This is a genomic window from Undibacter mobilis, assembly GCF_003367195.1.
In the GTDB taxonomy this organism is placed as follows: domain Bacteria; phylum Pseudomonadota; class Alphaproteobacteria; order Rhizobiales; family Xanthobacteraceae; genus Pseudolabrys; species Pseudolabrys mobilis.
Window position 1 is genome coordinate 936819 of sequence record NZ_QRGO01000001.1, and the last position, 57387, is coordinate 994205.

Genomic DNA, 57387 nt, shown 5'->3' on the forward strand with positions numbered 1-57387 from the left:
TGTCCTTGCCGGTGACCAGCGCGGTCCATTCCGGACGCGAATAGACATAGATCGACTTGATCGGGTTGCCGTTGATCTTGGCAACCAGCGCCGCCGAGCCGGCGGTCGAACCGAAGTCGATCGAGCCGGCATTGAGGAATTCGAGAGCCTTGTTCGAGCCGGCCGACTGCACCCAGCGGATCGCGATGCCGTCCTTGGCGAATTCCTTTTCGAGCAGGCCTTTGTTCTTGAGCAGGATCGAAACCGGGTTGTAGGTCGCCCAGTCGATGCGCAATTCCTTCGGCTTGTCAGCCGCCTGAGCAACGGTCGCCGGGACAAGACCCGCGACCAGGCCGAGCGCAATCAGTAAACGCCTTGAAAACGAAACCATGTCTTGCTCCCCAAGAACGGCGGAACGCCACGCCCCGCAGAATTTTTCTTCTTTAGGACGCCGAATTTCCGGCGTCAAAAGCATAATATTAGCTATATTGCTTCATAACTTGGAAAATTATACCAAATCCATACCTTTGACAGAACCGGCACTATGTTGAAACGGCGGCGGTGACTTCCAACGCGCCCTCCGCTATCCGGATGACCCTATGGCCTCCCTTGCCCTCGATCGCGATTCGACGACCAAGCCTGCGGTTTCGTCCAACCGAAACGGCGACCTGATCGATACCCGCGCCATCATCGCCGATCTGGAAAAGCTGGCCGCCGCCAAGCGCGGCAACGACATCGAACTGCGCGCCGCCGTCGCACAGCGACTCAAGGCCGCGCTCAACGAAGGCAGAGACAAGGCCGAGCGGTTGCTGCTGCAGGACCGTCAAGGACGGCTCTGCGCCGAGCGCATCTGTCGGATGGAAGACGAGATCATCGGCATCCTCTTCGATTTCGTCCGCAAGCATTTGTATCCGTCGGAAAATCCGTCCGAGACCGAGCACATGGCAATCGTCGCCACCGGTGGCTACGGCCGGGGCTTCCAGGCGCCGAACTCGGACATCGATCTGTTGTTTCTGTTGCCCTACAAGCAGACCGCCTGGGGCGAGCAGGTCGCCGAGACGATTCTCTATGCCCTGTGGGACACCGGGCTGAAGGTCGGCCATGCCACGCGGTCGATCGACGAGTGCATCCGCCAGGCCAAGGCGGACATGACCATCCGCACGGCGTTGCTCGAGTCGCGCTTCCTGCTCGGCGACCGCAAATTGTTCGACGAACTGGTGACACGCTTCGACACCGACGTGGTGCGCAACACCGCGGCGCAATTCGTTGCCGCCAAGCTTACCGAACGCGAGGAGCGCCACCGCCGCAGCGGCCAGTCGCGTTATCTGGTCGAACCGAACGTCAAGGACGGTAAAGGCGGCCTGCGCGATCTGCATACGCTGTTCTGGATCGCGAAATACGTCTACCGCGTGCGCGAGCCGGAAGAACTGGTGAAGCGCGACGTGTTCGACAAGCACGAATACGCGCTGTTCCGCCGCTGCGAAGATTTCCTGCTGGCGGTGCGCTGCCACCTGCATTTCCTGACCGGCCGCGCCGAGGAGCGCCTGTCGTTCGACGTGCAGCGCGAGATCGCCGTCCGGCTCGGCTACACCGAACATCCCGGCATGCAGGACGTCGAGCGCTTCATGAAGCACTACTTCCTGGTCGCCAAGGATGTCGGCGACCTGACGGCGATCCTGTCGGCGGAGCTCGAAGACAGCCACGCCAAGGGCGCGCCGGTGCTGAGCCGGGTGATGTCGAAGTTGCGCCCGGTCAAGCGCAAGCAGCTCGGCGACTCGAAAGATTTCATCGCCGAAAACAATCGCATCCTTTGCGCCAATGCCAATGTTTTCAAGCGCGACCCGGTCAACCTGATCCGCATCTTTCATCTGGCGCAGAAGCACAATCTTGCACTGCATCCCGATGCGATGCGCGCCATGACGCGCTCGCTGCAATTGATCGACGCCAAACTGCGCGACAGTGAAGAAGCCAACCGGCTGTTCCTCGACATCCTGACGTCGAAACGCGATCCCGAGACCGTACTGCGCCGCATGAACGAGGCCGGCGTGCTCGGCCGTTTCGTTCCCGCCTTCGGCAAGGTGGTGGCGATGATGCAGTTCAACATGTATCACCACTATACGGTGGACGAGCATCTGTTGCGCTGCATCGGCGTCCTTTCCGAAATGGAAGAAGGCGCGGCCAGTGACGCGCCGCTCGCCAACGAACTGATCCACAAGATCAAGCCGGCGAGCCGCACGCTGCTCTATGTGGCGATGTTCCTGCACGACATCGCCAAAGGCCGGCCGGAGGATCATTCGATTGCCGGTGCCCGCGTTGCCCGGCGGCTGTGCCCGCGCCTCGGCCTGTCGGCGGCGGACACCGAGACCGTGGCCTGGCTGATCGAACAGCATCTGGTGATGTCGACCGTCGCGCAGTCGCGCGACCTGTCGGACCGCAAGACCATCGAGAATTTCGCCGCGGTGGTGCAGTCTGTCGAGCGCCTCAAGCTTCTGACCATTCTCACCATCGCCGACATCAAGGCGGTCGGTCCCGGCGTGTGGAACGGCTGGAAGGCGCAGCTTGTGCGCACGCTCTATTTCGAGACCGAACCGGTGCTGACCGGCGGCTTCTCCGAGGTCAACCGCGCCCAGCGCGTTGCGGCGGCGCATGCCGAATTCCGCCACGCTATGCAGGACAGGCAGTGGCCGACGGAAAAGGTCGAGGCACACATCGCCCGTCTCTACCCGGCCTATTGGCTCAAGGTCGATCTCGGTCACAAGATCGAGCACGCCGATCTGCTGCGCAGCGTGGAAGGCTCCGGCAAGAGTCTCGCTACGTCGATCCGCTTCGACACGGCCCGCGCGGTCACCGAACTGACCGTGCTGGCGCCCGACCATCCCTGGCTGCTGTCGATCATTGCCGGCGCCTGCGCCATGGCCGGCGGCAACATCGTCGATGCGCAGATCTTCACCACCACCGACGGCCAGGCGCTCGACACCATTTCGCTGTCGCGCGAGTTCGAGCGCGACGACGACGAGCAGCGCCGCGCCGATCGCATCGCCTCGTCGATCGAGAAGGCCCTGCGCGGCGAGCTGCGCCTGCCCGATGTCGTTTCCCGGCGCGCGCCGCCGAAAGGCCGCATCAAGGCGTTTTCGCTTGAGCCGGGCGTGGACATCAACAACCAGTGGTCCCACCGCTATACGATGGTCGAGGTCGCCGGCCTCGACCGGCCGGGTCTGCTGTATGAATTGACCGCGACCTTGTCGAAGCTCAATCTCAACATCGCATCGGCGCATGTTGCAACCTTCGGCGAACGCGCGGTGGACGTGTTCTATGTGACCGACCTGATGGGTGCGCAGATCACCTCGCCGACCCGTCAGGCCGCCGTCAAACGCGCGCTGATCGCGCTGTTTTCCCGGCCCGACGCCAGACCGGGCAAAGGCGCGGCGTGACATGCACCCTGAATACGTACAGCTACCTGGATTCACACAGCGGACCTGAATTCGGCGCCATGCTCCGTCGTCCGGCCATTTGCACTGCGGGCCTGACCATCGCCGCCCTGCTCGCGGCGCTGCCGGGCGTGAAGGCCGCGTCGCCGCCGCCGGAAGTGCGCGTCGTCATCCAGTATGCGATTTCGATGATCGGCGTTCCGGTCGGCCGGATCACCTGGGCCATCGACCTCGGCGCGAATGATTACAAGACGACCGCGAGCGGCAAAGCCAGTCGCGCCGTGAGCATTCTGGTCAATGGCGAGGGCCGCGTCGCTGTCCAGGGCGTCTTCGAGGCCGACCGCGCTGCGCCGAGCTTCTTCTCCTCGAATGTGGTCGACGACGGCGAAACAACCGGGCTGCAAATGACGTTCGAGAGCGGCAACGTCAAAGCGCTGCGCATCGACGATCCGCCGGACAACGCCATTCGGATTCCGGTAACCGACGAGCACAAGCGCAACGTCACCGATCCGCTCAGCGCCATGTTGATCCCGGCGACGGCGGAAACGCCGCCGCTGTCGCCGATCCAGTGCAATCGCAATCTGTCGATCTTCGACGGGCAGCGCCGCTACGATCTCGTCCTCACCTACAAGCGCATGGACAAGCTCAAGCTCAACCGCGGCTATAACGGGCCGGCCCTGGTCTGCGCCGTTGTGCTGCATCCGATCGCCGGCTACCGGCCGGACAGCATGCTGGTGAAATATGTCGGCGGCCGGCCGGGGCTGGAAATCTGGTTCATGCCGATCGAGGGCACGCCGGTTATCCTGCCCGGGCTGCTGAAAATGCCGACTGGTGTCGGCACGCTGGAAATCGAAGGCGAGCGGCTGGAGCGGACCGCCGTGAAGCCCGCGGCGCCGGCGGCAGCCGCGCCGGGCAAATAGGCATTGGCACCAAGCCAGCGCCGCGTGCCGCGAAAGCGCCGATATTGCAGCGTGCTATATAGTTAATAAACCTGAAGCCGGACGCGCTCGGAAATCCCGAAAATCCGCGGCTTTTTACGGCCCCTTAAACCGCCCCGCCTACGCTCGGCGCGGGGATCGGCGTCCTGCGGAGACGCCGGCGTTTTGTCGAGTTTGGGTTTGCGCAGATGACGTCGGGACCGGGACGAACAGGCGGACGCCGCGAGCCGGTTTTCGATCACGCGCCCGAAGTGCGCGTGACGTCCGACGGCACCGGGCCAACCCGGCCGCGCAAATCGTCTGCGAAGAAAAAGAAATCCCGATCGAAGGCGCGCGGGCGCAAGCGCCCGTTGCTGGGTCGCCTCGCTTACTGGTCGCTGATCGCCTGCATCTGGGTCTGCATCGGCCTGACCGCCGTCGTCGGTTATGTCGGCGCCCATCTGCCGCCGATCCAGTCGCTCGAAATTCCGAAGCGCCCGCCGACCATCCGCATGCTGGACGCGGCCGGCAAGGAATTCGCCCGCCGCGGCGACATGGCCGGCGAAGTGCTGGCGCTCAAGGACATGCCGCCTTACGTGCCGAAGGCCTTCATCGCCATCGAGGACCGGCGCTTCTACGATCACTACGGCGTCGACCCTTACGGCATTGCGCGCGCCGCCGTGGCCAATATCATGCATCGCGGCGTCGCCCAGGGCGGCTCGACGCTGACGCAGCAACTCGCCAAGAACCTGTTCCTCACGCAGGAGCGCACGCTTACCCGCAAGCTGCAGGAGGCGATGCTCGCCATCTGGCTGGAGCGCAAGTTCTCCAAGGCGCAGATCCTCGAGCTTTATCTCAATCGCGTTTACTTCGGCGCCGGCGCCTATGGCATCGAGCAGGCGTCGCAGCGCTATTTCGGCAAGCCGGCCAAGCAGCTTTCGATCGGCGAAGCCGCCTTGCTGGCCGGCCTCGTCAAATCGCCGTCGCGGTTGGCGCCGACGCGCGACTACGACGCTGCAGAAAAGCGCGCACGTCTCGTGCTCGCTTCGATGTCCGAACTCGGCTTCATCACGCCGGCGAACGAAAAACAGGCGATCGCCAAGCCGCCGCGTGTCGTGGCGCAGGTCAACAGCGCGTCGAGCAACTATGTCGCCGACTGGATCATGGATGCGGTCAACGATTCGCTCGGCCATATCGAGGAAGACATCGTCGTCCAGACCACCATCGACTCACGGCTGCAGACAAGCGCCGAAAAGGCATTGGCCGATGAGCTGGCCAAGGCGCTCAAGGGCGGTGCGACGCAGGCGGCGCTGGTGTCGATGACGCCGAATGGCGCGGTGCGCGCACTGGTCGGTGGGCGCAACTATGCCGAAAGCCAGTTCAACCGCGCGGTCGCCGCCAAGCGCCAGCCGGGCTCGGCCTTCAAACCCTTCGTCTATCTCACCGCACTGGAGCGCGGCCTGACGCCGGACACCGTGCGCGTCGACGGCCCGATCAAGATCAAGGGCTGGGCGCCGGAGAATTACAGCCACGAATATTTCGGTCCGGTGACGCTGACCCGGGCGCTGGCGTTGTCGCTCAACACCGTGTCGGTGCGGCTCACCATGGAAGTGACGCCCATGGCGGTGATCCGCACCGCGCACCGCCTCGGCATCGCCTCCAAGCTGGAGCCGAATGCCTCGATTTCGCTCGGCACCTCGGAGGTGTCGCCGCTTGAGATCACCGGCGCCTATGCAGTGTTCGCCAATGGCGGCAATGCCGTCATGCCATTCGTGATCGAGCGCATCAGCACAGTCGAGGGCAAGGTGCTTTATGTGCGCCATCAGCAGCCGCTCGGCCGCATCGTCGATGCCCGCACCATCGGCATGATGAACCAGATGATGCAGGAGACGCTGACCGTCGGCACCGCACACAAGGCCGACCTACCCGGCTGGCCGGCCGCCGGCAAGACCGGTACGTCCCAGGATTTCCGCGACGCCTGGTTCATCGGCTACACCGCGCAGCTCGTCACCAGCGTCTGGCTCGGCAACGACGACAACTCGCCGATGAAGAAGATGACCGGCGGCGGCCTGCCGGTCGAGATCTGGAGCCGCTACATGCGCGACGCCCATCAGGGCGTGCCGGTCGCCGGCCTGCCGAGCGTGCCGTCGAGCGGCTTCTTCGGCAACCTGTTCGGCGGCGGCCAGCCGGCCCAGGCGCCGCCACCGCAGCCGCCCGCCGCTATTCCGGTCGCAAGCAACGAACAGCGCCAGACCACAAGCGGCGGCGGCCTCGACGGCTGGCTGCTCGACAATCTGTTCGGCAGCCGGCGCTAAATCAGACGTCGTGAATGGCGGCGTGGCTTTTGCGGATGCCGCGCGTCGCGATCCAGATGACCAGCGTCGCGACGCCCATGATCGCGACGGCCGCGGCAAGCGGCATCGCGCCCCGATCGAGCAGCAGGCCGACGAGCGACGCCCAGAGCGCAGCCACGGTCTGCTGAATGAAACCGAACAGCGATGACGCCGCGCCGGCGCGCTCCGGAAACGGCGTCATGGCGCCGGCGATCGCTTGCGGCAGCACCATGCCGAGACCCGCCAGATAGGCCGTCATCGGCAGCACCACGGCGAGCGAGGAGGAAAAACCGATATACAGGGATGCAAAGAAAGCGCCGCCGCCGACCGTCGCCAGCACGGCGCCGATGCCGATCACCGTGTCGATGCCGAGGCGAACGACAACTCGCGCGCCGATATTCGATCCGATCAGATAGCCGGCCGAGCCCAGCGCAAATACAAAACCGAACTCGAAAGCTGTCAGCCTGTAGACGTTCTGCAGCAGAAAGGCCGAGCCGGCGAGCCATGCGAGCAGCCCGGAATAGGTCGCGGTACACATGGCCAGATAGGCGCAGTAAGCGCGGTTGCGGAAAATGATGCGATACGACTGCCAGATCGATGCCACGGACACGCGCTCGGTGGCGCGCTCCTTCAGCGTCTCCGGCAGCCAGAAATAAGTGGCTATCGCCACAGTCGCGCCGATCAGACCAAGAACTGTAAACACACCGCGCCAGCCCGACGCGGCTTGCACCATGCCGCCGAACATCGGCGCCAGCACCGGCGCCAGCGCCATCACCGACGAGATGATCGACATCTCGCGGGCGGCCTGCCGGCCGGAATAGAGATCGCGCACCACCGCCCGCGACAGCACCACGCCGCCAGCGCCGCCAAAAGCCTGCAGCACACGCGCGCCGATCAGCATCTCGATCGACGTCGACATGACGCACAGCACCGTCGCGACGAGGAAAATGCCCATCGACATCAGCAGCACCGGCTTGCGGCCATGCCTGTCCGAGAACGGTCCGTAGGCAATCTGGCCGGCGGCAAAGCCGAACAGGAACAGCGAGATGGTGAACTGCACTTCGGACGGCGAGGCATGGAGCTGCGCCGCAATCTCCGGCATCGAGGGCAGATAGAAGTCGGTCGACAGCGGCCCGGAAGCGGCGAGAGCCGCCAGCAGAAGCGTCAACGCGAAAGTGCCGGGGACGAGCATGAAAACGACCGGATTGGAATTCCAGACGACGTACTAGCCGACGCTAGGCGTCATTGCCATAGCGGTGCAATTCGGCGCCGTGGACGTCGAGCCAGCTTTTGGCCCGCCGGAAGTCGGGGCAGATGCGCTCGACCTGACGCCAGAAAGCCCGGCTGTGATTCATCTCGACAAGATGAGCCGCCTCGTGCGCGGCGAGGTATTCGAGAACGAAAGGCGGGGTCAGGATCAGGCGCCACGAGTAGGACAGCACACCCGTGGTCGAGCACGAACCCCAGCGGCTCGACTGATCGCGCACCGACACCCGCCTGAGCGTGACGCCGAGCGCGCTGGCGGCACGCCGGCTCGCGATATCGAGATCGCGCCGGGCTTCCTTCTTGAGATAGTCGCGGATGCGGCGGGCGACGTGCGGCGCTTCACCGGCGACGCATAGCAGCGCCGCCTCGCCTTCGGCCTCGGTCCACACCGCGCCGCGCGCCTGCGGCCGATGCACAATGAGATGCGGTGTCCCGCGCAATGGCACAACCGCGCCATCGACAAAGGGAATCGGCTGCGGCAGCCGCGCCAGCCTTGTGGCGATCCAGGCGGCATTACGCTCGGCAAAATCGCGGGCCTGTTTGAGGCTGCCGCGCGGCGGCAACGTCAACACCACCTCCCGCCTCGCCGACTGCACTCGCAAGGTGAAGCGGCGCGCCTGCGCGTTCCGGCGCAGCGCGATGTCGAAGATCTCGTCACCGAACGAGATACTGATGATCGACGGTTCGCTGGCGCGGCGCGAGAACAGAGCGCGGAAAGGAAGCGACATGAAAGCCGAAGCCCAGGGGCAGAATCGCCTGCCGCCTCACTGTGCCACAAAGCGGCGCGTCTGATCAGCCCTGCCTAGAAGGCCCGCTTCTTGCCGCCGCCGTGGCCGCCATTGTGCGACAGCATGAAGTCGGCGATACGCGGCTGGATTTCAGCCCGGAAGCGCGAGCCGTTGAACACGCCATAATGGCCGACGCCAGGCTGCAGGTAGTGCACCTTGTCCTCGGCCGGGATGTTCGGGCACAGCACATGCGTGGCTTCGGTCTGACCGACGCCGGAAATGTCGTCGTGCTCGCCTTCGACCGTCATCAGCGCGACGCGGCGGATCTTGCCGGGATCGACCGGCAGGCCGCGATGCGTCATCTCGCCTTTCGGCAGCGCGTGCTTGATGAAGACGGTATCGACGGTCTGCAGATAGAACTCCGCCGACAGGTCCATGACGGCGAGATACTCATCGTAGAACTCGCGGTGCTTCTGAACCGAGTCGCCGTCGCCCTTCACGAGATGGGTAAAGAGCGAACGATGCGCCTCGAGGTGGCGATCCAGATTCATGCTCATGAAGCCGCTGAGCTGCAGGAAGCCCGGATAGACGTCACGCATGAAGCCGGGATGCGGAAACGGCACCTTGGTGATGACGTTGCGACGGAACCAGTCGATATCCTTGCCTTCGGCGAGCTTGTTGACTGCGGTCGGGCGCACGCGCGTGTCGATCGGGCCGCCCATCAAGGTCATGGTGTGCGGCACGTAAGGATCGTCGTTGCCTTCCATCACCGAGACCGCCGCAAGCACCGGCACCGCGGGCTGGCAGACGGCGACGACATGACAATCGCCCTGCAGCATGTGCAGCATCGAAATCACGTAGTCGATGTAATCGTCGAGATCGAAGCGGCCTTCGGCCAGCGGCACCGAACGCGCATTGCGCCATTCGGTGATGTAGACCTCATGATTGGGCAGGAAGGCTTCGACCGTGCCGCGCAACAGCGTGGCGTAATGGCCTGACAACGGCGCGACAATCAGAACCTTGGGCTGCGGGCGGCGCGGCGCGCGTTCGAAGCCGCGCTCGAAATGCAGGAGCCGGCAGAACGGCCGCTCCCACACCGAATGAATATTCACCGGGACGCGTTCGCCGCCGACCACCGTATCGTCGATGTGCCATTCCGGCTTGCCGTAAACGCGCGTGGTACGTTCAAACAGTTCGGCCGCCGCCGCCATCGACTTGCCGTAAGTCGTGTGCGCGAGAGGATTGCCGGGATTGCGAAAGAACAACTTCGTCGCGTCGGCCAAGCGGCGCGAAGGATCGAGCGCGGCGTGACCCATTTCGTAAAGCCAGTAGAGCGGTGCCGAAAGAGCGCCGCCGCTGCCGGACGGCATCGCTGCCGCGCCGTCGAATTCACCAATAGGCATGAGGTCGGGTTCCGGCTCTTCTTGCACCGCGGCACACTGTCGGTTTTGACGCACCGCGTCAACATAACGCACAAGTATGAGATTTGGGTTTACGCCCTAAAAAGCCACATGATTACATACATTTAATGCTATTCGCCGGTCTGCATCAACGAACCGTTGACACGGGCGCTCTCCAGCAGGCGAACAAAGGCATAAGCGGCCGCGGAAAACAGCACCACGTTGAAAACAAAGGCCTCGACCATCAGATCGGCGCGAAACACATGGTCGATCAGCAGCGCCCGCATGCCTTCAAACACGTAAGTAGGCGGCAGCCCCCAAGCCACGTATTGCAGCCATTCGGGCAGCACCGACACCGGGTAATAGACGCAGGTCAGCGGCAGGAACAGGAACATGATGGTCCAGGCCATGCTTTCTGCGCCCATGCCGTTCCGCAGGAGTAAACCGGCCACGAAAATGCCGATCGCCCAGCTCGTCAGGATGAGGTTGATGAAGAACGCGACGAGCGCGAGCCCGAGCCCCCAGAGATTGAAGCCGAAGAAAGCGATCGCCATGAACGTCACCGGGATCATGCCGATCGACAGGCGAATGATGCTCATGATCATCAGCGCGGCGATGAATTCGGTCGAGCGCAACGGCGACATCATCAGGTTGCCGAGATTGCGCGCCCACATCTCCTCGAGGAACGAGATCGAGAAGCCGAGTTGGCCGCGGAACAGGATATCCCACAACAACACCGCGCCGATGAAGGTGCCGGCCGCGCCGGCAGCAAAACCGGCGTTCTTGGATACATAGACCTGCAGGAAGCCCCACATCAGCATCTGAACCGCCGGCCAGTAGATGAGATCGAGCAGGCGCGGCCAGGACGAGACCAACAGATACCAATAGCGCCGCACCATGGCAGCGACGCGTTGTGGGGAAAAACTTGTGGTGGGGGCGGGGGTGATGGAGGTCATAACTTCCTCGTCATTCCGGGGCGCGGACAAAGCCCGCGAGCCCGAAATCCATAATCACAGACCGGGCGTTTGGATTCCGGGCCCACCGCTTCACGGTGTCCCGGAATGACCGACGAATACTCACTCAACCGTCTCCCGCTTTTCCCCCCGGCCGCGAGCGACATCGAGAAACACTTCTTCCAGATTTTCCCGACCGTAGCGGGCGAGCAGCCGCTCGGGCGTGTCATCATCCTCGATGTGGCCGCGCTTCATGATGATGACGCGGTCGCACAGGCGCTCGACCTCGTTCATGTTGTGCGAGGCGAGCAGAATGGTGGCGCCGGTTTCAGCGCGGTATTGCTCAAGATGACCGCGGACCCAGTCCGCCGTGTCGGGATCAAGCGACGCGGTCGGCTCGTCGAGCAGCAACACATCGGGCTTGTTCAGCAGCGATTTGGCAAGCGATACGCGCGTCTTCTGGCCCGCCGACAACTTGCCGGTCGGCCGATCCAGGAATTCGGTGAGATCGAGTTCGGAGGCCAGCGTGGCGATACGCGCCGTCATGTCGGCAACGCCGTAGAGCTGCGCGAACACGGTAAGGTTCTGCCGCACCGTCAGCCGCATCGGCATGTCGACATAGGGGCTTTCGAAATTCATGCGGTGCAGGACGCGGTAGCGCTCCGCCGGCATGGCGGCGCCAAGCACGCGCACAGTTCCCGACGTCGGCGTCACAAGGCCCATGATGGTGGCGATGGTTGTGGTCTTGCCGGCGCCGTTGCCGCCGAGCAGGCCGGTCACCGAGCCGGGTGCAATGTGAAAGGTGATGCCATCCACCGCCGCAACGCCCTTGTAGCGCTTGACGAGGTTATCGACGGCAATCGCCGCGGGTGGGGTTGTATGCATGAAGAATTCCCGGCCGTTGGCGCCAGATGTGACCCTCCGCCGCGCCGGACGCAAGAGGATTGATGGATCGGCATTTCTTCCGATTTCGGCTAAGGTCGTCGTCATGCCTCCCGCCCTCGAACTCGCCCAGCACCATCCGCGCCGCAATGTCCGCCTCGACACGCTGGTGCGCCTGCGCTGGCTTGCCGTCATCGGCCAGACAACCGCCGTGCTGGTGGTTTACTTTGGCCTCGAATTTCCGCTGCCGCTGTGGACCTGTCTCGCCGCCATCGCGCTGTCGGCCTGGCTGAACATCGCACTACGCCTGCGCTTCCACCTGACGCAGCGGCTCGAGCCCGACCGCGCCGCCTGGCTGCTCGCCTTCGACGTCGCGGAACTCGCCGTGCTGCTTTATCTGACCGGCGGCCTGCAGAACCCGTTTGCGTTCCTCTTCCTCGGGCCGGTGCTGCTGTCGGCCACGGCCTTGCCACCACGCTTCACCGTGCTGCTTGGCATCTTCGCCATCGCCTGCGCGACGCTGCTGGTGTTCGTGCACTATCCGCTGCCGTGGGACGATGCCGATCCGCTGCGGCTGCCGCCAATCTACATGGCCGGCGTCTGGCTCTCGATCCTGCTCGCCATCGGCTTCATCGGCGTCTATGCGTGGCAGATCACCGAAGAGTCGCGCCAGCTTGCCGATGCGCTGTCGGCAACCGAACTGGTGATGCTGCGCGAACAACACCTGTCGCAGCTTGACGGTCTGGCCGCCGCCGCCGCGCATGAACTCGGCACGCCGCTCTCAACCATTTCGGTGATCGCCAAGGAACTCGAGAATGCCATTCCCGCCGACGCGCCGCATGGCGACGACGTGCGGCTGTTGCGTTCGCAGGCGTCGCGCTGCCGCGAGATCCTGTCGAAGATTACCGAGCTGTCATCGACCGGCGCGCCGTTCGACCGCACGCCGGTGACCTCTCTGATCGAGGAAGTGGTGGCGCCGCATCGCGACTTCGACGTCGCCATCGCGGTCAGCGCGCCGTCGGAGCGCGAGACCGAACCGGTCGGCGCGCGCAATCCGGCGATCGTCTACGGCCTCGGCAATCTGCTGGAGAACGCCGTCGATTTCGCCCGCGAGCGCGTCGACGTTGTCACGCAATGGGACGATGCCACGCTGGAAATCACCATCACCGATGACGGGCCGGGCTTCGCGCCCGACGTGCTGGCGCGGATCGGCGAGCCCTATGTGACCACACGCCGCAGGAAACCCGACGGCAAGGACGATCAGCCGGTCGGCCTGGGCCTTGGTTTCTTCATCGCCAAGACGCTGCTGGAACGCTCTGGCGCCGCGATTACTTTCGCCAATCAATTGGCGCCGAAACACGGCGCGATCGTCAAATTGCGCTGGAACAGAGCCGATTTCGAGCGAACGGCGGGTCTTGCGGCGACTTGATTTCGCCATACAATCACGATGTGTTACCGGTCTTAAATAACCGCGATGGAGGAAACTGACCGCATGGACGCCGCCGCCGAAACGATTGAAGCACCGCTGCCGCTCGACAATATTGCCGACCGCTCGGTTCTGATCGTCGAAGACGACAAGTCGTTCCTGCAGCGCCTGGCCAAGGCGCTTGAACAGCGCGGCTTCGAGGTGACAACGGCCGAATCAGTGTCGGACGGTTTGATGCAGGTCGAGAAATCGGCGCCGGCTTTCGCGGTGGTCGATATGCGTCTCGGCGACGGCAACGGCCTCGACGTCATCTCCGCACTGAACAAACAGCGTCCCGACGCGCGCGGCATCATCCTTACCGGCTACGGCAACATCGCCACCGCCGTGACCGCGGTGAAGCTCGGCGCCGTCGACTATCTCGCCAAGCCGGTCGATGCCGACGACGTGCTCGCCGCGCTGCTGGCGCATGAGAGCCCCAAGATCGAGCCGCCGGAAAACCCGATGTCGGCCGACCGCGTGCGCTGGGAACACATCCAGCGCATCTACGAACTGTGCGGTCGCAACGTTTCGGAAACCGCGCGCCGGCTCAACATGCACCGCCGCACCCTGCAGCGGATCTTGGCCAAACGGGCGCCGCGGTAGCGTTCTTTCATTCCGGTTGGCGCTGAATGCGCGAACCCGGAATGATAAATTAAACAAACTCCCCATACGGCCCGTTCGGGTCGATGAGCGATTGCAGGCGCAGCGCGGCGGCGCGCGCAATCAAGAGCAGCATCGCTTTACGCGTCGCGGCGGCGAGCTTGTGCTGCGGCGCTTCGCAATGGAATGCGGCGCCGAAGGCATCGGCCACGATCAGCCCCGTATCGGGCGGGAAGATTTCGCATGGAACGTCCTGCGAGGTGGCGAAGAACAGCCGGTCGCAATGCGCCCGATAGTCCTGCCACTTCTGATCGGCGCGGAAATCGGCGACCGAAGATTTGATCTCGACGATCCAGACCTCGCCATTGGTATTGAGCGCCGCCAGATCGGCTCGGCGGCCGGACGGCAACGGCAGTTCGCTGACCACGCAAAAGCCGTGCGCGTGCAGCAGCCGCGCGGTGCCGCGCGCCACCGCCAGCGCGGTTTCCGATTGCCGGCCGTCGACCGGCAGGACCAGAGGCTTGATGAGAGCGGACATGGACGGAGTTTAGCGCATCGCGCCGCCGCCCGCACGTCCCTTGCTCGGCGCTGTTCCATACGCCAGTGTCAGCGGAAAACCCGGAGAGAGCGAGATGGCCATCGACTACGAGAAGGAATACGACAACCGCGCCCGCGTGCCGGAGCATCCGCAGATTTTCGCGCGCTGGGAGGCTGAGGCCAAGGCCTATCGCGGCGCCCGCACCGACGCGCAGATCGGCCTGAAATACGGTCCGTCGCCGCGCCAGACCATCGATTTCTTTCCGGTCAACGGCGCCGACGCGCCGCTCGCCATGTTCATTCACGGCGGCTGGTGGCGCGCGCTGTCGCCGGTGTCGTTCAGCCAGATGGCCAAGGGGCTGAACGCGCATGGCATCGGCGTCGCCGTGATCGGCTACGACCTGTGCCCGACCGTGTCGATCGCCACCATTACGGACCAGATGCGGGCGGCATGTTTGACGCTATGGCGCAAGCACAAGAAGCACATCACGGTTTACGGTCATTCCGCCGGCGGGCACCTGACCGCCTGCATGATCGCCACCGACTGGAAAAGCCTTGAGCCGTCCGCGCCCGCCGATCTGGTGCCGGCCGGCTACGCGATCTCCGGCGTGTTCGATCTGGCGCCGCTGACGCACGTGTCGTTCAACGCCGACCTGAAACTCGACGATGCGGAAGCGCGTCGCATGTCGCCGCTGTACTGGACGGTGCCGCAAGGCGCGATGCTCGACGCCGCGGTCGGCGGCATCGAATCGAACGAGTTTCTGCGGCAGAGCAAAACGATCGCCGAGGAGTGGGGCAAGCGCGGCGCGCAAACGCGTTACGAGCCGATCGCCGGCGCCGACCATTTCACCGTACTCGATCCGTTGACCGACGCCGACAGCGCCATGACCCGGCGCATCGTCGAACTGGCCCGACATACGGCGGCGAAGGATCGCTAGAACCAGTATTCCCAGGCGAAATACACCGTCAGCAGCGCGCCGATCACGGTGACGGCGATGCGCATGACGTGGCGCGGCGCCACCTTGGCGAGCGCGGCGCCGATCTGGCCGCCGATGATCGAGCCGGCCATCATGATAAGGGCCGGCATCCAGACGACGGCGCCCTTGACGATGAAGACGGCCGCGGCCGCGAAGGTGTTGAGACCGCCCACCAGATTCTTCGCGACATTGGCGGAGCGATAATCGCCGCGGGTCGCGACCGACATGACACCGAGGATCAGCACACCGACGCCGGCGCCGAAATAACCGCCATAGACCGACACCGGCAGCAGCACTTTCAGATTGGTGACGCTGAAGTCGATGGCGCGGCCCTTGCGCGCGGCGCGCGCCTGCGCCCATTCGCCGATCGGCTTGGCGAAGGCGAACAGCACCGTGGCGAAGCCGAGCAGCAGCGGCACGAGTACGGCGAAGAGACGCTGCGGCGTCGCCAGCAGCAGCCCCGCACCGAGCACCGCGCCCAGCATCGAGGCCACCACCATGCCGGCGAAGGCACGATCGAGCTTCGGCAACTGGCCGCGGTCGGACATCGCGGCCAGAAATACGCCGGGAAAGGTCGAAACCAGGTTGCAGATGGTCGCGGTCTGCGGGGGGAGGCCGGCGGCAAGCAGCGCCGGGTAAGTGATGACCGCAGCGCCGCCGACCAGGGACGTCAGAAGCCCGCCGCCAATGCCGGCAAAAAACAGCATAGAGGCGGTGTGGAGGGTTATTTCCATTGGCATGTCATGCCCCGCGAAAGCGGGGCATCCAGTACACCGCAAAGCTCAGGTGACGACTGGATCGCCCGCTTTCGCGGGCGATGACGACGTTCACTTAGAAAAACGCCTGAATGCCGGTCTGCGCGCGGCCGAGGATCAGCGCGTGGATGTCATGCGTACCCTCGTAGGTGTTGACCGTCTCGAGGTTCGCGACGTGACGCATCACGTGATACTCGCTCGAGATGCCGTTGCCGCCGTGCATGTCGCGGGCGACGCGGGCGATGTCGAGCGCCTTGCCGCAGTTGTTGCGCTTCATCAGCGAGATCGACGGCGGGGCGGCGCGGCCGGCTTCGATCATGCGGCCGAGGCGCAGACAGCCCGCCAGGCCGAGCGCGATTTCGGTCTGCATGTCGGCGAGCTTCTTCTGCACGAGCTGCGTCGCTGCCAGCGGCCGGTTGAACTGCTTGCGGTCGAGCGTGTACTGGCGCGCGGCGTGCCAGCAGAACTCGGCGGCGCCCATGACGCCCCAGGCGATGCCGTAGCGCGCATTGTTGAGGCAGCCGAACGGACCCGACAGTCCCTGCACATTCGGCAGGATGTTCTCTTCGGGAATGACGCAGTCGGCGAGCACGATCTCGCCGGTGGTCGAGGCGCGCAGCGACAGCTTGCCCTGGATCTTCGGCGTCGAGAAACCCTTGGTGCCGCGCTCGACGATGAAGCCGCGGATGACGCCATCGAGCTTGGCCCACACCACCGCGATGTCGGCGAAGGGCGCGTTGGAAATCCAGGTCTTGGCGCCGTTGAGCTTGAAGCCGCCGGCCACCTTCTCGGCGCGCGTCACCATCGAGCCCGGATCGGAGCCGTGATCCGGCTCGGTGAGGCCGAAGCAGCCGACCATCTCGCCCGAGGCGAGCTTGGGCAGATATTTGCGGCGCTGCTCCTCGGAGCCATAGGCATAGATCGGATACATGACGAGCGAAGACTGCACCGACATGGTCGAACGATAGCCGCTATCGACGCGCTCGATCTCGCGGGCGATCAGGCCGTAGGCGACATAGCCGAGGCCCGCGCCGCCGTATTCCTCTGGAATGGTCGGGCCGAGCAGGCCGAGCTTGCCCATCTCCTTCAAATTGTTCGGATCGTGCGTCTCGTTGAGATAGGCCTCGGTGACGCGCGGCATCAGGTAATCTTCGGCGAAGCCCTTGGCGGTGTCGCGCACCATGCGCTCTTCCTCGGAAAGGTCGAACTCGAGGCCGAGCGGGTCCTCCCACTGGAAGTCGCGGTCCTTCAAGATCGAAGGCTTGGCGGGGCGCTTCTCGGCGGCTTGCGACATGGAAACTCCTTTGGGACGGCCCGGGACGGAACAAGTGCGGACGTCATTATAGGCCGAAATGGCGGCGGGCAAGAGCGGGCGAAATGCTGCGGACGCGCGTCATCGCCCCTGTTGTTGAGTGGCCCGGGGTGGCCTGCCTTCCCCTCTCCGTCCCCGGCAAAAGCCGGGGGGGATGGAGCGCCGCGAGGCGCTCTTTGTGGATCGCACCTTGTGGGTGCGAGGCTTCTCCCTGCGACAGGAGAAACCCGCGCCCCGCGGCGCTCCATCGCGGTGTCTTGTCGGCGCACGGGCCGCGCTTTCGGCGGCTGATCTGCCTTTCGGCAGGTAGCACACGCCGTCAGCAAGCTCCTTGCGGGAGGTCCTTGTGCCTCCGGGCGGAGCCCCGTCGCCGCCCGAGCCCGGAGGATACGTCCTCCCCCGGCCGCGGGCACCGCGTCCTCTTCCCACTGAAACGACGCCTCATGACAGCGCCCCCGGCCGGAACAGGACGATAGTGTATATAGTCCTATATGAGGTCGCCGTCAAGAATAAAATCCGCCCCCCCCTTCCGAAGAGCATCGCGCCAGCGACGCTCCTCAGGATGAGGCCGGTTGGATGCCTCGCCCGCAGCAAACGCTCTTCCCCTCTCCCACAAGGGGAGAGGGAAGGAAGAAAAACAAAAACCCCGCCGGACATGTCCGACGGGGCTTTGCATGCCAGAAGGATGCGATCGATCAGATCGCTTCCTTGAGGTCCTTGGCGGCGCGGAACGCGACCTTCTTCGACGCCTTGATCTTGATCGCTTCGCCGGTCGCCGGATTGCGGCCCATGCGGGCGGCGCGCTTGCGAACCTGGAGAATGCCGAGGCCGGCGATCTTGACCCGCTCGCCCTTCTTCAGATGCTTGGTGATCATCGCGACCAGCTCGTCGAGCATCTCGACGCCCTGCTTCTTGGTCAGCTGGTGCTGCTCGGCCAGAGCGTAGGCGAGCTGCTTCAGGGTGACCGGCTTGGCAGCCTTCGGCTTCGCCGAGGCCGCGGGTTTCGTAGCCATAGATAAGCTCCTTCAAGCGCAAAATGCGCTGTTTGAAGCACTATGAGATTCGCCAATTAACGCAAGCGATTGCCGCGTATTGGGGGGCGGATAATCACAGGAAGCTGTGATTTAGGCCCTTGGATAGGGCATTTTCAGCACAGATGGGGCCGCCAGGCCCCATGCCGCAGGGCTTTTTGGCGGTATGATGGCGACGAAACCGCCGCCCCCGGCAGGGCCGATTCGGCCTCCATCACCGGAAGAAGATGACGGTGATCAGCACGAACAGCGGCAGCAGGATCGCGCCCGACCACGCCATGTAGCCGAAGAAGCTGGGCATCTTGATGCCCCGCTCCTCGCAGATCGACTTCACCATGAAGTTCGGCGCATTGCCGATATAGGTGTTGGCGCCCATGAACACGGCGCCGGCCGAGATCGCCAGCAGCGTCTTGAACAGCGGCCCCATCAGCGCCTGGGCGTCGCCGCCGGCGAGATTGAAGAACACCAGATAAGTCGGTGCATTGTCGAGGAAGCTCGACAGCGCGCCGGTCAGCCAGAAGTAAGCGGCGTTGATCGGCTGGCCGTCGGCCGCGGTGACGAAGGCGAGCAGCGGCGCCAGATGCCCGTCCTTGCCGGCGCGCAAAATTGCCAGCGCCGGAATGATGGTGATGAAGATGCCGGCGAACAGGAACGCCACCTCCTGGATCGGCGCCCAGGTGAAGGCGTTCTCGATGCGGATGTTACGCCGGGTCGTTCGCCATGACAGGTAAGCGAGCGCCAGCAGCACCACGTCGCGGATCAGACCTTCCAGTGGAACGGCATTGCCGAAACCAACCGGAATCGAAATGCCCGGCTTCCAGATGCCGCTGAACAGCACCGCGCCGACGATGCCGGCGAGATAGAGAACGTTGTGCAGCCCCTCGATCCTGATCTCGCGCTCGGCCGGATGCGCCGCGCGCCGGTGGCGTTCCTGACGCCAGTAATAACTGTCGATGGCGAAGAACAGCGCCAGCAGGATTACGGCCGACACCGCCATCGGCGGGAACATGGCATTCAGCGTCCAGAGAAAATCGACGCCCTTGAGGAAGCCGAGAAACAGCGGCGGATCGCCGAGCGGCGTCAGCGAGCCGCCGATATTGGCGACGAGGAAAATAAAGAAGACGAAGACGTGGACGTTGCGATCGCGGTTCTTGTTGGCGACGATCAGCGGCCGGATCAGCAACATCGACGCGCCGGTCGTGCCGACCACGCTGGCAGCGAAGGTGCCGATGGCCAGGATCGACGTGTTGGTCGCCGGATTGCCGGCGAGATTGCCGGCGACGCGAATGCCGCCGGAGACGACGAACAGCGCAAACAGCAGAATGATGAAGGGCAGATATTCAAGCGCGGCCGTGTGCACCAGCTCGGTCGCCGTCACCGGAAGCCCGAACAAAATGGCGCAAGGGATGAGAAACACCACCGCCCAGAAGGCCGACACCTTGCCAAAATTGTGTTCCCAGAAATGCTGGGCGAACAGCGGGAACAGTGCGATCGACAACAGCATGCCGACAAATGGCAGCGCCCAGAGGAGGCTCATGGTCGCGCCGTCAAGATGCGCGCCTTCGGCGGCCAGCGCATGGCCGGACAACGCCGCGGTCAACAGCGCGGCACAGACGATCCGTTTCATCAGTTCCTCCCCCCGAGACTGCGTTATTTCTGCCCGCAATATTCGGAGGAGGCAAGTTGATGATCCACTCCCGTTACTCCGGACGCCGCGACAGCGGCGATCCGAAATCCAGCGGCAGGGTCAAAATGCGCTGCTGGATTCCGGGTTCGCGCGTTACACGGCGCCCCGGAATGACGGAGAGTTCTTATTCGATGGCCTTGGCCCGGCGCGCACTTTCCTCAAGCAGGCGCAAATTGCTCAGCACATAGGTGTTGCCGGGCGCGCGCCGCCGCGCTTCCTCGAGCTTCTGGCGTGCCCGCGCGGTGTCCCCACGCAGCATGTAGGAGTAGCCCTGGTTGTTGATGATCTCGACCTTGGGGCCGGCCAGCCGGATCGCCTGACCATAGGCGCGGTCGGCCAGATCGAAGCGCTTCAAGTGATCGTAGGAAGCGGCGAGATCGAGCCACGCCTCGGCATCGTTGGGATGCTGTTCGACGGCGCGGCGGAAATGTTTTTCGGCCATGCCGTAATTAGTTGCGCGAAAGTAGGCCTTGCCGGTGGCAAGATCGTCGGCCGGATCGGCGCCGAGCAGCCGGCCGGCCGGCGTCGGCTCGCCGAACGGCGCCGTGGTCTCATCCTGCGGCGTCGCCGCGGCGAAGGCATCGGCGCCGGCTTTCTCACCGGCATCCGAGAATGAATCGCCGACCGTGTTGCAGCCCGCAAGCACAAGGCTCACGCACGCCGCCAGCACGAGCCGGCCGAAAACCTGACGCATACAACCCCCGAGCAACCTTAACCGATGCCGATCAGACTAGTTGACGCGAGTTAATGCTCATGCCGGACGGTAACGGGAAATTACCGACAATTTTCCGCATCATTTGCGGATCAAAAGTAACCGCCGGATGACAAACGCACGATCACCGGCAGCAGGATGACGACGAACAGCACCGGGAAGATGCAGACCATCATCGGCACCGACAGTTTGGCCGGCAGCGCATAGGCTTTCTCCTCGGCCCGCGCCATGCGCTTGTGCCGCATGTCGTCGGAATAAACGCGCAGCGCGTCGGTGATCGAGGAGCCGAGGTCGATCGACTGGTTGATCAGCGTGGCGAAGGCGCGCGCTTCGTCCAGCGCCAGCCGGTCGGCGAAGCGCTCCAGCGCGTCCTTCAGGTTGCGGCCGGCGCGGACTTCCAGATTGGTCATGTGAATGTTGGCGGTGAGCGAAGGATAGCTCTCGCCCATTTCGCGGCAGACGCGCTCCAGCGCCGCTTCCATCGACAGGCCGGCATTGGAGCAGACCACCAGAAGATCGAGAAAGTCCGGGAAGCCGGAGCGGTGCTCCTCGGTGCGCGCCGAAATCCGTTTGTCGATATAGACGCTGGGGCCGACATAACCGGCGACGCCGCCGACCATGACGGCCAGCCATTTCATCGTGCCCTGCAGCGGCCAGACCAGCGGCAGCAGAAAGAACGCCGCCGCGGCCAGCAGGATCGCAAGCAGCGTGCGCCCGGCAAAGAACAGCGCCACGCCCCTGGAATCGTAGATGCCGGCCTGGATGAGACGCCGGCGCAACACACGCATTGACTCCTCGTCGGCCGAATAGTGCTTGTTGGTGTAGTCGATGATGCGGCCCACCGCCTTGGCGCTGGAATAGCGCAGCGCGTTGCGCGAATTGCGCGGCGCGTCCATGAGACGGGCGTGGCGGCGCTTCACCGAGACACGCGCGCGCGTCACCGCCATCACCGCGAAGGCCAGCGTGCCGGCGGCGAGAAACACCAGCAGCGTCAGCAGCACGCTCTGGCTGTCACGAAACGTGCGGGCAACGATATCCGCGAGCATGGCGGTCAGATCCTGAAATTGACCATCTTGAACATGATGATATTGCCGATGCCCATCCAGAAACCGGCCGCGGCAAGGCCGATCTTGGTCATCGGCTGGTGCCAGACGCTGGCGTAGAAATCCGGCACCATGAACTGGATGACGAAGAACATCAGGATCGGCAGCGACGACAGGATCATCGCCGAGGCGCGGCCTTCGGCGGCCAGCGCCCTGACCTTGCGTCGCATCTTGAAGCGCAGGCGGATGACGCCGGACAGGTTCTCCAGAATCTCGCCGAGATTGCCGCCAGTCGAGGTCTGGATCGCCACCGCGGTGACGAACAGCGGCAGGTCGTCGGTGCCGACGCGGAAATAGAGATTGCGCATCGCGGTTTCGAGATCGGCGCCGTAGGTGATTTCATCGCCGACGATGCCGAACTCCGAGCCGATCGGATCGGCCATTTCGCGCGCCACCATCGAGATCGCCACCGGCACCGGATGACCGGCGCGCAGCGAACGCACGATGATGTCGAGGCCGTCGGCGAATTGCGCGCCGAACATCTTCTGGCGGCGCGCGCGCATGAATTTCAGCACCAGGATCGGCAGCACCAGAGTGGCGAAGACGGCGGCCAGCGCGGCATGGCCGACATTGCCCTCGAACACCGCGACGCCGGCGAAGACGGCGATGGCGCCGATGACGATGAACAGAAGAAGGCGGTTAAGACCGATGCTCAGACCGGATTGCAGCAGCAGCCGATTGAGATCGAAAAAGTTGAACCGGTAATCGCCGGCCGCGGTCAGGCCGCGCTCGCGGCGCAGCTGCACCAGCACGCTTTCGCGGTCGGCATTGGCGTCGACGACCTTGAGCCGGCGGTTGATGTTCTTGCGGTACGAACCGGCATTGTAGAAGGCCAGATACATGCCCTCGGCGAACATCGCCGCCGACAGGCCGATCAGGATGTAGAAGAGATAAACGGGGTTGAGATCGAGCATGGACTAGAGCGGCTTCGACGGATCGAAATAGGCGCCCGGCAGCGTCACGCCATGGGTCGCCAGTTCGGCAAGGAAACGCGGGCGCACGCCGGTTGCCTGAAAATGGCCTTCGACGGCGCCGTCCGGCCCGGTGCCGGTGCGCACGAATTTGAAGATCTCCTGCATCTGGATGATGTCGCCTTCGAGCCCGGTGACCTCGGCAATCGACGTCACCTTGCGCTTGCCGTCGGACTGGCGCGACAGCTGCACCACCATCTGCACCGCGTTGGCGATCTGGCCGCGAATCGAGGCCACCGTCATCGGCAGACCGGCCATGCCGATCATCTGCTCCAAGCGCGTGATGGCATCGCGCGGCGTGTTGGCGTGGATGGTGGCCATCGAGCCTTCGTGGCCGGTGTTCATCGCCTGCAACATGTCGAAGGCTTCCTCGCCGCGGCACTCGCCGAGAATGATGCGGTCCGGCCGCATACGCAGCGCGTTCTTGACGAGGTCGCGCTGGCGGATTTCGCCTTTGCCTTCGACATTGGGCGGCCGCGTTTCCATGCGGCCGACATGCGGCTGCTGCAGTTGCAATTCCGCGGCGTCCTCGATGGTCAGCAGGCGCTCCTTCTCCGAGATGAAGGCGGACAGCGCATTCAGCATCGTCGTCTTGCCGGAGCCGGTGCCGCCGGAAATGATGGTCGAGATGCGCGCCTTCACCGCGGCGGCCAGCACCTCGGCCATTTGCGGGCGCAACGCGCCGACCTCGACCAGGCGCGACAGGTCGAGCTTCTTCTTGGAGAACTTGCGGATCGACACCAGCGGGCCGTCCACACCGATCGGCCGCACCGCGACGTTGACGCGCGAGCCGTCCGGCAGGCGGGCATCGCACAGCGGATGCGATTCATCGACGCGGCGGCCGACCGCCGAGACGATTTTATTGATAATGCGCAGCAGATGCTGCTCGTCCTTGAAGCGCACCGGCAGCGGCTCCAGAACGCCGCCGCGCTCGACATAGACGCATTCATGGCCATTGATGAGAATGTCGGCGATGCTCGGGTCCTTGAGCAACGGCTCAAGCGGGCCGAGCCCCGTCATCTCGTCGAGAATTTCCGAGACGAAGTCGGCCAGTTCCTGCTGATTGAGGGCAAGGCGCTCGGCCAGCACATATTGCGTGACAAGCCCGAGCACCTGGCCACGAACTTCCTCCTCCGGCAGCTTGTCCAGCGCCGACAGGTTAATCTCCTCGATCAGCTTGCGATGCAGGCGTACCTTGGCGTCGAGCAGCTTGGACGAGAGCAGCGGATTGGCCGCGGGCTCGGCCGGCACGGGCACCGCCGGCGGCACGATGCTCGGCGCCGTCACTTGCGGCATGGCAACCGTCGGCTCCGGCGTGGCGGGTGGCGGCGATGGCGCGCGGCGCAGCGAGAAACGTCCGCTCATGGTCACTACCCCGTCGCCAGCCTGAGTTTCTTCATCAGCGGCTTGACGCCGCCTTCGGCCTTGGGCGCGCCGATCACGATCTTCTTCAGTTCGCCCACGATCTTGTTGCCCGGCTGCACTTCGTTGAGCGGCACGCCGCGGTCGATGGCTTCGCGCACCAGTCCGTAATCGTTCGGCAGCGTGTGGAGCGGCGTGTCACCGAGCGCCCGCGCGACGTCCGACAGGCGCAGGCCGGAATTGAACATCTTCTGCTGGAAGCGATTGACGATGACCTGCGGCGACGGAATTTCGGCGAGCCGCTCGGTGATGGCGCCGACAAGCTGCTTGGCGTGGCGCAGGCCCGGCACCGTCGCTTCGGTGACGACGTAAAGCTTGTTGGAGCCGAGCAGCACGCTGTCGGTCCAGGAGAACCAGGTGCGCGGCATGTCGAATACGACATAATCGAAATGCGCCGAGACAAGATCGAGCAGGCGCATGACCACGTCGGGATCGAAGGAGCGCATTTCCGCCGGCCGGTTCGGCGCCGCCACCACGGCGAGACCCGACGGGTGATAGGACAGCATCACTTCGAGAAGCTGGCGATCGAGGCGGTCCGGGCGCGGCTCGATTTCGGCCAGGTTCAGCCGCGGCTCGAGATCGAGATAGTCGGCGACGGCACCGTGCTGGAAATCGAGATCGACAATGCAGACCGACGGCTTGGCGCGCGCCGGCGCGCTGTCGAGCAGCAACAGCGCCGTCTGCACCGCCAGCATGGTGACGCCGGCGCCGCCAACGGCCGGCAGGAAGGTGACGATCTGCGCTTCCTTGGCGGGACCGGCCGCGGACGGCTTCTTGCCAACGCGGGCGCAGGTGCGCACCAGATCGAGACCGGACACCGGCTTGACCAGAAAGTCGGCGACACGAAGCTGCATCAGCGTGCGCGCCAGATTGGAGTCGAAGCTTTCCGTCACCGCCACCACCGGCGGCCAGGCGCCGGTGCGTGCGGTCAGCCGCGACAATGCGGCGAGTTCGTCGGTGCGGCCGATATCGAGATCGACCACGACAACGGTGGCGTCTTCGATATTGAGCGTGTCGGCAAGCGACGACAGCGGCCCCGTCTCAATGACGAGATCAATGGCGCTGGACGCGCCGAAGGTGCTGCGCGCCATGGCGCCGAAGTCGGCGTCCGGCGTAGCGATGACGACGCGGGTGCGGGATTCGTGCGGCGGTGAAACGTGACGCATGGCGGTTCGGGCTTACTTCACCGGCGCCGATTGCGCGTTCACCGTTGGGCCGAGCGGCGCCGCATTCGGTGTTGTTGGTGCCGGCGCCGCCGCCACCGGATCGGACGACAGACCCCGCGGCCGAATGACCCGACCCGTGCGATAGTGCGTCATCGCAGTCTGCATCGCCGCACCGTCAAAGGCGATGTCGCGGTTTGCCGCCACCGCCGGCCACGGATCGACCATCTGCGTTACCTTGTTGGTCTGCACCGCATTGCCCGACTGCCGCGACAGCGTGTCGGTGCGGTCGAGATATTCCGAGCAACCGGCCAACGCGAGCAGTGAAGCCAATGTCATGGAGTGCAGGAGCTTACTGAATGGCGGCATTGGATATCCATTTCGGCATGTCGAGCATATGGCCTCCGGCAACGGGCACCGGCTCGGCGGCGGTCGCCATGCGCGGTTCGGCGAAGGTAGCCGGATTGCGCCTGCCGCCCTCGTTGCGGGGAAGTTCGGTCTTTCCCATCAGGAAGAAGTCGACGTCATTCGGCGGACGCGTGTCGTCGGTCGGCGCCTTGATCGGATCGCCCGGGCGCGCCGGACGGACGATGCGCGGCGTGACGATGATGGCAAGATCGGTCTCATTGCGCTGATAGGACTTCGACGAGAACAAGGTGCCGAGCACCGGCACCGACCCGAGCCATGGCATTTGTTCGAGCTGGTTCTGGCCGTTGTTCTGCAGCAGGCCGCCGATCACGAAGCTCTGGCCATCGCGCAACTCGACCGTGGTCGAGGCGCGGCGCACGGTGAGCGCCGGCACCGCAACGCCGGCGGCCAAGACCACGGTCCGCGAGGCGTCGATAGCGCTCACTTCCGGCTCGATCTTCATGTTGATCAGGCCGTGGCTCAGCACCGTCGGCGTAAAGGCAAGGCCGACGCCGTACTTCTTGTAGTCGACGCTGATCTGGCCAAGTGTACCGGCGACCGGGATGGGATATTCGCCGCCAGCGAGGAAGCTCGCCGTGTCGCCCGACAGCGCCACCAGATTCGGTTCGGCAAGGCTGCGCGCAACGCCCTTCGTCTCCAGGGCATTGATAAGCACATCGGTCGAAACGCCGCTGGCGACGATACGGCCGATCATGAAGCCGAAAGGCGAGCCGCCGGACAGCACGCCGGCGGACGTCGAGGCAATGAGCGGAAGGTTCGACGCCGGCTGGCGCGAACCGATATTGGCGATGCTCTGATCACCGAAGCGGTTCCACTGCACGCCGAGATCGCGGCCGGCGGAGCGCGAGATTTCGATGAAGCGCACCTCCAGCATGACCTGCTGCGGCGACATGACCGACACGGCATTGATGATGTCCGGCCCGAACTGGCGAGCGATGGTCACCGCCTGATCGAGCGTGACGGCATCCGGCACCTCGCCCGCGAGCATGATGCGGCCGTTGACGGCGGAGGCACGCAACTTGGCCTGCGGAAAGCGGCGGCGCAGTTCGTTGACCAGACGGGAGACGTCGTAGGTCACCTCGACGTCGTAAATGCCGACCAGCCGCTTCTGCTCGTCATAGATGGTGACGCGGGTGGTGCCGATCTTCTTGCCGAGGATCGACAGGCTGCGGTCGGTCAACGGGTTGACGTCGGCGACATCGGGATCGCCGACAGCGATGCTGACGAAGCCGGCGCTGGTACGAACGTCGAGCGACTTGCCGACGATGACGGAGACGTTGGACGTGCCCGCCAGTTCGACCTCGCCGGCACGGCGCGGCGCCGCCTTGGCATCAATCGCGGCGAGAAACAGGCTGGCGGCGAGCGCAATGCCGGACGCCAATGCCAGTTCACGCAGCACCTTGCGCAACGCGCCGTCATGCGGGACCGGCTGCACCTGGCTCATCGTCATTCTCGTCTCTCGGGTGGATTGGTTCATCGTGATCAGCGTCCCGCGGTTTCAGCCAAGGCCCGGGCGGCGCGGCCGACCGCCTCGACCGGCACCGTGTAATCCTGCTTGGCGGCGGCGCGCGTCACCGAGATGGTCACGGTCGTGGAGGCGCCGGTGTCGACGACCGGCTCCGGCGAGGAGAGGTCGTTAAGCGTGATCTTGCGCGTGCGCACCTGCGCGGTTTCGCCAGCCTTGCGCAGCAGCAGCGACAGGTTGCCCACGGTGGAGGCGAGCCAGACCTTCTGCGCCTCGACCGTATCGACCTCCAGCGTCACCGACTTGGCGACCGCCGCCTTGGTGGCGCGTTCATCGGCGCTCTGATCGACCGCGAGCACGCGGCGGTTTTGCAGCACGATCTCGGTGGTTGCCTGACCCTTGTCGATCGACCGCGTCAGCACGATGTCGACATACTCGCCGGGCAGCACGAAGCCGCCGACGCCTTCGACATCGTTGACGCGGATGGTGACGGCTTTCATGCCGGGCTTGACCAGCGCGGAGAGCGTTGCGCGTTCGCCGGGACCGGTGATCTTGACGCCAAGCACCGGCTCATGCGCCTCGATGGCGCTAAGCACAATGCGGCGGCCGCCTTTGAGTACGTCGCCGATTTTGGCGAAGGCGCCGACCGGCGCCGCTTCCGACGGCCACGGCAGTTCTTCCAGCATGGCCGCGGTGAGTTCGGCGCCATAACGCAACGGCTGCTTGGCGACGACAACGGTTCGCGCCGGCGCCTGCGGCGCCACCGCCTCGACCTGACGGTTGGCCTGATTGGCGAGCCAGACCTGCGCAATGAAGACGGCGATCACGCCGAACACCAGGGCGAAGCCGACCATAACGAACGTGCTGGCACGCATTGAACAAAACCTCGCTTCGCGGCCCGCTTTTCAGGCCCGCGAGACCACGGTAATCGGAGCGATGCATTGAATTACTAACGGCACGAAACCATCTGACGCGGTGCTGAATGCCGCTTTGCGGCGGCGCGCGGAATTTATTTCAACTGCGCGCGATTCCGTACCGCTACTGCGACAAGCGCAGTTCCGACAACGCCGTGCCGATTTGATTAAATGTCGAGATGATCTGATCGCCCGACTTCAGCAGGAAGTATTTGCTCGAGTTCGAGGCGCAGTTCTGCAGCATCGTCGAGGTCGGATCGTTGCCGGTGTTGACCTGCACCGTATAAAGCGTGATGCCGGCAGCCTTGATGTTGTCGCAGGTTTTCTGCTGGCGTTTGTCGATCGAGGACTGGCTGGTATACCAGCGGTTCTCGGTGTTCATGCCGTCGGTCAGAAGAATGATGACCTGATTGTACTGATAGTTCGAATCGAACTCCGGCACGGTGAAGGGGGAGGCGGTCAACGTCTGCCAGCCCATCTGCAAACCGATCGCCTGGTTGGTATTGCCGGCCGGCTGCATCGCGTCGATCCGGGCCGACAGCGACGTCCAGTCATTGGAGAGCTCCATCAGCGCCGCCGGGCACGAGCTGTATTGCTCGGCGGGATAGAGCGTGCCGCCGGCGACCGGCGGATCGTTGGTGGTGTCGTAGTTCTGGTCGCGGTCGGTGACACAGCCGTTCCAGGTGTCGTGCGCCGCCGGCGTCCAGACCTTGCCCCTCGATTCACACGAGCTCTTCGACTTGTAGCTCGAATTGCTGCAAGTGCCGTTGACGGCCTCCCACAGCGACCAGTTGATCCAGTTGCGGTCGTATTTGTCGGCGCCGACATTGACGTCCTTGCTGAACGGCACGACCGAGACGTAGACGTCTTCCGGCAGCAGCGCGGCGTTCTTGAGCTGGGTCAGCAGATTCTGGCTGGCGGTCTTGAGCGCCGTCATCTTGCCCGCGCTGGACATCGAGCCGGTGTTGTCGAGCACCAGCGCAACGCGCAGCCGGGTCTCGCCCCAGGTCGAGGTCGCCGCGGCGGCGATTGGAATATCGCCGTAACCGAGAATGCCGAGCACATTGGTCTTCAGCGTCGCGGTGGCGTTGAGGGCGAGCTTCGAGCCGGCGGTCCCCGTATAGGTCGCGTTCACCACGACGTCGCGGGCCGTCGGGCTCGAGAACAGCGCGTTGAAATAGGCCGAGGCCGAAGCCTGCAGATCGGCGGCGTTCTGCGTCGCCGCGGTCTTCGACATGGCCAGCGCGGTGGCATCGAGCGCGGTCTGAAAGGATGTACGCGTCGCGCTCGCCTGGGTATAATCGATAGCGACACCGGCGCTGCCGATGAGGGGCACGGCAAGCATCGCCATCATCGGCGCGATATTGCCGCGACGATCCCTCAGAAACCTGGACAACATGACACGCCCCCGAAACCGCGGACCCGAGAGGTCCGGCCGCATGACTAACGTGCGGCAATAATTTCAGGCGCGTCTTGAGAAGCCGTGATCAGTTCCAGTCGGATAAGCGGCAAATCCGCATCGAATGTGCGTCAATTCGCGCGCGATTTCCCGCTCGCGACGGTGCGCGGCGGCGTTCATAATCAACCGGCGGCGGTTGCCGCAAACACGCGATTGTTCTAAGGCTTAAGCGCGACTCGCCGCTTGCCCCCACGCACTTTGACGGTTCCGAGAGCGGCGCGACGCGGTCGACCGCGCCGGCGTGCGGCCCCTCTTGAAAATCGAACGACCCGTGGCCTCCTATCAGGACAACAAGCGCGGCATCATCTCGCTGACAGCGGGATGCGCGCTGTTCACGGTTACCGACACGATAACCAAGATCGTCGCCCTGAGCTTCCCGATCGGCGAAGTGCTATTCTCCCGCGCCTTGGCCTGCATCGCCTTCGTCGCCGCGGCTTTCTTCTTCGCCTATCGCACATTCTCCTTTCACGGCGCCTTCCAGAAACTGGTGCTGATGCGCGCGGTACTGGACGGCATTGCCAATGCCACCTTCGTGCTCGCGCTGACGAAGATGCGGCTTGCCGATCTGATGGCGATCAACATGATGTCGCCGCTGGTACTGACCATGCTGCTCGCCTTCTTCTTCAAGGAGAAGGTTGGCTGGCGGCGCTGGAGCGCCATCTTCGTCGGCGTCGGCGGCATGCTGCTGATCGTCAAGCCGGGACCGTCGACCTTTGACGTCTGGGCGCTGATTGCGTTTGCGGCCACCCTGTTTTCGGCAACGCGCGACATCCTCACCCGCCGCATCGATCCGGCAACGCCGACTTTGGTGGTGACCATGGTCAGCCTGGGCGGGACTGGGCTGGCGGGCCTTGCTCTTGCGCTCGTACTGGGCGAACGCTGGACGCTCTATTCGTCGGAATATCTCGGCCTGATCGTGGTCGGCGCCGTGTTTCTGGCCGGCGGCAGCACGCTGGCGGTTTCGGCCTTCCGCAATGTCGATGCCACCGTGGTTGCCCCGTTCCGCTATTCGCTGCTGATCTGGAGCGCGCTGTCCGGCTATTTCGTGCTCGGCGAGGTGTCCGACACCATGTCGATCGCCGGCTCGCTTCTGATCGTCGGCAGTGGCCTTTACATGCTGCACCGGGAGCGGGTTCGCCACCGCGAGGTCGCCGCTCGCTCGGCCATTCGCTAACGTCCTCATTCCACGGACGAAAAGACCCTGAAAGCCGGCGGCGATGGTCGTTGCCGGTGGCCCCGAACTGGGGTAAGGAAAGCGCGGTTGGCGCCCGTAGCTCAGCTGGATAGAGCGTTGCCCTCCGAAGGCAAAGGTCGTGCGTTCGAATCGCGCCGGGCGCGCCAATTCACGTCACTCAGTTCCCTGCGACAAGCCTCGTTTGTCTAAATCAGCTTCGCCGCGGCGAGGTCGCGCATCAGCATGCGCGTGCCGTAGGTCCAGTGCGGACAATCCGGCGAATATTTCACGCGGTTGACCAGCGCGCCGAGCTTGTCCGACGAGATCGTGACCATGTCGCCGATCTTGTGGGTGAAGCCCTTCCCCACTTCGCCGCGGTCCTTCGACGGCACGAACATGGTGCCGAGATAAAGCGCCATGCCGTCGGGATACTGGTGATGCGGCCCCATGGCCGCCGCAACCAGCTCTTCCGGCGAGCGGCTGATCTCGGCCATCGAGCTTGAGCCTTCGAGCGAGAAACCGTCAGTGCCTTCGACGGCGAGATTGACCCGCGCTTTCTTCACATCCGCGATGGTGAACGTGTCGTCGAACAAACGGATGAAGGGCCCGAGCGCGGCGGAGGCGTTGTTGTCCTTGGTCTTGCCGAGCAACAGCGCCGAGCGGCCTTCCATGTCGCGCAGATTGACGTCGTTGCCGAGCGTGGCACCGGCGATGCGGCCGCTGCTCGCGGCGATCACCGCGATCTCCGGCTCCGGGTTATTCCAGGTCGAGGCTTCGAGCAGCCCGACATCGGCGCCGAAGCCGACCGACGACATCGGCTGGCACTTGGTGAAGATCTCGGCGTCAGGGCCGATGCCGACTTCGAGATATTGCGACCAGACGCCCCGCGCGATCAGCTTGGCCTTGATCGCCATCGCTTCGGGCGAACCCGGCCTGAGCTTCGACAGGTCCTCGCCGATCAGGCCGTGAATGTCGGCGCGGATCGCCTCGGCCTTGTCGGCGGAGCCGCGCGCCTGTTCCTCGATGACACGTTCGAGCAGGCTGACAACAAAGGTGACGCCCGCCGCCTTCACCGCATGCAGATCGACCGGCGACAACAGCCGGATCGCGCTGGCCGCGTGAGTCAAGCTGGCCGCCGTGATCGTGTCGATGGTGGCGATGGACTTGCCTTTGGCACCGCGCACGAAAGCGGCCGGATCGTCCATCTCGCAGATGTCACGGACGGTCGGAGCATGTGCCGACGTAATATCGACGACCGAGCCGTCGCGCACGGTGACGACCAGCGGATGCGCAGTGCCCGGCGCGTGGGCTCGACCGACAAAGGTGCCGGTGTCCGGCAGGCGCATGGAATGGCTGGTCATGAATCCCCCGATCTTGTTGTTGAGCGGGAGTTTAGAACGCCGAACGCGGTTTGCGCCAGCGCCGGACCGGCTTCGGGGCCTTAATGGCCGACGTCGGCGGGATCGAGCTCAAGGTCGGTCGACATCTTGCGCGGCTGCGGCACATAGGCATCGCCGAGCTGGACCATCGGCCGCGGATTGATGACGATCGAGCTCAGACGGTCGTGCAGCGCCTTGGCCGAGGTCGGCTTGACCAGAAATTCGTTGATGCCGGCATGCAGCGCCTGGACGACCGACGAGCGCTGCGCCCGCGAGGTCAGCATGATGATCGGCAGGTTCGGGCGCGGAAACACGCCCGGGGACCGGACGATGCGCACCACTTCCATGCCGTTGAGCAGCGGCATATCCCAGTCGAGCAGCATGACGTCGGGATCGGAGTTGCGGATCTGTTCGAGCGCGGCCAGCCCGTCGGCGGCCTCGATCACCGACTTGGCGCCGAGATTCATCAGCATCATGCGCGTGACCTTGCGCATGTAGGCGTTGCCATCCACCACGAGGATGTTCAACCCCTGAATCATCGCTTCAAGCGGACTTTTCGGCATACGCGCGACCGGTAACCTTCCCTAACGTGCGACCAAGCTACCGGCAAAACTCTGTCAATTCGCTAAGGCCAACCATTCAATTTGTCTCGTTTGTTCCGCACCGCCCCCTCGCGGAACGTCATCCGGATTGCCAAATTGAGCCAATGAATCGGCTGCGCCGCGCGCAGGTCGTCGCCAAACGGGAGATTTTCGCCGATGAAACAGCCTGGAGCCGACCATCCGATCACGATTTCGCAGGACGGGACGCGCGTTCGCGTCATGTTCGCCGGCCGCATGGTCGCCGACACAACGCGGGCGCTGACGCTCCAGGAGGCGCGTTATCCTTCTGTTTACTATATTCCGCGCGAGGACGCCGACATGACGCTGTTTCAGCGCACGGCGCACACGACGCATTGCCCATACAAGGGCGACGCCAGCTACTTCACCTTGTCGGCCGAGGGCCGCAGCGCCGAGAATGCCGTGTGGAGTTACGAGGCGCCCTATCCGGCTGTCGCCGCGATCAGGGAGCATCTCGCGTTTTATCCGAACAAGGTGGATGGCATTGAGGTGGGGTGATCCTCAATGCACCTTCGGACCCTTGAGGAATTTGTTGCGGTCGGATGAATTCACTCGCACGTCGAAGGTGACGCCATCGCGATGCAACGTGAGCGGCACCTCGACGCCGGCAACGCCCAGCGCCCAGATGGCGCGATAAAGCTCGGCCAGAGTCGTGACCTTCTGACCCGCCACCGCCACGATCATGTCGCCGGTCTTGATCTCGACGCGCGATGCCGGCCCCTTGTCGGCGACGCCGACGACAACCAGTTGATCCTCGATCTCGGTGGTGAAGATGCCGAGCCACGGACGCACCGGACGGCTGACCCGACCGTATTTCGAGAGGTCGTCAAGGACAGGCTTCAACAGATCGATCGGGATCATCATGTTGAGATGCTCGCCCTGCCCGCCGCTTTCGCCGCCGGTCGCGCGCTCGATCTGCAGCGAGCCGATGCCGACAAGATCACCCCGCGCCGAGATCAGTCCGGTGCCGCCCCAATGCGGATGCGAGGGAAACGTGAAGATCGCGTCGTCGAGCAGATACTCCCAGTAGCCGGCGAATTCCTGCCGGGCGGCCACGCGTGCCGCAAGCGATTGCTTGCGGCCACCCGCCGCGCCGATGACAACGCGATCGCCGAGATCGACTTCGGCCGACGAGCCGAGTTCAAGCGCCGGCAGATTGGGCCGGCCGAGCGTCTGCACCAGGCCGAAGCCGGTTTCCTGATCGACGCCGAGCGGATGACCTTCCATGATGCGGCCATCCGACAGATGCAGCCAGATCGTTTCGGCTTCTGTGATGAGATAACCGACGGTGAGCACAAGGCCGTCGCCGATCAGCACGCCGTTGCCGGCACGTTCGACGCCGAGCGTGGTCGCCGTGAAGGCATCGTTCGGGATGATCGCGTGCAGGCCGACGATCGACGCCAGCGCGCGGTCGAGATCGAAAGCGTAATCCTCCGGGCGCGGCTGCACCCCGGGCGGCACCTTGAATTCCATCAGCGAAGCCATCGGCGGAAGTCCCTCTGTCTTCGTTTCCATATAGGAACGATGATAACCGCCGCCACAGGCTGCCGAAACCGCAAATTGCGGTTTTACGCATAGCTGTCATCGCCGGGCTTGACCCGGCGTTTTATGATGCCTTTGTAAGGAGCAGGTGTTCCCGCCGGCCTCGCGCCCTGAGAGAATTCATGACCGCTCTTTCCGTTCTCGATCTGTCGCCCGTCGCGGCCGGCTCGACCGGCGCCCAAGCGCTGCGCAATTCCATCGATCTCGCGCAGCTTGCCGACAAGCTTGGCTATGTCCGCTACTGGGTGGCCGAACACCACAACATGCCGATGATCGCCTCATCGGCGCCCGACATCATGATCGGGCAGATCGCCGCAGCGACGCAGCGCATCCGCGTCGGTTCCGGCGGCGTCATGCTGCCCAACCACGCGCCCTTGACGGTGGCCGAACGCTTCAAGGTGCTGGAGGCCTTGTTCCCGGACCGCATCGACCTCGGGCTCGGCCGCGCGCCGGGCACCGATCAGGTGACGTCCTACATGCTGCGGCGGCGCCAGAACGTCACCGAGGAAGACGACTTCCTCGATCGCTTCTCCGAACTGATGGCGCTGGAAACCCGGCAGTTTCCTGAAGGCCATCCGTTCCAGAAGGTGCGCGCCATGCCGGACGACGTGAAGCTGCCGCCTATTTTCCTGCTCGGTTCCTCCGATTACAGCGCGCAGCTCGCCGGCCAGATCGGCGCCGCCTTTGCGTTTGCGCACCACTTCGCGACCTTCCCGGCCGACGAGGCGATGCGTCTTTATCGCGAGAGCTTCAAACCGTCGGTGTCGCACGACAAGCCCTACGCCATTCTCGGCACCCATGTCGTCTGCGCCGACACCGACGAGGAAGCCGATCGTCTCGCCTCGACCGTCGATCTCAATTTGACCCGCCGCAACAAGGGCGAATTCCTGCCGCTCGCCTCGCCCGAGGAGTCTTTGGCCTATCAGTATTCGCCAGCAGAGCGGGCCCGCGTCGCGCAGAACCGCACCAAGCTCTCGGTTGGCTCGCCGGCAACCGTGAAGGCCAAGCTCGACGAATTGATCGCGGCAACAAAAGCCGACGAGGTGATGGTCACGACCATGATCTACGATCATCAGGCCCGCCGGCACTCATACGAATTGCTGGCGCCGCTGTTCGCCTAGTCGTCATTCCGGCGGAATGACGGGAAAATTATCGCGTGCTAGAACGGCACCGCGGGCGACAGACATTGCGCGCAATTTTCTGGAGGCTCCCCTTGGGTACCAAGCTCACGCTCACAGCCAGCGACAATCACACCTTGGGCGCCTATCGCGCCGACCCGACGGGCACGCCCAAAGGCGGCATGGTCGTCATTCAGGAGATCTTCGGCGTCAACAAGAACATCCGCCACGTCTGCGACACGCTCGCCGAACACGGCTATGTCGCCATCGCGCCCGCGGTGTTCGACCGCTTCCAGCGCGACTTCGACAGCGGCTATTCGGCCGATGAGATCGCACACGCCCGCAGCTTTCTCGGCGGCCTCAACTGGGATCACATGATGGCCGACACGAGTGCGGCCAAGGACAATCTCAAGGGCGTCGGCCCGATCGGCATCATCGGTTTCTGCCTAGGCGGTTCGGTCGCCTTCCTCGGCGCGTGTCGCGTGCCGGGCTTCGCCGCGGCCGTGTCGTTCTACGGCGGCGCCATCGGCAAGTTCGCCGACGAGAAACCGAAGTGTCCGATGCAAATGCACTTCGGCGAGAAGGACGAAAGCATTCCGATGTCCATGATCGAGGACATCAAAAAGAAGCAGCCGCACGCCGAGACTTATGTCTATGCAGACGCGCCGCATGCTTTCTCAAACGAAGACCGTCCGAGCTTCCGCCCCGAGGCCGCCGACCTCGCCTGGAAGCGGACCTACGAGTTCCTGGCGAAGAATCTTAAATAGCGCTGACGGCTGAGGCGTGGCTTCAAACCGGCCTCATCCTGAGGAGCCCGCGAGGCGGAGATGATCTAGAACCACCGCTCCTTGACGACGATGGTGTCGCCCGGCAGCAGCGGATAGTTCAACGGGACATTGCCCCGCATCTGCTGGCCCGGCGCATTGCGAGTCAGTTCGACGTTCTTCTTGGCGGCGCGCGCGCCGAAGCCGCCGGCAATCGCCACCGCGGTCTCAACCGTCATGTTGGCAACATAGGGATATTGGCCGGGCGTCGTCACTTCGCCGAGAATGAAGAACGGCCGATAGGCTTCGACTTCGACAGTGACATGCGGCTCGCGCACATAACCCTGGCGCAGCCGGTCGGCGATCGTCTTGGCCAAATGCTGGGTCGACGTGCCGCGCGCCGGCACCGTGCCAATCAGCGGCAGGTTCACATTGCCGCCGGCATCGACGGTGTAGCTGTTGGTGATGCCGTCCTGGCCGAACACCACGACGCGCAGCTTGTCACCGGAGTCGAGCGTGTAAGCGGGCGCTGCCGGCGACACCGCAGCATAGCCGTAGTTCGGCGCAGGCGCGGGAGCCGGAACATAAGGTCCGCCGCGCGGGGCAGCCATCCGCGGCGCCTGGGCCATCGCGGCCGGCGGCGGAGTGTATTGCGCCACATAAGGCTGCTGCACTGCCGGCTGCGTCGGCGCATAAGTTTCGGCCTTGCGGCTCGACGAGAATAGACCGCGGCCGGTCGCGGCTCTGGCCTGCGGCGGCTGTTGTTGCGGCTGCGGCGCATATTGCGGCTGCGCATAGGCCTGCTGCGCATAGGCCGCCGAACTTGAATACAGCGAGCGCGACGGCGCACCCGCCTGAACACCGTAAGGCTGGGTGTAGGTTTGCTGGGCCGGGCCCGGATAGGCCGGCGCTTGGGCATATTGCTGCTGCGTCACGATCGGCACCGGCTGGCCGGTCTGCGGATCGATGATGTACTGGACCTGAGCCGTTTTGCGCGCGCAACCGGCAGCCGCCAGAGCGACCATCAGCACGAGCAAAATCTTGGCATTCCGCATTGAAGCGAATCCGGGTCGCGAGACGAAATCGACGCCCGATTAGCGCTTTATATGGTTAAAAAAGTCTGACCTTTTCCCTCCCCCGGGATGGGGGAGGGTCGTAAGAGGTCCGGCTCAGGCTGTCGCCACGGCCTTCACCCCGGTGCCGATCGGGCAGGATACGCCGGTGCCGCCCAGACCGCAGTAGCCATAGGGATTCTTGGCCAGATACTGCTGGTGATAGTCCTCGGCGAAGTAGAACGGCGGCGCGTCCACGATCTCGGTCGTAATCGGCCGGTAGCCCTGCTTCTTCAACTCCGGCTCGTACATCGCCTTCGACGCCTCGGCGGCCGCCTTCTGCTCCGGCGAGAACGTGTAGATGCCGGAGCGGTACTGGGTGCCGATGTCATTGCCCTGGCGCATGCCCTGGGTCGGGTCATGGTTTTCCCAGAAGGTCTTGAGCAGGGTGTCGTAGGACACCTTCTTCGGGTCATAGACCACCAGAACCACCTCGTTATGGCCGGTGCGGCCCGAACACACTTCCTCATAGGTCGGGTTCGGGGTCAGGCCGCCGGCATAGCCGACCGCCGTGACGTGAATGCCGTCGCCCAGTTGCCAGAACTTGCGCTCGGCGCCCCAGAAGCAGCCGAGGCCGAACATGGCCTTCTCGGTCCCCTCCGGATAGGGGCCGGTGAGCGCATGGTGATTGACGAAATGCTCATCAGCGGTGGGGATCGCACTGGCGCGGCCGGGCAGCGCCTCGTCCTTCGAGGGCATGGAAACCTTCTTGAATCCGAACATGGTTTGGCTCTCCCGTCTTCGTTGCGCCCAATATAAGCACTCGCCCCCGGTTCCGGTACCGGAGGGTGATCACGAGGGTGACAGAGTGGCGTGATTGACGGCGCAGTGCCGGTCAGCGCGCATACCCAATCAAGGGCCTGCGCGGCCGGCCCAGCAGCATGAACAGGATCGCCAGCACGCCAAGCACCGCCCAGCTCGGCCAGGACAGGAATGTCACCGTCACCGGGTCCCACAGCACGCCGCCGGCATAAGGCGACAACAACGGCTTCAGCCCCGCCAGACTCTTGGGGCTCAGGAGCGTCCAAAGGTCGCCGACGCTGGTCAAAAACAGCCTGTTTCCGGCGATCGACTTGGTGCCGTCATAGATCACCAGGACGAAGGCAGCGGCCAGGCCGAACAACCCAAGAGTGCGCAGCAAGAACTTGATCATGCGATGGTCACACAATGTAGGCGTGGCGACCGTCTCAACTAACCGCAACCGCCCGCGCCTTCAACCCTGCCGCTGCATTGCGGCATGCCCCCTTGTCTTGAGTTGCCGGGGTGCCTTCCGCTAGACCATACACCAACAGCTTGGCCGCGGGCGCATCCGGGGAAAAGAAGCTGACCGCGTGTCATGGAGCGAAAATGTCCAAACGTCCCCGTCCGACCTTCACCGAGCAGGAAGCCCTGCTGTTTCACAGCAGCGGCCGCCCGGGCAAACTGGAGATCGTCGCTACCAAGCCGATGGCCACCCAGCGCGACCTGTCGCTGGCCTATTCCCCGGGCGTCGCGGTGCCCGTGCTGGCCATCGCCGACGATCCGCAGAAGGCATATGACCTCACCACCAAGGGCAATTTCGTTGCCGTCATCACCAATGGCACGGCCATTCTCGGCCTCGGCAATCGCGGCGCGTTGGCGGCCAAGCCGGTGATGGAAGGCAAGTCGGTGCTGTTCAAGCGCTTCGCCGACATCGATTCCATCGACCTCGAAGTCTCGACCGAAGACCCGGACGAATTCATCAACTGCGTCAAATTCCTCGGCGCCGGCTGGGGCGGCATCAATCTCGAGGACATCAAGGCGCCCGAGTGTTTCATCATCGAGCAGAAACTGCGCGAATTGATGGACATCCCCGTCTTCCATGACGACCAGCACGGGACAGCCATCATCTCCGCCGCCGGTCTCATCAATGCGCTGGAAATGACCGGCCGCGACATCAAGAGCACCAAGCTGGTGTGCAACGGCGCTGGCGCCGCCGGTATTGCCTGCCTCGAACTCTTGCGCGCCATCGGTTTCCCGCCGAACAACCTCATCCTCTGCGACACCAAGGGCGTCATCTACAAAGGCCGCACCGACGGCATGAACCAGTGGAAGTCGGGCTATGCGGTCGAGACCGAGGCCCGCACGCTGGAAGACGCGCTCAAGGGCGCCGACGTGTTCTACGGCCTGTCGGCCAAGGGCGCGGTGACCAAGGAAATGGTCAAGTCGATGGCGGCCAAGCCCATCATCTTCGCCATGGCCAACCCCGATCCCGAAATCACAGCCGAGGAAGTCGCCGAAGTGCGCGACGACGCCATCATGGCGACCGGGCGTTCGGACTATCCGAACCAGATCAACAACGTGCTCGGCTTCCCCTTCATCTTCCGCGGCGCGCTCGACGTGCGCGCCTCGACCATCAACATGGAGATGAAGATTGCCGCTGCGCGGGCGCTCGCCGAACTCGCGCGCGAGGATGTGCCGGACGAAGTGGCGGCGACCTACGGCACGCGCCTCAAGTTCGGCCCGGAATACATCATCCCGACGCCGTTCGATCCGCGCCTGATGTCATCCATTCCGCCCGCAGTGGCCCAGGCGGCGATGGACACCGGCGTCGCGCGCAAGCCGATCGAGGACATGGAAGCCTACAAGCACCAGCTCAACGCCCGCCGCGATCCGATCGCCGGCACGCTGCAGCAGGTCTATACCAAGCTGCGCCGTTCGCCGAAGCGCGTCGCCTTTGCCGAGGGCGAGGAGGAGCAGGTCATCCGCGCCGCCGCGTCCTTCGTGGCGCAGGGGCTCGGCACCGCTCTGCTGGTCGGCCGCGAGGATCGCGTCAAGGCAACCGCAACCGAAGCCGGCATCGAGCTCGGCGACGGCATTGAAATCATCAATGCGCGGCTGTCGAACCGCAATGGCGTCTACATCAACTATCTCTACGAGCGCCTGCAGCGTCACGGCTTCCTGCTGCGCGACGTGCAGCGGCTGGTGAACACCGACCGCAACCATTTCGCGTCGCTGATGGTGGCCAATGGCGATGCCGATGCCATGGTGACCGGGGTGACGCGCAATTTCTCGGTGGCGCTGGAAGATGTCCGCCGCGTCATCGACCCCAAACCCGGCCATCGCGTCATCGGCGTTTCGCTGGTGGTGGCGCGCGGCCGCACCGTCCTGGTGGCCGATACCGCGATTACCGAGCTGCCGACCGGCGAGGAACTCGCCGAGATTGCCATTGAGGCGGCCGGCGTCGCCAAGCGCTTCGGCTACGTGCCGCGCGTCGGCATGCTGGCGTTCTCGACCTTCGGCCATCCGGCCGGCGAGCGCTCGGAGAAGGTGATCGAGGCGGTCAAGATCCTCGACCAGCGTCGTGTCGATTTCGAATATGAAGGCGACATGGCCGCCGACGTCGCGCTCAATCCGGACCTTGCCGCGGCCTACCCGTTCAATCGCCTGTCGGGCCCGGCCAACGTGCTGGTCATGCCGGCGTTCCACTCGGCGTCGATCTCGACCAAGATGCTGCAGGAACTCGGCGGCGCCACCGTTATCGGCCCGCTGCTGGTCGGCCTCGACCGTCCGGTGCAACTCGTCCAGCTCGGCGCCAAGGACACGCAGATCGTCAATATGGCGGCGCTCGCCGCGTTCAATGTGAGCGGCTGAGAGGAAGCGATGGCCCACCCCACCCTTTCAGGCGTGATCGCCGCGATCGCCACGCCGCTCGACGACAAACTCTCGCCGGATATCCCGCGCGCCATGAAGCTGGCGCGCTGGCTGCTCGACAATGGCTGCGACGGGCTCAACGTGCTCGGCTCGACCGGCGAGGCCACCTCGTTCTCGGTCGAGGAACGCAAGGCGGTCATGACCGCCTACAAAACCAACGACCTGCCGCTGGACCGCCTGATGGTGGGTACGGGAGCCGCGTCGATTGCCGATGCCATGACGCTCACGCGTCACGCCGCCGAACTCGGCTTCGCTGGCGCGCTGGTGCTGCCACCATTTTACTACAAGGGCGTTCCGGATGACGGGCTCGTCGCCTATATCGGCGCGCTCGTTGACGCGACCGCCAGCCAGAAGCTGCCAATCTATCTCTACCATTACCCGCAGCTCTCCGGGGTGCCGTGGCATGTCGAACTGATCAAGCGCCTGCGCCAGAGCTTCCCCGGCCGCATTGTCGGTCTGAAGGACTCCTCGGGCGACATAGCCTATGCGCGCTCGGTGGCGGCGATCGCCAAGGACTTCGCCACCTTCCCCTCGACCGAGGCCTGCCTGCTCGATGCCCGCAAAGGCGAATTCGCCGGCTGCATCTCGGCGACGGCGAACGTCAATGCCGACCTGTGCCAGCGCGCCTGGAAGGACGGCGACGCCGCTGCGCATGACAACGCAGTCGCGATCCGCAAATTGTTCGAGGGCCGGCCGCTGGTGCCGGGCGTCAAGACTCTGCTCGGCCATATCCATGGCGATGCGACTTTGGCCCGCGTCCGCCCGCCATTTGCCGCCGTTTCCGTCGCCGATCGCACCGCCATTACTGCCGGCTACGACGCGATCCGGACCAAAAACGGCGCCTAAGGGGCTCAAACCGCTGCCATTTCTCGGGCGTTGACGCCCGGGCGGAGGCCAACTATAAGCCACGCCCAATGGGGCCGGATTTTCCGGCCCCGCTTATTCTTGCACAGACCGGCTCGCGAGCGCGGCACTTCTTCCGCCGCATGCGGCCAGTCGCGTTAGAGACCGAACGAGATTTAAGATGGCCAACACAAAGTCCGCCCGCAAGGCGACCCGCAAGATCGCGCGCCGCACCGAGATCAACAAGGCGCGTCGCACCATCCTGCGCAACTCAGTGCGCAAGGTTGAAGAAGCGATCACTGCCGGCGACCGCACCGCGGCCGCCGAAGCACTCAAGTCTGCGGAGCCCGCGATCATGCGTGCGGCGCAGCGCGGCACCGTTCACAAGAACACAGCCAGCCGCAAGGTCTCGCGCCTCACGCACGCGATCGCCAAGCTCGGCAAATAAGATACCGCAGTGCCGCGCTCGGATGAGCCGAGTTCGCTCGGCTCATTAAACGGCACGCGGTCGCTACCGCCGCAGCAATACAACGCGAAAGGCTCAACGCCGCCTGAAGTGGCGTTCGCTACCGCGAAATTGCTTGGCGCCTTTTCTGAAAATCGAAGACAATGACTTTGCGCGGACGCTGGCGGCGTTCCGCGCTTGCGCGCGTTCGTCCAACTGTCATCGACATGTCAGACAGTTATGGGCGTCAAGTATTTTCAGCGCTTTTTGCAAATCCGTTTTTCGCAAAACAAACAATCTCAACACCTTTTTGTCGGGGTTACCCTGCATTGCCGCTCAAAAAATTGAGCGCTCACATAACGACTTACACCGAATAAGGCGACGAGGACCCGGAAATGCCTGCGCCGCAGTCATTGCCGCGACGGCGCGATCGTTTTTTTTCTGATAGATTACCGCTGTCATTTAGTTCGACGGCTTGACCGATTCCCCACGACTCATCAACGCGTTGGTTAGCGAACGGTAGAAAATTCGGACATTCGGCCGGCGTCCCGCAATGGATCGACTGCGATCTTGCGACAAAACCAAATTGCTCGGCCGGACACCTTGTGTATTTTGAAAAGCGCGCGCGGCTCTTGCCACACGCGATCAGGAACAAGGAATGTTCTGCGCTCATTGGCAGATGAGAACGGCTATCTATTGCCCTGTGGCTGGAAAACTCCACTCGCGAAAGATGACCGGATAAAGCTTTGGCGTTAAACCGCCGGCACCGGACTTCTCTCCGACGAGTTGACGAGCCGCGCGGCAATAAAGGCAGATCGACGTCGCAAAAATTGAATTGAAGGCAATTCGGGTTTTGCGAAGATGGATTTGCGGTAGAGCCTGATCGAAGACGGACTTGATTGAGTAGGTATCTGGGCGAGAGCCCGCAGATTGGGGGGACTGTGATGATAGCGAACTCTCGTACGATTGGTGGTGCAGGCGCTTACATGCCGTGCCAGACTGACTCGTACAGCGCGCTCTTTCGTCAGGTCTCCGATGTCCGCTTGGGCAATGCGCCGCCCAACATCTAAAGGCGCCGTTCCCGTTCCTTTCAAAACGATATCGCGCCGTACCCGCTAGGCCGGCCGAGATATCCCGCAAATGTGTTGCGTCCTGTACCGGCGCGTCGACGGCTCGTTGCCGTCAGGCCGAGCAACCAATTGTCCGTTCAACCAAACAGACCAAAACAAAAGAGAAGAAGAAAATGCCGAACGACGATCAGGAGAGTTGGGTCAGAGTCAAAGCGCGCCTGCGCACGGAAGTTGGCGACGATGTCTTCTCCAGCTGGTTTGGACGTATGGAACTCGAAGGTATCGACGAGGGCGGCGTGCGCCTGTCGGTGCCGACCCGCTTTCTCAAGAGCTGGATCCAGTCGCACTATGCCGAAAAGGTTCTGACGTGCTGGCAGGCCGATCGTAGTGAGGTCGGCCGGATCGAGCTGATCGTCCGTTCGGCGGTGCTCAAGACCACCGCCCAGCCCAAGCCCAAAGTGGAACCCGCCCTCGCCATGCATGGCGAGAACCGTCCGCACAACGGCAACGGCATGTCTCGTCCGATTCCGGTCGGCGATGCCGCGGTCCATGAAGCGCTCGGCGGCTCGCCGCTCGATGCGCGGCTCACCTTCGACTCGTTCGTCGTCGGCCGCTCCAACACGCTGGCGCAGGCCGCTGCCAAGCAGGTCGCCGCGGCGCGCCGCACCGACCCGGTGATGTTCAACCCGCTCTACATCCATGCCGGCGTCGGCTTGGGCAAAACGCATCTGCTGCAGGCCATCACCTGGGCCGGTAATGCCGGTGGCGAGCGCAAGGTGCTCTACCTGACCGCCGAGAAATTCATGTACGGCTTCGTCGCCGCCCTGCGGGCGCAGAACGCGATTGCCTTCAAGGAAGCGCTGCGCGGCATCGGCGTGCTGGTGATCGACGACCTGCAGTTCCTGCAAGGCAAATCGACGCAGGCCGAGTTCTGCCACACCCTCAATGCGCTGATCGATGCCGGCCGTCAGGTCGTCATCGCCTCGGACCGGCCGCCGTCGGAACTCGAGAGCCTGGACGAGCGCGTGCGCTCGCGGCTGGCCGGCGGTCTCGTCGTCGAGATGGGCGGGCTTGGCGAGGAACTGCGCCTCGAAATCCTGAAAGCCCGCGTGCAGGCTGCGCGCGCGCACCACCCGACCTTCGACGTGCCGCTGCCGGTGCTCGGGTATATCGCCAAGACCGTCACCCATAACGGCCGTGACCTCGAAGGCGCGCTCAACCGCCTGCTCGCGCACTCCAAGCTCACCGGCCAGTCGGTGACCATGGAAATGGCCGAGCGCGAGGTGAAGGATCTGATCCGGCCGCAGGAACCCAAGCGCGTCAAGATCGAGGACATCCAGCGCATCGTGGCCCGGCAGTACAATGTCAGCCGCTCCGACCTGCTGTCGTCGCGCCGGACCGCCAATGTGGTGCGCCCGCGCCAGGTGGCGATGTATCTTGCCAAGACGCTCACTTTGCGTTCGCTGCCGGAAATCGGCCGGCGCTTCGGCGGCCGCGACCACACCACGGTGCTGCACGCCGTCCGCAAGATCGAGGGCCTGGTCGGCAACGACGTCACGCTGTCGGAGGAGATCGAAATCCTCAAGCGCCAGCTGCAGGAGTAGGTCATCTTTTGTCCCGGGCGCTGCGCGCATGAAATGACGCGCAGCAGACCGGGGACCCTCTCGCAATGCGACGGCCCCGATCAGCACCGCTTCGTGCGGCGGCGCGTCCGGGGCTAGCAAGCCTGTGGACGCCCTGGGGATAGGACCGGGGACTTCGCGCCTGCGCGCAGCCTGCTCTTGCGCAAATGCCCCGCTCTTGCCACCTTTGCCCCCCGGCTTCCGCCGGCCGGCGCCAGCGGTGTGGGTTTTCGGCGCCGAAGCGGGAATTTCCATGAAAATCACTGTCGAACGCGCTGAACTCCTCAAGTCGCTGAGCCACGTCTATCGCGTGGTCGAGCGGCGCAACACCATTCCAATCCTGTCCAACGTGTTGATCCGGGCCGACAAGGGCCAGCTCAGCATGAAGGCCACCGACCTCGATCTCGAAGTCACCGACTCGATTGCGGCGGAGGTTGCGCCCGGCGGCGCCACCACCGTGCCGGCGCACATGTTCTACGACATCGTACGCAAGCTGCCGGACGGCTCGCAGATCGTGATCGAGGGCTCCGGCGAACGCGCCGTGCTGACCATCCGCGCCGGCCGCTCGCGCTTCACGCTGCAGACCCTGCCCGAGAGCGACTTCCCCGATCTCGCCGCCGGCGAGATGAGCCATTCGTTCAAGGTGCCCGCAGCCGACTTCAAGCGCCTCATCGACAAGACGCAGTTCGCGATATCGACCGAAGAGACCCGCTATTACCTCAACGGCATCTACCTGCACGCCGCGGGCTCGGCCAAGACCGCGACCTTGCGCGCGGTGGCGACCGACGGTCACCGTCTGGCGCAGGTCGAACTGCCGCTGCCGGAAGGCGCCGCCGGCATGCCGGGCATCATCATTCCACGCAAGACGGTCGCCGAAGTGCAGCGCCTGATCGAGAGCGGCGAAGGCGACATCGCCATTGAACTCTCCGCCGGCAAGATCCGTTTCTCCATCGGCAATGTCGTCCTGATCTCCAAGCTGATCGACGGCACCTTCCCCGACTACGGCCGCGTCATTCCGGCCAACAACGACAAGAACCTCGTCGTCGACAAGAAGGACTTCGAGGCGGCAGTCGACCGCGTCTCCACGGTGTCGAGCGAACGCGGCCGCGCCGTGAAGCTGTCGATCACCGGCGGACGCCTGGTGCTGTCGGTGACCAATCCGGATTCCGGCAGCGCCACCGAAGAGCTGGAGGTGGACTACGAATCCGATCCGCTCGATATCGGCTTCAACTCGCGTTACCTGCTCGACATCGCCGCGCAGATCGAAGGCGAGGTCGCGGTTCTGAAGCTTGCCGATGCGGGCTCGCCGACGCTGATCCAGGACAAGGATGCCAAAGGCGCGCTCTACGTGCTGATGCCAATGCGGGTGTGATGTTGCAGCCTCATCCTGAGGAGCGTCGCGCAAGCGACGCGTCTCGAAGAATGGGGCCGCCCTCGTCCTTCGAAACGCGGCCTGCGGCCGCTTGTCAGGATCAGGGCGGGGTCAGCTTGTGACCCCCGCGGCTGTGCATTAGAGCACAACCTATGACCGCCGCCTTTTTCCGCCGTCTCTCGCTGACCAACTTCCGCAGCTATCACGCGACGACGCTTGAGCTTGGCCGCAATGGGCCGGTGGTGCTGACCGGACCAAATGGGGCCGGCAAGACCAACCTGATCGAGGCGATTTCGATGCTGGCGCCGGGCCGTGGCCTGCGCCGGGCGACGCTCGATGAACTCGCCTTTGCCGAGGGCGACGGCAGCTGGGCCGTTTCGGCGGAAATCGAAGGCATGCTGGGACTCGCCACGCTGGGCACCGGCATCGAGCCGCCGACGGGTGAGGAAACCACCAACGCCCGCAAATGCCGCATCGATCGCGAGCCGGTGTCGTCGGCCGCCGCCTTCGCCGACCATCTGCGCATCATCTGGCTGACGCCGTCGATGGACCCGCTGTTTGTCGGCCCCGCCGCCGACCGCCGCCGCTTCCTCGACCGGCTGGTGCTCGCGGTCGATGCCCAGCATGCGAGCCGCGTCTCGGCACTGGAGCGATCGCTGCGGTCGCGCAATCGCCTGCTGGAGGATCAGCGCAGCGACCCGCACTGGCTCGATGCCATCGAGCACGAGACCGCCGAAGTCGCGGTCGCCGTTTCGGCGGCGCGCTTTGAAACCGTGACGCGCCTTGCCGGTGCACTCGAAGCCGCACGCGAGGAAGCGCCCGCCTTCGCCATGCCACGCATCGCCCTTCGCGGCTGGATGGAAAACCAGTGGCCGGTGAGCAGCGCGCGCGAGATCGAGGACCGCTATCGCGACCTGTTGCGATCGAGCCGCGCGCAGGACGCCGCCGCCGGCCGCACGCTGGAAGGCCCACACCGCGCCGACCTTGAGGTCGTTCATGCCGGCAAGGGCGTTGCTGCTGCCGACGCCTCAACCGGCGAGCAGAAAGCGATGCTCATTCGCCTGATGCTCGCGCATGCGCAACTGATCAAGGACATGACCGGCACCGCGCCGGTGATGCTGCTCGACGAAGTCGTGGCCCATCTCGACCCGGTGCGTCGCGCCGCCCTGTACGACGCCCTCGCGGCGCTCGGCACGCAAGTGTGGATGACGGGTGCCGATCCAGCCGCCTTCGCGGACATTGCCGACCGTGCCGAGTGGTTCGACGTGACCCCCAGCGGGGTTTCAAAGCGCGGCTGAAAGTTCCGTAAGCCTGCGGTAACACTCGGTTAATCGAGATATTTTGAAGTTTCGGAAAATAGGAACAATTGCAGTATCGCGGCTTTTACCCTGCGACGTTCGTGAAATGGCAGAGAGCAAAGTCAGATACTGGAACCCAGGCCCATGACCGATACCAACTTGCATCCGGCCGAGCGATTAAAGCACGAGATTCATCGCACGCTCGATATGATCGATACCCAGCTGTCGCGGCTTGAGATTTTGACAGCCGCAGTCGCAGCCTTCGAGCGGCCGATCCCGGATTACGACCTGGCATTTCAGCACCAGCGGCATGTGACAGCACGTGCAACCGTCCTGCGTAACGCGTCGCTATAAGTCTCCGAGAAGCGCACGTCGCTGACGCTCCGATGCATCCGAAAATCGCCGAAGCGCATGCGCTTCGGTCAGCATCCCGACCACCTGGGCGCGCTCGAGACTGTCCACCACCGGCAAGGCTTCGGCCTCGTATTTTTCGAAGGCCTTGATCGCTTCTTGCGCTGTCATCTGCTGCAGCAGCATTTCGCCCTTGTGACGCAACAAATCCGTGAGCGGTGTCACCGCCGGAACTTCGGTCGAATGCGCTTCGGCGACCATCACCATACCGGCATAGTGACCGTCCTCATCGACAGCGAGCACCTGGTTGGTCGATCCGAGCGGAAACTTTTCGCGGAACACCGGCAATGGCGTCTCGGTCGATGTGGTGCGCACGTCGGCGCGCATCATTTGCGCCACCGTGAGGTCGCGAATCCAGCCGACATCGGCGCCGCCGCGGATGGTTTCGCCGCGCAAATGGAAGCGCCATGTGGCGAAGGAATAGCCGAACAGTTCGCGGGTCACCTGCATCGATACGATGACGGCAATCAGCACCGTGCCGGTGAGCCACAGGTCGCCGGTGGTCTCCAGCGCGATAAAACACATGGTCAGCGGCCCGCCGATCACCGAAGCCGCGAGCGCACTCATGCCGATGATCGCATAGGCATCGGGATTGAGCGCAAGCGATGGCCACGCGGTGTTGACGCCGACGGCGAAGAGCTGGCCACCGAGCGCGCCCATCAGCAGGGCCGCAAAGAACAGGCCGCCGCGAAACCCGCTGCCGAGCGACACGATGGCCGCCAGCGCCTTGAGCAACAACAGCATCAGCAAGGTCTCGACCGGCAGCTTGAACAGCGTCGTCAGATGCAGCGCGCCATGGCCCGACGACATGACACGCGGCGTAATCATGGCGAGCAGGCCGACCAAAGCGCCGCCCAGCATTGGCCTCAACCACGGCCGCACCCCGACGCGGCCGAGCAGCACCTCGCAGGCCGACACGCCGCGCATCAGCGCGATGCCGAAGAAGGCCGCCAGCAGGCCGAAGCCGCCGGCAATAGCGAGATCCTGAAATCCGATCGCGGTCATCTGGCCGGCCTCGACGCCAATCCGGTCGGGCGCAAAGGCGGCGGAGGTGAGATAGCCGAACAACGCGGCGATCCCGACCGGCGCCAGGCTGCCGACGGCGTAACTGCCGATGATCAGCTCAAAGGCGTAGAAAGCGCCGGCCAGCGGCGCCCCGAAGGCCCCGGCAATGGCGCCGGCGGCACCGCAGCCGACCAGCAGACGCATATCACTGCGGCGCAGGCGGAAAGCCTGGCCAAGCTTCGAGGCCAGGCCGCTGGATAACTGGGTATAGCCAGCCTCCAGCCCGACCGAGGCGCCGACGCCGCTCGACCACATGGTTTGCGCCGCCACGATGAGGCTGCCGCGCATCGACATCCGGCCGCCATGCAGCGCATTGGCCTCGATCGGGTCGATCTCCATCCCGCGAAAGCGCGAGATGGTGCGGGTCGCAAGACCCAGCACAAGGCCGCCAAGGCAGGGCACCAGAAAGGCATAGAGCGGGTCGATGGAGCTGCGCGCCGATAAACGCTCTCCCGGCTCGAGGCCGAAGAATTTGAGATGCATGAAGCTGACGACCGCGCCCATCACCGCGACCACCAGCCCCGCCAGCCCGCCGGCAAGGGCGGCCAGCAGGATGATGCTGGACTCGCGGGCGCGGATGAAGGCGCGCAGGCGATGGGGAACTTCAAAGCCGCTAAAGGCGCTCATGGCGGACAACCGGCTCTCGCGTGAGGCAGATGCCGCTTAGAAGTCAGGTTGCGATCCGAAGCAACGCCTAATGTCGAAAAGCAGGTCCGCGGCGGCAAGATTTCGGGACTCTTTCGCGTGAGTTCGGGGCCGGAAATAAACACCGCAAAAGCCGCCGAAACGGACCCTTGCCGGGCTGCCAAATCAGCCTTTTTGCACGGCGAAAAAAGGGCGATTCCGGCCGGCTTGCCTCTTTAAAAAGCCTTTTCAAATCAACATATTAGACCGTACGACTTTGCTCTGTACGCCGGTCGCAATTCGTGTCACACAAAATGCTCTTGCTGATTCATTTTCGGCGAATGATTCAGGCTGGCGTGAAACCTCGTCTCTAAGGCTCATCCATGGCTGAACCAGCCCGCGAATTCCCATCCGATTCATCCGACTACGGCGCCGAGTCGATCAAGGTCCTCAAGGGCCTCGATGCCGTCCGCAAACGTCCCGGCATGTATATCGGCGACACCGATGACGGTTCCGGCCTGCATCACATGGTCTACGAGGCCGTCGACAACGCGATCGACGAAGCCCTCGCCGGCCATGCCACGCAAGTGGACGTCACGCTCAATCCCGACGGCTCGTGCACGGTGCGCGACAACGGCCGCGGCATCCCGACCGGCATGCATTCGGAAGGCGTGTCGACGCCCGAAGTGGTGATGACGCAACTGCACGCCGGCGGCAAATTCGACCAGAATTCCTACAAGGTGTCCGGCGGCCTGCACGGTGTCGGCGTTTCCGTCGTCAACGCGCTGTCGACCTGGCTGAAGCTGACGATCTGGCGCGACGGCAAGGAACACTTCATCGAATTCCATGACGGCGTCACGGTGGCGCCGCTGAAGGAAGTCGGCCCCTCCGGCGGCAAGCGCGGCACGGAGGTGACCTTCCTGCCCTCGACCGCGACCTTCACCATGGTCGAATTCGATTTCGCGACGCTTGAGCATCGCCTGCGCGAGCTCGCCTTCCTCAATTCCGGCGTCAGCATCGTGCTCACCGATGCGCGGCACGCCGTCGAGAAGCGCGAAGAAATGAAGTACGAGGGCGGCGTCGAAGCCTTCGTGAAATTTCTCGACCGCAACAAATCGCCGCTCATTCCCAAGCCGCTGATGATCCGCGCCGAGAAGGACGGCATCACGGTTGAATGCGCTTTGTGGTGGAACGACGCCTACCACGAGAACGTACTTTGCTTCACCAACAACATCCCGCAGCGCGACGGCGGCACGCATCTCGCCGGTTTTCGCGGCGCGCTGACGCGACAGGTGACGCAATACGCCGAGACGCTCGGCACCTCGAAGAAGGAAAAGGTGACGCTGACCGGCGATGACTGCCGCGAAGGCCTGACCGCCGTGCTGTCGGTGAAGGTACCGGACCCGAAATTCTCGTCGCAGACCAAGGACAAGCTGGTCTCGTCCGAAGTCCGCCCGGTGGTCGAGAACGTCGTCAACCAGGCGCTGTCGGATTGGTTCGAAATCCACCCCTCGGAAGCCAAGATCATCGTCGGCAAGGTGGTGGAAGCCGCCGCCGCGCGCGAAGCGGCGCGCAAGGCGCGCGACCTCACCCGCCGCAAGGGCGCGCTCGATATCTCGTCGCTCCCTGGCAAGCTTGCCGACTGTCAGGAGCGCGACCCGGCCAAATCCGAACTGTTCATCGTCGAGGGCGACTCGGCCGGCGGCTCGGCCAAGCAGGGCCGCAACCGCGAATTCCAGGCCGTGCTGCCGCTGCGCGGCAAGATTTTGAACGTCGAGCGCGCGCGCTTCGACAAGATGCTGGGCAGCCAGGAAATCGGCACGCTGATCACGGCGCTCGGCACCGGCATCGGCCGCGACGAGTTCAACGCCGACAAGCTGCGCTACCACAAGATCATCATCATGACGGACGCCGACGTCGACGGCGCCCATATCCGCACGCTGCTGCTGACGTTCTTCTTCCGGCAGATGCCGGAACTGATCGAACGCGGTTACATCTATATCGCGCAGCCGCCGCTCTATAAGGTCAACCGCGGCAAGTCCGAACAGTATCTCAAGGACGAGCGCGCGCTTGAGGATTATCTGATCGCGACCGGTGTCGAGGAAGCGGTGCTGAAGCTTGCCAATGGCGAGGAACGCGCCGGCGAAGACCTGCGCAAACTGGTCGAAGAAGCGCGCAGCGTGCGCAACCTGCTGAACGGCCTGCACTCGCGCTATAACCGTCAGGTGGTCGAACAGGCCGCCATTCTCGGCGTGCTGCGGCCGGAAATCTTCGGCAATGCCGAGATGGCCAAGGCCGCAGCGCCGTTCATCGCCAAGCGCATGAACGTGCTGGCGGAAGAGACCGAGCGCGGCTGGGAAGGCGAGTTCAACGAACAGGACGGCTTCGTGTTCAGCCGCACCGTGCGCGGCGTCAAGAGTATCGCCATCATCGACCATGCGCTGCTCGGCTCGGCCGATGCGCGCAAGCTCGACGAGCATGCAGTGTCGCTGCAGAAGGTCTACGAGAAGCCGGGCAACTTGCGCCGCAAGGACGAGAGCTGGCCGATCTATGGGCCGGTCGGCCTGTTCGAGGCCATCACCGGCGCCGGCCGCAAGGGCGTGTCGATGCAGCGCTACAAAGGTCTTGGTGAGATGAATCCCGAGCAGCTCTGGGAGACTACGCTCGACATCAATGCGCGCTCCCTGTTGCAGGTGCGCATCAAGGAAGTCGACGAGGCCAATGTACTGTTCGATCAGCTGATGGGCGATGTGGTCGAACCACGCCGCCAGTTCATCCAGGACAACGCGCTGTCGGCCAGCGTCGACGTTTAAAGCTGCAAGACCGGCGACGAATTCAGGCCCGGAGCGGCATCACCGCTCCGGGCTTTTTCATGGACGGGGCCGCGCTCAGTCGCAAACGCGCGAGCTTGCCCAGACCCAGCCGCCATAGCCGTCGGCGACCCGAACGCGGCGCACGGTGCAATTCTCACCGTAGCTGACGCGGTAGGGCCGGTAGCCGTCATGGCGATACGAACTGCCCTCGTAATAAGGCCGGCGGTAGGGTTCGCTGTAGACCGCGGGACGATAATAGGGCTCGCGGTAGTTCACCGTGCGATAGGGCGAGCCGTAATAGGAACTGCGATGCCGCGGCGCGTAATAGCCATCGCGATAGCCGTCATCGACGCGCACATAGCGAACGACGCGAACATATTTGACGACCTTGCGGTAACAGCAGTTCGACGAAACGGAGACGTTACCGCGGTAGCCGTACCCACCATTGTAATACTCGCCGGCGCGCGCGACGTCCGGCGCGAAGGCCGCAGCGAACAGAAGTGCGGCAAGACCGAGAACCATCGTCGCCATTCGATACATGAGCCTACTCCCTGCAAACAGCCGACCGCACAAGGCCGGTCATTAAGATTTTAAACAATATTAACACTTGTGGCGATGCCCATTCGGGGCGTCGTAAGTAATTGATTTCATTAGATAGTAGTAGGATCGTGCCGTACCAGGCACACCATCATGAAGTCAGTTTGGCGCCGATGGCCAGCCCGATGGCAACGGCGCCGACGAACAGCACCAGGAAGATACCGGCCAGCCATTTGGCGATGGTCGCCGCAGCTTCCTCGACGCCGCTGAAACCGAACAGGCCGGCGACGATGGCGATGATGAGAAAAATGAAAGCCCACTTGAGCATGGCGCCCCTCGTCATTCACGGTTGCCAGTCAAACGACGACCAACCCGTTCGAGTTCCATTGCGCCAACATTACGCTGCGACTCCGTTCCGGTGAAGTCAGAACAGATCGAGGTATTCGCGCTGCTCCCAAGGAGTGACCAGTAGCGGGTCGGCGGCGTGGGCAGGCTCTTCCTTCTCGAAACGCTCGCGCTCGGCGTCCTTGATATGGGTGTAGTAGTCGATGAAGCCGGCGCCGAAATTCCGGCGGAAGACATCATCCGCCCGCAACGCAGTGACCGCCTCGCCCAGCGACTTCGGCAGCAGCGCGGCCGCGGTTTCATATGGCGTATCGGCGGAAGCGCCAGGATCGATCCGGTTCGCGATACCGTCGAGACCGGCGTAGATCTGCGACGCCATATAGAGATAAGGATTCGCCGACGGTTCGCCGACGCGGTTCTCCAAATGCATCGATGACGCCCCGGCATCGCCAAGCAGCCGCATCATCACACCGCGATTGTCGCGCGCCCAGATGGCGCGGTCCGGCGCCAGCGAATAAGACCGGTAGCGCTTGTAGCCGTTGACTGTCGGCGTGGTGAAGGCCGCCGCGGCACGGGCGTGGATTAAAAGACCGCCGAGATAGTACTGGCCGAGACCGGACAGGCCATCGGGATCGACGAAGGCGTTCCGCTTCGATTTACGCTCGATCAGCGACTGATGCAGATGCCAGCCGCTCGACATCACGTTGGGCAGGCCAGGCCGGCACATGAAGCTGGCAAGATAGCCATGGCGCCGCGCGATCTGCTTCACCGCCGCGCGAAACAGGATCATCGTATCGGCTGCTTCCAGACCTGTCTGGGGACGGAAGGTGAATTCAATCTGGCTCGGCCCCAGTTCCAGCTCGACCGAGCGCAGCGGCAGCCCGAGCTGCTCAATGCCATGGCGCAGGATTTCGACCGCCGGATCGACCATGTCGAAGCGGGACTCGGTGAGATACTGGTAGCCTTGGCTGAGCAGGCTGACCTGCGGCGCCTGTGGCGGCCACGTCGCCGCTTCCGGTGTCAGCTTCGCATCGTCGAGCTTGAACAGATGAAACTCGACCTCGAGTCCGGCGAGGAAATCGTAGCCGGCCTTGGCAAGCGAGGTGAGCGCGTCGCGATAGATGGCGCGCGTCGAGAACGGCACCGGCGCGCCATTGGCAAAATAGATGTCGCACAACATCCAGCCGGTCTTGTTCGCCCACGGCAGCACGCGGAACGTCGTCGGATCGGCGATCATGACGAAATCGGCGCCGCCCTGCATCTCGGCCATGCCGAAGCCGCCGCCGGCGGTAAACACCGGAAACACGCTTTTATGCGCGGTATCCTTGGCCAAGAGCGTCGAGGTCATATTGACGCCGTTCTGCATGGCGCTGGCGGCTTCGGCCGCCACCAGCGTCTTGCCGCGCAGCACGCCGTGCTGATCGGCGAACGAGAAGCGAACCACCTCGAGCTTGTTCGCCTTGATGGCGCGCTCGACCTCGGCCGCCGCCTTCGCTTGCGTATCCGACCACAGGCCATGACGGGAGACGAAGGCGCCCGGTAATGTGTGAGATTTACGCGGCGGCATCGCACACCGTCATTCCGGGGCGCCCCGTCAGGGCCGGACCCGGAATCCAGATGCAAACTCCGCGTACTCGTCTGGATTCCGGGTTCACGCCTTCAGCGTGCCCCGGAATGACTGGCCATCGCATTCTCATGCCTTCCAGCTCATCGCTTCGCGCTTTTGCGCTTCGGAACGCTGGTAATAGCCCTTCCAGTCATCGACCGGGCCGATGCCATCGATGGCCAGCGGACCGGTAATGCTGGCCGCTTCTTTCTCGTCAACGACAAGGATCGGCTTCTCACCCTTGCCGGATTTTTCGAGCGACTGTCGCAACAGCTTGCGATAGGCGATGATTGCCTTGTCCGACGTGCCGAGATGTTCCTGCGTGCGGTCCTGGATCGTGCCCATGGATTCGCAAGCCCACTGGTCATGCACGTTGATGTCGGCGCCCATGCCGGTATAGGTCTCGCTCTCCTGTTCGTGCGGATCGAAACCGTAGTCGTTGCTCTTGTTGCGGTTCGGGATGTAGTCCGGCAACTGATAGAGCTCGAGGCGCTGGTTGCGCATCGTATCTTTATCCACCGCCTTACCGAACGACGTGAAGATCGCATACCAATAGTGCTTGGTATCGTCGATCGGCACATGCCACTGCGAGATCGTCATCTCGCGACTCATTGGAATCATGAAGGCGTTGGGGAAGACGAGATTGGTGACGCGCACATGGGTGGAGGCGTCGCTGATCTGCCGCAGCGTCACGATGCGGAAACCGTAATCCGTTTCATCGACCTCGATACGCGGCCGCGTGACCTCGCGCATGATCTGCGTCATCGGCATGTCCGCGTCCTTGGTGTTATCGCGGAACATCTTGCCGTAGCCCTTCGTCGGGTCTTCGTCGTGGAAGAAGCGATGCAGGAACGAGGTGTGAACCGGATCGATGCCGACTTCGAGCGACTGCAGCCAGTTGCAATCGATCATGCCCTTGAACGCGAAAGTGTGGCTGTCGGGCGCAACGAAACAGTCGAAATGCGGAAAGGCCGGCGGCTCGCCATCGCCGAGATACGCGAACAGAATGCCGCTCTTCTCGACCACCGGATAAGCCTTCTGTTTGATATTGGCGCAGAGATTGCTGTTGTCCGGTTCGGCCGGCGTTTCGAGGCATTTGCCGTTCACATCGAACAGCCAGCCATGAAAGGCGCAGCGCAGGCCGCCGTTCTCAAGGCGGCCGAAAGCGAGATCCGTGCCGCGGTGCGGGCAGTGGCGGCCGACGAGGCCGTAGCGGCCCTGGTCGTCCTTGAAGATCACGAGGTCTTCGCCGAATAGCCGCACCGGCTTGATCGGGCGATTGCCCTTGAGCTCGTCCACCAACGCCGCGGGCTGCCAATACTGCCGCATCAGACGTCCGGCCGGCGTGCCCGGTCCGGTGCGGGTGATGAGATCGTTCTGTTCGGCGCTCAGCATGGTGGCTTCCCCTCGTGTCTTTTGCGTCCGCAGCCGGCGTCGCGAAGGTTCGCGCGCCGACCGTCGATTTCGCTTTGGACTTATTCGATCACAGACCGGGGAAATGAAAAAGAGATCCGGCCATGAAAAAGCCGGCGCTAAGGCCGGCTTTTCTCGACGTCGGAATTATCTTTCGTATCAGCTGGCGCGGACGGCGATGCCATGATCGAGGCGACGACGCCAGGCGCTCTGGCGCAGGCTCGTCAGGCTTCTCGCGGCCGTCTTGGCCTCGGCGCGGCTCGCCGTGGCATAAGTGCGATATTCGAGATCGTTGACGCGCGACACCAAAGGCTGCTTGCCGAACAGGCGGGCGAAAGCGCTGACGCCGCCATTCACCTTGAGTTCGGAGATCGCATTGGCAACGTTGCTGGTGGAGCCGAAAGCGACAACGCGGCCCGTCATCGTATGCCGCACTTCATAGACGCCCGGCCCGATCGGCGCTTCAACGACGCCGCCCGATTGTGCATCGGGGAACCGCTTCCACGCACTCCAACTCTGTACCATCTTCGTAAGCCCTTACCCGGGAGAAATCCGTATTCAGAACGCACGACGTAAGCATTAGTTGCGCGCGGTCAACTCGGGGATGTTGATAAATACCTGCTATGCGCCGCTGTTTAGCCCAGTCGGCCGTCA

Annotated in this window: 50 protein-coding genes and 1 tRNA gene (1 of these 51 cut by a window edge); 19 read left to right on the top strand and 32 right to left on the bottom strand. The window is 63.8% G+C overall.

Annotation, left to right across the window (positions count from 1 at the left end):
• On the bottom strand, nt 1-370 hold the beginning of the coding sequence (locus DXH78_RS04365; protein ID WP_115515912.1) for an aliphatic sulfonate ABC transporter substrate-binding protein. 611 nt of this gene lie to the left of the window's left edge; the window shows 370 of its 981 coding nt (coding positions 1-370); its start codon is at nt 368-370; the stop codon falls past the left edge of the window.
• 208 nt (nt 371-578) lie between these two features.
• Between DXH78_RS04365 and DXH78_RS04370 the strand changes: the two genes are divergently transcribed.
• From DXH78_RS04370 to DXH78_RS04380, 3 genes are all read left to right on the top strand, one after another.
• A complete protein-coding gene (locus DXH78_RS04370) occupies nt 579-3410 on the top strand; it encodes a [protein-PII] uridylyltransferase (RefSeq protein ID WP_115515913.1) in 2832 nt (943 codons plus the stop codon).
• 59 nt (nt 3411-3469) lie between these two features.
• The gene (locus DXH78_RS04375) at nt 3470-4327 is read left to right on the top strand and encodes a DUF3108 domain-containing protein (protein ID WP_115515914.1); all 858 of its coding nucleotides are present in this window, start codon (nt 3470-3472) and stop codon (nt 4325-4327) included.
• A 206-nt stretch (nt 4328-4533) separates the two neighbouring features.
• Nucleotides 4534-6639 (top strand): transglycosylase domain-containing protein, encoded by a 2106-nt coding sequence (locus tag DXH78_RS04380; protein ID WP_115515915.1) that lies wholly within the window; start codon nt 4534-4536, stop codon nt 6637-6639.
• Between the two features lies 1 nt (nt 6640).
• On the opposite strand, the gene DXH78_RS04385 is transcribed toward DXH78_RS04380, so the two are convergent.
• The 5 genes from DXH78_RS04385 to DXH78_RS04405 form a co-directional block, all read right to left on the bottom strand.
• Nucleotides 6641-7849, bottom strand: a complete 1209-nt coding sequence (locus tag DXH78_RS04385; protein ID WP_115515916.1) for a multidrug effflux MFS transporter — start codon at nt 7847-7849, stop codon at nt 6641-6643.
• Between the two features lie 43 nt (nt 7850-7892).
• Nucleotides 7893-8651 (bottom strand): M48 family metallopeptidase, encoded by a 759-nt coding sequence (locus tag DXH78_RS04390; protein ID WP_115515917.1) that lies wholly within the window; start codon nt 8649-8651, stop codon nt 7893-7895.
• A gap of 74 nt (nt 8652-8725) precedes the next feature.
• Nucleotides 8726-10054 carry a polyhydroxyalkanoate depolymerase gene (locus tag DXH78_RS04395; protein ID WP_115517716.1) on the bottom strand — a complete coding sequence of 443 codons (1329 nt, stop codon included), beginning with the start codon at nt 10052-10054 and terminating at the stop codon, nt 8726-8728.
• A gap of 128 nt (nt 10055-10182) precedes the next feature.
• Nucleotides 10183-11007, bottom strand: coding sequence for an ABC transporter permease (locus DXH78_RS04400; RefSeq protein ID WP_115515918.1), 825 nt, complete (start codon nt 11005-11007; stop codon nt 10183-10185).
• Nucleotides 11008-11127: 120 nt separating this feature from the next.
• Entirely contained in the window at nt 11128-11889 is a 762-nt protein-coding gene (locus DXH78_RS04405) for an ABC transporter ATP-binding protein (protein WP_168192699.1), read from the bottom strand.
• Nucleotides 11890-11992: 103 nt separating this feature from the next.
• Between DXH78_RS04405 and DXH78_RS04410 the strand changes: the two genes are divergently transcribed.
• Nucleotides 11993-13315 carry an ActS/PrrB/RegB family redox-sensitive histidine kinase gene (locus DXH78_RS04410; protein ID WP_115517718.1) on the top strand — a complete coding sequence of 441 codons (1323 nt, stop codon included), beginning with the start codon at nt 11993-11995 and terminating at the stop codon, nt 13313-13315.
• A gap of 63 nt (nt 13316-13378) precedes the next feature.
• Complete coding sequence (locus DXH78_RS04415; RefSeq protein ID WP_115515919.1) at nt 13379-13954, top strand: ActR/PrrA/RegA family redox response regulator transcription factor; 576 nt, start codon at nt 13379-13381, stop codon at nt 13952-13954.
• A 49-nt stretch (nt 13955-14003) separates the two neighbouring features.
• Here DXH78_RS04415 and DXH78_RS04420 read toward each other — a convergent pair whose 3' ends face one another.
• Nucleotides 14004-14489, bottom strand: a complete 486-nt coding sequence (locus DXH78_RS04420) for an MmcB family DNA repair protein (protein ID WP_115515920.1) — start codon at nt 14487-14489, stop codon at nt 14004-14006.
• A 94-nt stretch (nt 14490-14583) separates the two neighbouring features.
• Between DXH78_RS04420 and DXH78_RS04425 the strand changes: the two genes are divergently transcribed.
• Nucleotides 14584-15426 (top strand): alpha/beta hydrolase, encoded by an 843-nt coding sequence (locus DXH78_RS04425; RefSeq protein WP_115515921.1) that lies wholly within the window; start codon nt 14584-14586, stop codon nt 15424-15426.
• On the opposite strand, the gene DXH78_RS04430 is transcribed toward DXH78_RS04425, so the two are convergent.
• The 13 genes from DXH78_RS04430 to DXH78_RS04490 form a co-directional block, all read right to left on the bottom strand.
• Nucleotides 15423-16199, bottom strand: a complete 777-nt coding sequence (locus DXH78_RS04430; protein ID WP_168192701.1) for a sulfite exporter TauE/SafE family protein — start codon at nt 16197-16199, stop codon at nt 15423-15425. The two genes, DXH78_RS04425 and DXH78_RS04430, sit on opposite strands and share 4 nt — an antisense overlap.
• Nucleotides 16200-16296: 97 nt before the next feature.
• On the bottom strand, nt 16297-17514 hold the full coding sequence (locus tag DXH78_RS04435; protein ID WP_115515923.1) for an acyl-CoA dehydrogenase: 1218 nt from the start codon (nt 17512-17514) through the stop codon (nt 16297-16299).
• Between the two features lie 713 nt (nt 17515-18227).
• A complete protein-coding gene (locus DXH78_RS04440; RefSeq protein ID WP_115515924.1) occupies nt 18228-18545 on the bottom strand; it encodes an HU family DNA-binding protein in 318 nt (105 codons plus the stop codon).
• Nucleotides 18546-18777: 232 nt separating this feature from the next.
• The gene (locus tag DXH78_RS04445) at nt 18778-20190 is read right to left on the bottom strand and encodes a sodium:proton antiporter (protein ID WP_115515925.1); all 1413 of its coding nucleotides are present in this window, start codon (nt 20188-20190) and stop codon (nt 18778-18780) included.
• 184 nt (nt 20191-20374) lie between these two features.
• The gene (locus DXH78_RS04450; RefSeq protein WP_245416731.1) at nt 20375-20905 is read right to left on the bottom strand and encodes a tetratricopeptide repeat protein; all 531 of its coding nucleotides are present in this window, start codon (nt 20903-20905) and stop codon (nt 20375-20377) included.
• Between the two features lie 149 nt (nt 20906-21054).
• Entirely contained in the window at nt 21055-22008 is a 954-nt protein-coding gene (locus DXH78_RS04455) for a type II secretion system F family protein (RefSeq protein WP_115515927.1), read from the bottom strand.
• 5 nt (nt 22009-22013) lie between these two features.
• On the bottom strand, nt 22014-22979 hold the full coding sequence (locus tag DXH78_RS04460) for a type II secretion system F family protein (RefSeq protein WP_115515928.1): 966 nt from the start codon (nt 22977-22979) through the stop codon (nt 22014-22016).
• A 3-nt stretch (nt 22980-22982) separates the two neighbouring features.
• On the bottom strand, nt 22983-24401 hold the full coding sequence (locus DXH78_RS04465; protein ID WP_115517719.1) for a TadA family conjugal transfer-associated ATPase: 1419 nt from the start codon (nt 24399-24401) through the stop codon (nt 22983-22985).
• 5 nt (nt 24402-24406) lie between these two features.
• The gene (locus DXH78_RS04470; RefSeq protein ID WP_115515929.1) at nt 24407-25624 is read right to left on the bottom strand and encodes a CpaE/TadZ family protein; all 1218 of its coding nucleotides are present in this window, start codon (nt 25622-25624) and stop codon (nt 24407-24409) included.
• A 12-nt stretch (nt 25625-25636) separates the two neighbouring features.
• Nucleotides 25637-25960 carry a hypothetical protein gene (locus tag DXH78_RS04475; RefSeq protein WP_115515930.1) on the bottom strand — a complete coding sequence of 108 codons (324 nt, stop codon included), beginning with the start codon at nt 25958-25960 and terminating at the stop codon, nt 25637-25639.
• Between the two features lie 13 nt (nt 25961-25973).
• Nucleotides 25974-27500 carry a type II and III secretion system protein family protein gene (locus DXH78_RS04480; protein ID WP_168192702.1) on the bottom strand — a complete coding sequence of 509 codons (1527 nt, stop codon included), beginning with the start codon at nt 27498-27500 and terminating at the stop codon, nt 25974-25976.
• Between the two features lie 32 nt (nt 27501-27532).
• The gene (gene cpaB / locus DXH78_RS04485; RefSeq protein WP_115515932.1) at nt 27533-28390 is read right to left on the bottom strand and encodes a Flp pilus assembly protein CpaB; all 858 of its coding nucleotides are present in this window, start codon (nt 28388-28390) and stop codon (nt 27533-27535) included.
• A 163-nt stretch (nt 28391-28553) separates the two neighbouring features.
• The gene (locus DXH78_RS04490; RefSeq protein ID WP_245416732.1) at nt 28554-29828 is read right to left on the bottom strand and encodes a TadE/TadG family type IV pilus assembly protein; all 1275 of its coding nucleotides are present in this window, start codon (nt 29826-29828) and stop codon (nt 28554-28556) included.
• A gap of 331 nt (nt 29829-30159) precedes the next feature.
• On the opposite strand from DXH78_RS04490, the gene DXH78_RS04495 reads away from it, so the two are divergent.
• Both DXH78_RS04495 and DXH78_RS04500 read left to right on the top strand, forming a co-directional pair.
• Complete coding sequence (locus DXH78_RS04495; protein WP_168192703.1) at nt 30160-31062, top strand: DMT family transporter; 903 nt, start codon at nt 30160-30162, stop codon at nt 31060-31062.
• 90 nt (nt 31063-31152) lie between these two features.
• Nucleotides 31153-31229, top strand: a tRNA-Arg gene (locus tag DXH78_RS04500).
• Between the two features lie 39 nt (nt 31230-31268).
• Here DXH78_RS04500 and DXH78_RS04505 read toward each other — a convergent pair.
• Together DXH78_RS04505 and DXH78_RS04510 are read right to left on the bottom strand one after the other, a co-directional pair.
• Nucleotides 31269-32423 (bottom strand): fumarylacetoacetate hydrolase family protein, encoded by a 1155-nt coding sequence (locus tag DXH78_RS04505; protein WP_115515935.1) that lies wholly within the window; start codon nt 32421-32423, stop codon nt 31269-31271.
• 80 nt (nt 32424-32503) lie between these two features.
• Nucleotides 32504-33004 (bottom strand): response regulator, encoded by a 501-nt coding sequence (locus DXH78_RS04510; protein ID WP_115515936.1) that lies wholly within the window; start codon nt 33002-33004, stop codon nt 32504-32506.
• Between the two features lie 195 nt (nt 33005-33199).
• Between DXH78_RS04510 and DXH78_RS04515 the strand changes: the two genes are divergently transcribed.
• The gene (locus DXH78_RS04515; RefSeq protein ID WP_115515937.1) at nt 33200-33559 is read left to right on the top strand and encodes a DUF427 domain-containing protein; all 360 of its coding nucleotides are present in this window, start codon (nt 33200-33202) and stop codon (nt 33557-33559) included.
• 3 nt (nt 33560-33562) lie between these two features.
• Here DXH78_RS04515 and DXH78_RS04520 read toward each other — a convergent pair whose 3' ends face one another.
• The gene (locus tag DXH78_RS04520; protein ID WP_115515938.1) at nt 33563-34546 is read right to left on the bottom strand and encodes a S1C family serine protease; all 984 of its coding nucleotides are present in this window, start codon (nt 34544-34546) and stop codon (nt 33563-33565) included.
• 179 nt (nt 34547-34725) lie between these two features.
• Here DXH78_RS04520 and DXH78_RS04525 point away from each other — a divergent pair, with 179 nt between their 5' ends.
• Together DXH78_RS04525 and DXH78_RS04530 are read left to right on the top strand one after the other, a co-directional pair.
• Nucleotides 34726-35724 (top strand): LLM class flavin-dependent oxidoreductase, encoded by a 999-nt coding sequence (locus tag DXH78_RS04525; protein ID WP_115515939.1) that lies wholly within the window; start codon nt 34726-34728, stop codon nt 35722-35724.
• A 92-nt stretch (nt 35725-35816) separates the two neighbouring features.
• Nucleotides 35817-36488, top strand: coding sequence for a dienelactone hydrolase family protein (locus DXH78_RS04530; RefSeq protein ID WP_115515940.1), 672 nt, complete (start codon nt 35817-35819; stop codon nt 36486-36488).
• 65 nt (nt 36489-36553) lie between these two features.
• Here the strand turns inward: DXH78_RS04530 and DXH78_RS20310 are convergent, their stop codons facing one another.
• The 3 genes from DXH78_RS20310 to DXH78_RS04545 form a co-directional block, all read right to left on the bottom strand.
• Nucleotides 36554-37540: a polysaccharide biosynthesis/export family protein gene (locus tag DXH78_RS20310; RefSeq protein WP_347337757.1), complete on the bottom strand. Its 987-nt coding sequence runs from the start codon at nt 37538-37540 to the stop codon at nt 36554-36556.
• A gap of 114 nt (nt 37541-37654) precedes the next feature.
• Nucleotides 37655-38320 carry a peptide-methionine (S)-S-oxide reductase MsrA gene (gene msrA, locus DXH78_RS04540; protein WP_115515941.1) on the bottom strand — a complete coding sequence of 222 codons (666 nt, stop codon included), beginning with the start codon at nt 38318-38320 and terminating at the stop codon, nt 37655-37657.
• Nucleotides 38321-38432: 112 nt separating this feature from the next.
• Nucleotides 38433-38750 (bottom strand): hypothetical protein, encoded by a 318-nt coding sequence (locus DXH78_RS04545; protein ID WP_115515942.1) that lies wholly within the window; start codon nt 38748-38750, stop codon nt 38433-38435.
• A gap of 194 nt (nt 38751-38944) precedes the next feature.
• On the opposite strand from DXH78_RS04545, the gene DXH78_RS04550 reads away from it, so the two are divergent.
• From DXH78_RS04550 to DXH78_RS19590, 7 genes are all read left to right on the top strand, one after another.
• Complete coding sequence (locus DXH78_RS04550; RefSeq protein ID WP_115515943.1) at nt 38945-41209, top strand: NADP-dependent malic enzyme; 2265 nt, start codon at nt 38945-38947, stop codon at nt 41207-41209.
• Between the two features lie 9 nt (nt 41210-41218).
• On the top strand, nt 41219-42115 hold the full coding sequence (locus tag DXH78_RS04555) for a dihydrodipicolinate synthase family protein (protein ID WP_115515944.1): 897 nt from the start codon (nt 41219-41221) through the stop codon (nt 42113-42115).
• A gap of 178 nt (nt 42116-42293) precedes the next feature.
• Nucleotides 42294-42560: a 30S ribosomal protein S20 gene (rpsT, locus tag DXH78_RS04560; protein WP_115515945.1), complete on the top strand. Its 267-nt coding sequence runs from the start codon at nt 42294-42296 to the stop codon at nt 42558-42560.
• A 1240-nt stretch (nt 42561-43800) separates the two neighbouring features.
• Nucleotides 43801-45231, top strand: a complete 1431-nt coding sequence (dnaA, locus tag DXH78_RS04565; protein WP_115515946.1) for a chromosomal replication initiator protein DnaA — start codon at nt 43801-43803, stop codon at nt 45229-45231.
• A 271-nt stretch (nt 45232-45502) separates the two neighbouring features.
• Complete coding sequence (dnaN, locus tag DXH78_RS04570) at nt 45503-46621, top strand: DNA polymerase III subunit beta (protein WP_115515947.1); 1119 nt, start codon at nt 45503-45505, stop codon at nt 46619-46621.
• 152 nt (nt 46622-46773) lie between these two features.
• The gene (gene recF / locus DXH78_RS04575; protein ID WP_115515948.1) at nt 46774-47919 is read left to right on the top strand and encodes a DNA replication/repair protein RecF; all 1146 of its coding nucleotides are present in this window, start codon (nt 46774-46776) and stop codon (nt 47917-47919) included.
• 144 nt (nt 47920-48063) lie between these two features.
• Nucleotides 48064-48273: a hypothetical protein gene (locus DXH78_RS19590; RefSeq protein ID WP_147292570.1), complete on the top strand. Its 210-nt coding sequence runs from the start codon at nt 48064-48066 to the stop codon at nt 48271-48273.
• Here the strand turns inward: DXH78_RS19590 and DXH78_RS04580 are convergent.
• On the bottom strand, nt 48268-50022 hold the full coding sequence (locus tag DXH78_RS04580) for a chloride channel protein (RefSeq protein ID WP_115515949.1): 1755 nt from the start codon (nt 50020-50022) through the stop codon (nt 48268-48270). The two genes, DXH78_RS19590 and DXH78_RS04580, sit on opposite strands and share 6 nt — an antisense overlap.
• Nucleotides 50023-50402: 380 nt before the next feature.
• On the opposite strand from DXH78_RS04580, the gene gyrB reads away from it, so the two are divergent.
• Nucleotides 50403-52832 (top strand): DNA topoisomerase (ATP-hydrolyzing) subunit B, encoded by a 2430-nt coding sequence (gene gyrB / locus DXH78_RS04585; protein WP_115515950.1) that lies wholly within the window; start codon nt 50403-50405, stop codon nt 52830-52832.
• 75 nt (nt 52833-52907) lie between these two features.
• On the opposite strand, the gene DXH78_RS04590 is transcribed toward gyrB, so the two are convergent.
• From DXH78_RS04590 to DXH78_RS04610, 5 genes are all read right to left on the bottom strand, one after another.
• Entirely contained in the window at nt 52908-53372 is a 465-nt protein-coding gene (locus tag DXH78_RS04590; RefSeq protein WP_147292571.1) for a hypothetical protein, read from the bottom strand.
• A 148-nt stretch (nt 53373-53520) separates the two neighbouring features.
• On the bottom strand, nt 53521-53697 hold the full coding sequence (locus DXH78_RS04595; RefSeq protein WP_115515952.1) for a DUF1328 domain-containing protein: 177 nt from the start codon (nt 53695-53697) through the stop codon (nt 53521-53523).
• 96 nt (nt 53698-53793) lie between these two features.
• Nucleotides 53794-55281, bottom strand: coding sequence for a glutamine synthetase family protein (locus DXH78_RS04600; RefSeq protein WP_115515953.1), 1488 nt, complete (start codon nt 55279-55281; stop codon nt 53794-53796).
• A gap of 126 nt (nt 55282-55407) precedes the next feature.
• Nucleotides 55408-56715 carry an aromatic ring-hydroxylating dioxygenase subunit alpha gene (locus DXH78_RS04605; protein ID WP_115515954.1) on the bottom strand — a complete coding sequence of 436 codons (1308 nt, stop codon included), beginning with the start codon at nt 56713-56715 and terminating at the stop codon, nt 55408-55410.
• 177 nt (nt 56716-56892) lie between these two features.
• Nucleotides 56893-57258, bottom strand: coding sequence for a hypothetical protein (locus tag DXH78_RS04610; protein ID WP_245416733.1), 366 nt, complete (start codon nt 57256-57258; stop codon nt 56893-56895).
• Nucleotides 57259-57387: the final 129 nt, after the last annotated feature.

Bases quoted from the DNA above. Each gene is read 5' to 3' on its own strand.
- DXH78_RS04370 (WP_115515913.1), top strand. From the start codon at position 579: ATGGCCTCCCTTGCCCTCGATCGCGATTCGACGACCAAGCCTGCGGTT.
- DXH78_RS04375 (WP_115515914.1), top strand. From the start codon at position 3,470: ATGCTCCGTCGTCCGGCCATTTGCACTGCGGGCCTGACCATCGCCGCC.
- DXH78_RS04380 (WP_115515915.1), top strand. From the start codon at position 4,534: ATGACGTCGGGACCGGGACGAACAGGCGGACGCCGCGAGCCGGTTTTC.
- DXH78_RS04385 (WP_115515916.1), bottom strand. From the start codon at position 7,849: ATGCTCGTCCCCGGCACTTTCGCGTTGACGCTTCTGCTGGCGGCTCTC.
- DXH78_RS04390 (WP_115515917.1), bottom strand. From the start codon at position 8,651: ATGTCGCTTCCTTTCCGCGCTCTGTTCTCGCGCCGCGCCAGCGAACCG.
- DXH78_RS04395 (WP_115517716.1), bottom strand. From the start codon at position 10,054: ATGCCTATTGGTGAATTCGACGGCGCGGCAGCGATGCCGTCCGGCAGC.
- DXH78_RS04400 (WP_115515918.1), bottom strand. From the start codon at position 11,007: ATGACCTCCATCACCCCCGCCCCCACCACAAGTTTTTCCCCACAACGC.
- DXH78_RS04405 (WP_168192699.1), bottom strand. From the start codon at position 11,889: ATGCATACAACCCCACCCGCGGCGATTGCCGTCGATAACCTCGTCAAG.
- DXH78_RS04410 (WP_115517718.1), top strand. From the start codon at position 11,993: ATGCCTCCCGCCCTCGAACTCGCCCAGCACCATCCGCGCCGCAATGTC.
- DXH78_RS04415 (WP_115515919.1), top strand. From the start codon at position 13,379: ATGGACGCCGCCGCCGAAACGATTGAAGCACCGCTGCCGCTCGACAAT.
- DXH78_RS04420 (WP_115515920.1), bottom strand. From the start codon at position 14,489: ATGTCCGCTCTCATCAAGCCTCTGGTCCTGCCGGTCGACGGCCGGCAA.
- DXH78_RS04425 (WP_115515921.1), top strand. From the start codon at position 14,584: ATGGCCATCGACTACGAGAAGGAATACGACAACCGCGCCCGCGTGCCG.
- DXH78_RS04430 (WP_168192701.1), bottom strand. From the start codon at position 16,199: ATGGAAATAACCCTCCACACCGCCTCTATGCTGTTTTTTGCCGGCATT.
- DXH78_RS04435 (WP_115515923.1), bottom strand. From the start codon at position 17,514: ATGTCGCAAGCCGCCGAGAAGCGCCCCGCCAAGCCTTCGATCTTGAAG.
- DXH78_RS04440 (WP_115515924.1), bottom strand. From the start codon at position 18,545: ATGGCTACGAAACCCGCGGCCTCGGCGAAGCCGAAGGCTGCCAAGCCG.
- DXH78_RS04445 (WP_115515925.1), bottom strand. From the start codon at position 20,190: ATGAAACGGATCGTCTGTGCCGCGCTGTTGACCGCGGCGTTGTCCGGC.
- DXH78_RS04455 (WP_115515927.1), bottom strand. From the start codon at position 22,008: ATGCTCGCGGATATCGTTGCCCGCACGTTTCGTGACAGCCAGAGCGTG.
- DXH78_RS04460 (WP_115515928.1), bottom strand. From the start codon at position 22,979: ATGCTCGATCTCAACCCCGTTTATCTCTTCTACATCCTGATCGGCCTG.
- DXH78_RS04465 (WP_115517719.1), bottom strand. From the start codon at position 24,401: ATGAGCGGACGTTTCTCGCTGCGCCGCGCGCCATCGCCGCCACCCGCC.
- DXH78_RS04470 (WP_115515929.1), bottom strand. From the start codon at position 25,624: ATGCGTCACGTTTCACCGCCGCACGAATCCCGCACCCGCGTCGTCATC.
- DXH78_RS04475 (WP_115515930.1), bottom strand. From the start codon at position 25,960: ATGACATTGGCTTCACTGCTCGCGTTGGCCGGTTGCTCGGAATATCTC.
- DXH78_RS04480 (WP_168192702.1), bottom strand. From the start codon at position 27,500: ATGACGATGAGCCAGGTGCAGCCGGTCCCGCATGACGGCGCGTTGCGC.
- cpaB (WP_115515932.1), bottom strand. From the start codon at position 28,390: ATGCGTGCCAGCACGTTCGTTATGGTCGGCTTCGCCCTGGTGTTCGGC.
- DXH78_RS04490 (WP_245416732.1), bottom strand. From the start codon at position 29,828: ATGTTGTCCAGGTTTCTGAGGGATCGTCGCGGCAATATCGCGCCGATG.
- DXH78_RS04505 (WP_115515935.1), bottom strand. From the start codon at position 32,423: ATGACCAGCCATTCCATGCGCCTGCCGGACACCGGCACCTTTGTCGGT.
- DXH78_RS04510 (WP_115515936.1), bottom strand. From the start codon at position 33,004: ATGCCGAAAAGTCCGCTTGAAGCGATGATTCAGGGGTTGAACATCCTC.
- DXH78_RS04515 (WP_115515937.1), top strand. From the start codon at position 33,200: ATGAAACAGCCTGGAGCCGACCATCCGATCACGATTTCGCAGGACGGG.
- DXH78_RS04520 (WP_115515938.1), bottom strand. From the start codon at position 34,546: ATGGCTTCGCTGATGGAATTCAAGGTGCCGCCCGGGGTGCAGCCGCGC.
- DXH78_RS04525 (WP_115515939.1), top strand. From the start codon at position 34,726: ATGACCGCTCTTTCCGTTCTCGATCTGTCGCCCGTCGCGGCCGGCTCG.
- DXH78_RS20310 (WP_347337757.1), bottom strand. From the start codon at position 37,540: ATGCGGAATGCCAAGATTTTGCTCGTGCTGATGGTCGCTCTGGCGGCT.
- msrA (WP_115515941.1), bottom strand. From the start codon at position 38,320: ATGTTCGGATTCAAGAAGGTTTCCATGCCCTCGAAGGACGAGGCGCTG.
- DXH78_RS04545 (WP_115515942.1), bottom strand. From the start codon at position 38,750: ATGATCAAGTTCTTGCTGCGCACTCTTGGGTTGTTCGGCCTGGCCGCT.
- DXH78_RS04550 (WP_115515943.1), top strand. From the start codon at position 38,945: ATGTCCAAACGTCCCCGTCCGACCTTCACCGAGCAGGAAGCCCTGCTG.
- DXH78_RS04555 (WP_115515944.1), top strand. From the start codon at position 41,219: ATGGCCCACCCCACCCTTTCAGGCGTGATCGCCGCGATCGCCACGCCG.
- rpsT (WP_115515945.1), top strand. From the start codon at position 42,294: ATGGCCAACACAAAGTCCGCCCGCAAGGCGACCCGCAAGATCGCGCGC.
- dnaA (WP_115515946.1), top strand. From the start codon at position 43,801: ATGCCGAACGACGATCAGGAGAGTTGGGTCAGAGTCAAAGCGCGCCTG.
- dnaN (WP_115515947.1), top strand. From the start codon at position 45,503: ATGAAAATCACTGTCGAACGCGCTGAACTCCTCAAGTCGCTGAGCCAC.
- recF (WP_115515948.1), top strand. From the start codon at position 46,774: ATGACCGCCGCCTTTTTCCGCCGTCTCTCGCTGACCAACTTCCGCAGC.
- DXH78_RS19590 (WP_147292570.1), top strand. From the start codon at position 48,064: ATGACCGATACCAACTTGCATCCGGCCGAGCGATTAAAGCACGAGATT.
- DXH78_RS04580 (WP_115515949.1), bottom strand. From the start codon at position 50,022: ATGAGCGCCTTTAGCGGCTTTGAAGTTCCCCATCGCCTGCGCGCCTTC.
- gyrB (WP_115515950.1), top strand. From the start codon at position 50,403: ATGGCTGAACCAGCCCGCGAATTCCCATCCGATTCATCCGACTACGGC.
- DXH78_RS04590 (WP_147292571.1), bottom strand. From the start codon at position 53,372: ATGTATCGAATGGCGACGATGGTTCTCGGTCTTGCCGCACTTCTGTTC.
- DXH78_RS04595 (WP_115515952.1), bottom strand. From the start codon at position 53,697: ATGCTCAAGTGGGCTTTCATTTTTCTCATCATCGCCATCGTCGCCGGC.
- DXH78_RS04600 (WP_115515953.1), bottom strand. From the start codon at position 55,281: ATGCCGCCGCGTAAATCTCACACATTACCGGGCGCCTTCGTCTCCCGT.
- DXH78_RS04605 (WP_115515954.1), bottom strand. From the start codon at position 56,715: ATGCTGAGCGCCGAACAGAACGATCTCATCACCCGCACCGGACCGGGC.
- DXH78_RS04610 (WP_245416733.1), bottom strand. From the start codon at position 57,258: ATGGTACAGAGTTGGAGTGCGTGGAAGCGGTTCCCCGATGCACAATCG.